Annotated in this window: 44 protein-coding genes (1 of these 44 running past the window's edge); 17 read left to right on the top strand and 27 right to left on the bottom strand. The window is 54.0% G+C overall.

The window, feature by feature from the left end; genetic code table 11:
* The 9 genes from L888_RS0112080 to L888_RS0112040 form a co-directional block, all read right to left on the bottom strand.
* Positions 1-405: the 5' end (the start) of a RagB/SusD family nutrient uptake outer membrane protein gene (locus tag L888_RS0112080; protein WP_005845204.1), read on the bottom strand. Its footprint begins 1,515 nt before the window's first position; the window shows 405 of its 1,920 coding nt (coding positions 1-405); it begins with the start codon at positions 403-405; its stop codon lies beyond the left edge, outside the window.
* A 40-nt stretch (positions 406-445) separates the two neighbouring features.
* Positions 446-3,415 (bottom strand): SusC/RagA family TonB-linked outer membrane protein, encoded by a 2,970-nt coding sequence (locus L888_RS0112075; protein ID WP_075261876.1) that lies wholly within the window; start codon positions 3,413-3,415, stop codon positions 446-448.
* Positions 3,416-3,629: 214 nt separating this feature from the next.
* Complete coding sequence (locus tag L888_RS0112070) at positions 3,630-4,808, bottom strand: MFS transporter (protein WP_005845208.1); 1,179 nt, start codon at positions 4,806-4,808, stop codon at positions 3,630-3,632.
* Between the two features lie 13 nt (positions 4,809-4,821).
* Positions 4,822-5,412: an SIS domain-containing protein gene (locus L888_RS0112065; protein WP_390183264.1), complete on the bottom strand. Its 591-nt coding sequence runs from the start codon at positions 5,410-5,412 to the stop codon at positions 4,822-4,824.
* 12 nt (positions 5,413-5,424) lie between these two features.
* Entirely contained in the window at positions 5,425-6,384 is a 960-nt protein-coding gene (locus L888_RS0112060) for an ROK family protein (protein ID WP_027953072.1), read from the bottom strand.
* Positions 6,385-6,421: 37 nt separating this feature from the next.
* A complete protein-coding gene (locus L888_RS0112055) occupies positions 6,422-8,821 on the bottom strand; it encodes a glycoside hydrolase family 2 protein (RefSeq protein ID WP_044249416.1) in 2,400 nt (799 codons plus the stop codon).
* A 13-nt stretch (positions 8,822-8,834) separates the two neighbouring features.
* Positions 8,835-11,495, bottom strand: a complete 2,661-nt coding sequence (locus tag L888_RS0112050) for a family 78 glycoside hydrolase catalytic domain (protein ID WP_027953070.1) — start codon at positions 11,493-11,495, stop codon at positions 8,835-8,837.
* A gap of 36 nt (positions 11,496-11,531) precedes the next feature.
* Complete coding sequence (locus L888_RS0112045) at positions 11,532-12,539, bottom strand: LacI family DNA-binding transcriptional regulator (RefSeq protein ID WP_005845216.1); 1,008 nt, start codon at positions 12,537-12,539, stop codon at positions 11,532-11,534.
* 77 nt (positions 12,540-12,616) lie between these two features.
* A complete protein-coding gene (locus L888_RS0112040) occupies positions 12,617-13,849 on the bottom strand; it encodes an alkaline phosphatase family protein (RefSeq protein WP_027953069.1) in 1,233 nt (410 codons plus the stop codon).
* Positions 13,850-14,438: 589 nt separating this feature from the next.
* On the opposite strand from L888_RS0112040, the gene L888_RS0112035 reads away from it, so the two are divergent.
* The 4 genes from L888_RS0112035 (at position 14,439) to L888_RS0112020 (ending at position 19,193) form a co-directional block, all read left to right on the top strand.
* A complete protein-coding gene (locus tag L888_RS0112035; RefSeq protein WP_027953068.1) occupies positions 14,439-15,752 on the top strand; it encodes a hypothetical protein in 1,314 nt (437 codons plus the stop codon).
* A gap of 115 nt (positions 15,753-15,867) precedes the next feature.
* Positions 15,868-16,380, top strand: a complete 513-nt coding sequence (locus L888_RS0112030; protein WP_015298572.1) for a hypothetical protein — start codon at positions 15,868-15,870, stop codon at positions 16,378-16,380.
* On the top strand, positions 16,377-17,072 hold the full coding sequence (locus L888_RS0112025; protein ID WP_027953067.1) for a hypothetical protein: 696 nt from the start codon (positions 16,377-16,379) through the stop codon (positions 17,070-17,072). The genes L888_RS0112030 and L888_RS0112025 overlap by 4 nt, the downstream gene beginning before the upstream one ends.
* 6 nt (positions 17,073-17,078) lie before the next feature.
* Positions 17,079-19,193, top strand: coding sequence for a glycoside hydrolase (locus L888_RS0112020; protein WP_027953066.1), 2,115 nt, complete (start codon positions 17,079-17,081; stop codon positions 19,191-19,193).
* Between the two features lie 222 nt (positions 19,194-19,415).
* Here the strand turns inward: L888_RS0112020 and L888_RS0112010 are convergent, their stop codons facing one another.
* The 11 genes from L888_RS0112010 to L888_RS0111965 form a co-directional block, all read right to left on the bottom strand.
* Positions 19,416-20,153: an SIMPL domain-containing protein gene (locus L888_RS0112010; RefSeq protein ID WP_027953065.1), complete on the bottom strand. Its 738-nt coding sequence runs from the start codon at positions 20,151-20,153 to the stop codon at positions 19,416-19,418.
* 160 nt (positions 20,154-20,313) lie between these two features.
* Positions 20,314-21,612, bottom strand: a complete 1,299-nt coding sequence (gene tyrS / locus L888_RS0112005; protein WP_027953064.1) for a tyrosine--tRNA ligase — start codon at positions 21,610-21,612, stop codon at positions 20,314-20,316.
* Between the two features lie 70 nt (positions 21,613-21,682).
* Positions 21,683-21,922, bottom strand: a complete 240-nt coding sequence (gene yidD / locus L888_RS14245) for a membrane protein insertion efficiency factor YidD (RefSeq protein WP_005845231.1) — start codon at positions 21,920-21,922, stop codon at positions 21,683-21,685.
* Positions 21,922-22,323, bottom strand: coding sequence for a ribonuclease P protein component (gene rnpA / locus L888_RS0112000; RefSeq protein WP_005845232.1), 402 nt, complete (start codon positions 22,321-22,323; stop codon positions 21,922-21,924). Before rnpA ends, yidD begins: the two co-directional genes overlap by 1 nt.
* Positions 22,324-22,330: 7 nt before the next feature.
* Positions 22,331-23,086, bottom strand: a complete 756-nt coding sequence (locus L888_RS0111995; protein ID WP_027953063.1) for a uroporphyrinogen-III synthase — start codon at positions 23,084-23,086, stop codon at positions 22,331-22,333.
* Positions 23,087-23,092: 6 nt separating this feature from the next.
* Positions 23,093-24,124 (bottom strand): DUF4271 domain-containing protein, encoded by a 1,032-nt coding sequence (locus L888_RS0111990; RefSeq protein WP_027953062.1) that lies wholly within the window; start codon positions 24,122-24,124, stop codon positions 23,093-23,095.
* Between the two features lie 6 nt (positions 24,125-24,130).
* The gene (gene metK, locus L888_RS0111985; RefSeq protein WP_027953061.1) at positions 24,131-25,420 is read right to left on the bottom strand and encodes a methionine adenosyltransferase; all 1,290 of its coding nucleotides are present in this window, start codon (positions 25,418-25,420) and stop codon (positions 24,131-24,133) included.
* Positions 25,421-25,528: 108 nt separating this feature from the next.
* Positions 25,529-25,927, bottom strand: coding sequence for a hypothetical protein (locus L888_RS14580; protein WP_156925012.1), 399 nt, complete (start codon positions 25,925-25,927; stop codon positions 25,529-25,531).
* A 143-nt stretch (positions 25,928-26,070) separates the two neighbouring features.
* Positions 26,071-28,890 (bottom strand): M16 family metallopeptidase, encoded by a 2,820-nt coding sequence (locus L888_RS0111975; RefSeq protein ID WP_027953059.1) that lies wholly within the window; start codon positions 28,888-28,890, stop codon positions 26,071-26,073.
* Between the two features lie 74 nt (positions 28,891-28,964).
* Positions 28,965-29,732: a porin family protein gene (locus L888_RS0111970; RefSeq protein WP_027953058.1), complete on the bottom strand. Its 768-nt coding sequence runs from the start codon at positions 29,730-29,732 to the stop codon at positions 28,965-28,967.
* 66 nt (positions 29,733-29,798) lie between these two features.
* On the bottom strand, positions 29,799-30,725 hold the full coding sequence (locus L888_RS0111965; RefSeq protein WP_005845239.1) for a site-specific tyrosine recombinase: 927 nt from the start codon (positions 30,723-30,725) through the stop codon (positions 29,799-29,801).
* A gap of 161 nt (positions 30,726-30,886) precedes the next feature.
* Here L888_RS0111965 and aroQ point away from each other — a divergent pair, with 161 nt between their 5' ends.
* A complete protein-coding gene (aroQ, locus tag L888_RS0111960) occupies positions 30,887-31,309 on the top strand; it encodes a type II 3-dehydroquinate dehydratase (protein ID WP_027953057.1) in 423 nt (140 codons plus the stop codon).
* 190 nt (positions 31,310-31,499) lie between these two features.
* The gene (locus L888_RS0111950; RefSeq protein ID WP_027953055.1) at positions 31,500-32,237 is read left to right on the top strand and encodes an O-methyltransferase; all 738 of its coding nucleotides are present in this window, start codon (positions 31,500-31,502) and stop codon (positions 32,235-32,237) included.
* A 39-nt stretch (positions 32,238-32,276) separates the two neighbouring features.
* On the opposite strand, the gene L888_RS14715 is transcribed toward L888_RS0111950, so the two are convergent.
* Positions 32,277-32,432: a hypothetical protein gene (locus L888_RS14715; protein ID WP_169732678.1), complete on the bottom strand. Its 156-nt coding sequence runs from the start codon at positions 32,430-32,432 to the stop codon at positions 32,277-32,279.
* Positions 32,433-32,610: 178 nt separating this feature from the next.
* Entirely contained in the window at positions 32,611-32,793 is a 183-nt protein-coding gene (locus L888_RS14575) for a hypothetical protein (protein WP_156925011.1), read from the bottom strand.
* Positions 32,794-32,850: 57 nt separating this feature from the next.
* Between L888_RS14575 and leuS the strand changes: the two genes are divergently transcribed.
* The 5 genes from leuS to L888_RS0111920 all read left to right on the top strand — a co-directional run bounded on the left by leuS (position 32,851) and on the right by L888_RS0111920 (position 40,835).
* The gene (gene leuS, locus L888_RS0111940) at positions 32,851-35,712 is read left to right on the top strand and encodes a leucine--tRNA ligase (RefSeq protein ID WP_027953054.1); all 2,862 of its coding nucleotides are present in this window, start codon (positions 32,851-32,853) and stop codon (positions 35,710-35,712) included.
* 50 nt (positions 35,713-35,762) lie between these two features.
* Positions 35,763-36,716: a YitT family protein gene (locus tag L888_RS0111935; RefSeq protein ID WP_005845295.1), complete on the top strand. Its 954-nt coding sequence runs from the start codon at positions 35,763-35,765 to the stop codon at positions 36,714-36,716.
* Between the two features lie 28 nt (positions 36,717-36,744).
* Positions 36,745-37,344 (top strand): non-canonical purine NTP diphosphatase, encoded by a 600-nt coding sequence (locus L888_RS0111930; protein WP_027953053.1) that lies wholly within the window; start codon positions 36,745-36,747, stop codon positions 37,342-37,344.
* A 95-nt stretch (positions 37,345-37,439) separates the two neighbouring features.
* Positions 37,440-39,506, top strand: a complete 2,067-nt coding sequence (gene porZ / locus L888_RS0111925; RefSeq protein WP_044249447.1) for a type IX secretion system anionic LPS delivery protein PorZ — start codon at positions 37,440-37,442, stop codon at positions 39,504-39,506.
* A 498-nt stretch (positions 39,507-40,004) separates the two neighbouring features.
* Entirely contained in the window at positions 40,005-40,835 is an 831-nt protein-coding gene (locus L888_RS0111920; RefSeq protein ID WP_044249409.1) for a glycosyltransferase family 2 protein, read from the top strand.
* 13 nt (positions 40,836-40,848) lie between these two features.
* Here L888_RS0111920 and L888_RS0111915 read toward each other — a convergent pair whose 3' ends face one another.
* Positions 40,849-42,849: a helix-hairpin-helix domain-containing protein gene (locus L888_RS0111915; protein WP_027953050.1), complete on the bottom strand. Its 2,001-nt coding sequence runs from the start codon at positions 42,847-42,849 to the stop codon at positions 40,849-40,851.
* 132 nt (positions 42,850-42,981) lie between these two features.
* On the opposite strand from L888_RS0111915, the gene L888_RS0111910 reads away from it, so the two are divergent.
* Positions 42,982-43,623, top strand: coding sequence for a DUF4294 domain-containing protein (locus L888_RS0111910; RefSeq protein WP_027953049.1), 642 nt, complete (start codon positions 42,982-42,984; stop codon positions 43,621-43,623).
* Between the two features lie 372 nt (positions 43,624-43,995).
* Here the strand turns inward: L888_RS0111910 and rnr are convergent, their stop codons facing one another.
* Positions 43,996-46,194 (bottom strand): ribonuclease R, encoded by a 2,199-nt coding sequence (gene rnr, locus L888_RS0111905; RefSeq protein ID WP_027953048.1) that lies wholly within the window; start codon positions 46,192-46,194, stop codon positions 43,996-43,998.
* 143 nt (positions 46,195-46,337) lie between these two features.
* Between rnr and L888_RS0111900 the strand changes: the two genes are divergently transcribed.
* From L888_RS0111900 to L888_RS0111880, 5 genes are all read left to right on the top strand, one after another.
* Entirely contained in the window at positions 46,338-47,333 is a 996-nt protein-coding gene (locus L888_RS0111900) for an NAD-dependent epimerase/dehydratase family protein (RefSeq protein ID WP_027953047.1), read from the top strand.
* Entirely contained in the window at positions 47,330-48,289 is a 960-nt protein-coding gene (locus L888_RS0111895; RefSeq protein WP_027953046.1) for a phosphatase PAP2 family protein, read from the top strand. The genes L888_RS0111900 and L888_RS0111895 overlap by 4 nt, the downstream gene beginning before the upstream one ends.
* Positions 48,290-48,635: 346 nt before the next feature.
* Complete coding sequence (gene miaB / locus L888_RS0111890; RefSeq protein WP_027953045.1) at positions 48,636-50,039, top strand: tRNA (N6-isopentenyl adenosine(37)-C2)-methylthiotransferase MiaB; 1,404 nt, start codon at positions 48,636-48,638, stop codon at positions 50,037-50,039.
* Between the two features lie 9 nt (positions 50,040-50,048).
* Entirely contained in the window at positions 50,049-51,875 is a 1,827-nt protein-coding gene (locus L888_RS0111885; protein ID WP_027953044.1) for an ABC transporter ATP-binding protein, read from the top strand.
* A 20-nt stretch (positions 51,876-51,895) separates the two neighbouring features.
* The gene (locus L888_RS0111880; protein ID WP_027953043.1) at positions 51,896-52,819 is read left to right on the top strand and encodes a lysophospholipid acyltransferase family protein; all 924 of its coding nucleotides are present in this window, start codon (positions 51,896-51,898) and stop codon (positions 52,817-52,819) included.
* Here L888_RS0111880 and L888_RS0111875 read toward each other — a convergent pair whose 3' ends face one another.
* From L888_RS0111875 to L888_RS0111865, 3 genes are all read right to left on the bottom strand, one after another.
* Positions 52,820-53,635: a DUF3108 domain-containing protein gene (locus tag L888_RS0111875; RefSeq protein WP_027953042.1), complete on the bottom strand. Its 816-nt coding sequence runs from the start codon at positions 53,633-53,635 to the stop codon at positions 52,820-52,822.
* 25 nt (positions 53,636-53,660) lie between these two features.
* The gene (locus L888_RS0111870; RefSeq protein WP_027953041.1) at positions 53,661-55,631 is read right to left on the bottom strand and encodes an Ig-like domain-containing protein; all 1,971 of its coding nucleotides are present in this window, start codon (positions 55,629-55,631) and stop codon (positions 53,661-53,663) included.
* 84 nt (positions 55,632-55,715) lie between these two features.
* Entirely contained in the window at positions 55,716-57,227 is a 1,512-nt protein-coding gene (locus L888_RS0111865) for a GH3 auxin-responsive promoter family protein (RefSeq protein WP_027953040.1), read from the bottom strand.
* Between the last annotated feature and the right edge of the window lie 444 nt (positions 57,228-57,671).

The raw sequence follows: 57,671 nt of genomic DNA, 5'->3' as shown, positions 1-57,671 counted from the left end.
GGCATTTCCCCACCACTGGAAATAGGTGTCATTCACTTGATAGCCATACCGTTTGAGCTGGTTGAAATCGGTTTGGGCACCAAAATTGTACTTGCACTCGTCTGCCATTTCCAAGGAACGGGTCGAGCCCTCTATCTGCTCGCTCTGGCCCATCCACACTCCCCAGCTGTTGTCATCGCGGTTGAGGGTGGCCCCATTCCATGTGGAAGCCGAGGCCGGACAGTCTTGCACCATGACCGGCGTATAGGCATAGAGCTGGGCCAAATGCTGAAGAATCAAGGTTTCGTCGTTCCAGACAACAGCGTCGGTATAACGATCGGAGGGAATCTGGTCCAGCACGTCGGTGCATGAAGCAAAAGATGCCATGGTGAAAGCCAGGAGGGCTAAATGTATCTTCGTTTTCATAATTCTAAAGTTTGAAGTTGTCTTTTCTGCTGCTACAGTCTTAAAAACTCAGGTTCACGCCGAAGCTGAACGTGTACTGCTGCGGATAGCCAATGCCTGCATAATGCCCTTCGGACATCTCGGGGTCGACACCATATTTGTTGAGATTGCTCAACGTGAACACATTGGTACCTGCCACATAGAATCTCACGCGCTCCAAGCCCCATCCCATGACCACCGACTTGGGAAGCGAATAGCCTAATGCCACGTCGCGCAGCCGCAGGTAGGAGGTGTTGTGGTTGCGATAATCGGAATAGAGCCAGTTTACCGATGCAATGCCGCCCGGACGCGGGGTGTATGCCCGCGGGTCGTTATTGTCCTCACGCCACATGCTCTTGTATTTCAATTCCGTCTCACAACCGTCGAGTACCACGTAGGTCGTATATCCCCATGCGCCTTGGAACAGGCCCTGAAGGTCGAAACCCTTGTACGAGAACTTGAAATTGATGCCATACATCCAGTGGGGCGTGGTGCCCTTGCCTATCTCTTTCTGGTCGCGCCAGTTGATGACATGGTCGCCATTGAGGTCCTTGTACTTGGCATCGCCGGGGCGCAGGGTCTTGTTGTCGTTGTTGAGGATGTCATAGGTGCAGTCCCAATTGTCGATTTCTTCTTGGGAAGTGAAGAGCCCGTCGAACACATAGCCGAAGCGGCGGTCGGTGTAATTGCCCTCCAGACGATAGAGACGGTCCTGGTCGGGGTCGGTGAACTTGGCCTGATCGTACTTGGCCCACTTGGCCCGAGCATACGATATGTTGGCGCTGACATCGTAGCTGAAGCCGCTTATGCTCCCTGCCGTGCCCATGCTGAACTCAAATCCGTCGGTATTGATGCTGTTGAGATTCTCCACCGGGAGGTTGGCACCAAAGGTAGAAGGAACCGAAGATGAGCGCTGGCCGGGGATTCCCGTGCGGTGACGACGGAACATGTCGAAGCTGCCATAGAGCTTACGATTCCACAATCCATAGTCGATGCCCAAGTTGGTGATGGCCATCTTCTCCCAAGTGAGATTGGGATTGGGGAGGCCCGTGGCCAGAAGACCGGAGGTCAAGCTGTTGCCAAACGTATAAGAATTGTCGTAGAAGTATCCGGTAAGGAAAGCAAAGTTGGCAATGCCGTCGTCGCCCGAAGCTCCATAACTCAGGCGAACTTTCAGCAAATCGACCATCTTGAGCGGCTTCATGAAAGGCTCGTTGGCCACATTCCAGCCCACAGACACACTGGGGAAATAGCCCCAGCGACTGCCCTTGGCGTAGCGCGAAGAAGCATCTGCACGGAGAATGCCCTCGAACAGATAGCAATCTTTGTAATTGTAGTTCAGGCGGCCAATCCAACTGACGCGACCAACCGATGCAGAACCCGAGGCAATGTTCGACGTGGAAGGGTCGCCGGCAAAAAATTCGTTCAGCACATAAGACTTGAAACCCTCGCGACTGCCGTTAAAACCGGTGTTGCGGAAGAGGTCGTACTCGTATATGGCCTGCACATTGATGGTATGGGCTTCCTTGAACGTACGGTTGTAATTCAGCGACAGCTGCATGTTGGTGTGATTGTCGTCGGAATTGCTCATGCTCATCCGCATCGGATCCTGGGACTTGCGCGAGAAAGTATACTCTCCAGTCTCTGCATTATAGGTATAAAAAGACTGTTGCTTCTTGAATACTTTACTGCCATCCTCGGTGTGTGTATAGGTTACATAGCCGCGGGCATCCAATCCAGGCACGAACTTGGACTCATATTTCAGGCCACCATGAACGGCCGTAATATTCTTTTTCAGGTTCTGATAGCCACTGAGTTCGATATTCGTGCCATAAATCGGACTGCCGTAGGTGATGCCGGCGTAGGCCAGTTTGGTCTTGTCGGGCAGTGAAAGCGGATACTGCGGGTCGGCGGCATAGATCATGTCACGCCAGAAGTTATCGGGAGTAGACATTCCATCACAGGCGGCCGGGTAGAGTCGCTGCTGCTTGTAATACTTAAGATCCACAGAAGCAGTGAGCCGCGGGGCGATCTCTACGTCGACATTGGTCATGATATTCATGTGCTCGTAGCGGCCGCCATTGGTCTTAAGCAGGGTCTCCTGCCGGCCATAGCCGAAATAGCTGAAATATTTCAGTTTGTCTGTACCGCCCGACAGACTGACATTATGGTTCTGCATGGGAGCCAAGGAGCGGACGCTCGCAGCAAACCAGTCGGTGTTCAGGTAGTTGGGATCCGTTCCTTTCTTGAACAACTCGATTTCTTCGTCGGTGTATGGTGCACCCGAGGGGTCGTTGCCGCCATAAATCCAAACATCGTTCAGATACTGGGCCCGCTGGGCCGACGTGGCCGGTTTGATGACATGGGACGAGCCTTGCCAAGAGAAACTCGCATTGGCTTCGACCCTCATCTTGCCAGCCACACCCCGTTTGGTGGTGACCAGAATCACGCCGTTACCGGCTCGGGCACCATAAATAGAGGCCGCACCGTCTTTCAGAATGGAAATACTTTCTATCTGATTGGGGTCGAGCGCAGAGAGAGAAGCCTCAACACCATCTATAATAATGAGCGGAGCATTGAAATTACGGATATACAAGGCTGCATCGTCCTGGCCCGGGATGCCGGATTCCTGCTTCGTGATCAGACCAGGGAGTTGTCCTCCCAAAGCGTTGGTCACGTTGCCAATGGGCGCCACCGTTATCTTATCCGACTTAATTTGGGATACCGAGCCCGTCACCGTCCCAACTTTCTGCACGCCATAACCCACGGCCACCACCTCATTGAGCAGGTTGTCGCTTTCTTTCAGCACGACATTGATATGCCGGCCCGACTTCACCTCCTGGACATCATATCCTACATAGGAAATGACCAAAGCTGCACCCAGAGGCACCTGCAGCGTGAAATAGCCATCAGTATCTGTTACGGTGCGGTTGGTCGTGCCTTTTTGAGTGACCGTGGCACCAATAATCGGGTTGCCCTGTTCGTCAATCACCCGTCCTTGGGACTGTCTTCCTTGCTGTTGAGGGGCAATATGTGCTACACTTATCGCATTCCGAACAGCATCGGGAATCCCACTTCCTGTATGACTGGCATAAGCACTGCCACTTGACAAAGCCGCCATACAAGGTATCATTACCAAACATCTTACATTCATAATTCACAAGTATTAAATTAACACACGGTACACATCTCTGCCCTCAGCGTCTTTACAGAGGACTTACGCTTTTCACACGCCTCGTCAGCCAGAACATATACCCCCACATACAAATCAAAAAGATGACAGCGACCAGCTGCGACCCAAAGCTGTCTGTGCACAGACCCAGTATCGGCGGCAGTATGCCGCCACCCACAAGACCGACAATCAACAATGCAGACACTTCGTTGGCCCTGCTTGGCAAACGCTTCATCGAAAGAGAGAAGATAATAGAGAACAGGTTGGCATAGCCGAGACCAAAGACAACGATACTCAGATATACCAACCCAATAGGTTGGCAAACAGCCAGCATCAGCAAGCCGACCAATGCCAACCAAATGCTAAAGACATAGAATTTTACCTCGGACATTCGCAGCAGAAAGAGTCCACCGACAAATGCACCCACCGTGCGCGCAAAGAAATAGACGCTGTTGCCCATGCCGGCTTCGCTCAGCGGAAGGCCGCAACGCTCCATCATGAGCTTGGGAAACGTGAGATTGATACTGACATCCACGCCAACAAGGACAACTATGCCCAAGAAAAAAGCCAAGATATAAGGGTCTTTCAACAGCGAGAGCGTCATCAAAAAAGAGACGTTGGGCTGCGCAGACGGCTCTGATTCGGGAATGGGGGTTGCCCAAAGCCACACAAAGGCCAGCAAAGAAGTGGCTGCATAAAATAGAAATATCATTTTCCATCCATACGCCGTACCCACTGCCCAAGCCACGATGATGGGGCCAAGGAAAGAACTCACAGCTTTGATGAACTGGCCCAAAGTCAGTGTACCCGTCAGCTGCTTCGGCGTGACGACATTCGTAACCAATGGATTGAGTGCCACCTGAAGAATGGTATTGCCAATTCCCACCAGTGAAAATGTGACGAGCATCATGCCAAAACTATAGTCGGCCAGCGGAACAAGCATGGCCAAGGCCGTGACACAGAAGCTCAGCGCAACCGTCTTCTTCCGACCAATCCTGTTCATCAGCATGCCCGTGGGAATGGCACACAAGAAGAACCAGATAAAGCAGGACAGGGAAATCAGGTTGGCTATGGAATCTGTCAGGTCTGCAAAGTCGTGCTTAATATAGTTATTGGCCATGCCGATAATATCGACAAAACCCATGATGAAGAATCCAAACATAACCGGGAGGATTCTCATCATTGAACTTGAATGGTTTTCGACTGTCTTCATCTCTTCCTCCTTTTTACTGTTCCGCTATTTCTAATTCTGCCTCTATAAGTTGTATGAGTATGTGGATGACCTTGATATGGATTTCCTGAATGCGGTCCGAATAGGCCGATTTAGGCGCACAGATGGAAACATCGGATAGGGAGGTCAGCCGATTCCCGCCGGTAGAGGTGAGCCCCACGACCTTCATTTTCTTACGATGGGCAGCCTGTGCGGCCCGAAGCACATTCTCAGAATTGCCGCTTGTACTGATGGCCAACAATGTATCACCCTCCTCGCCTATCCCCTCAACATAGCGGGCGAAAATATCATTAAACGAGAAATCGTTGCCTACACAGGTCATATAAGCAGGGTCGTTGATAGCAACCGCCGGCAAGGAACGGCGACCATGGCGGTAACGCCCCGTCAGCTCTTCTGCAAAATGAGTGGCATCGCAGAGCGATCCACCGTTGCCACAACTAATCACCTTGTGCCCACTCTTCAGAGTGCAAGCCATTACATGCCCCGCCTCGCCTATTGCGGCAATATTGGAATCGCACAACATAAAGGCTTTCAGTTCCTCGTGGGCTTCAGTCAAACTGCTCTTTATCAATTCATTCATCGCCATACGCTTAAACGGTTAAACAAGTGCCACGGACAAAGCGGCGTAATCTCCGATCTGTTCGTCCAAGGCAGCGCGTTTCACTACACACACCTGACGGGAGCACGACAAAGCCTCCCGATCGATAACCTGCTGCATTCGGGGCCGGAGCAGATGCTCACAACGGGTAAAAATGCTGCCAATAACGATGACCTCGGGATTCAAGGTGTCTATGAGAATGGCCAATCCACGACCAAGATACTCCGCAGCAATATCGAAAGCATGCCTGGCCACGGCATCGCCCTTGGTGGCCTGCTCGGCAACAAGCCGCGTGGTCACCTTGTCCAGACCGCCATACTCACACCAAGGGACTCTATTTCCCTGCTGCCATTGCTCCATAATCAGAGAGCATGCAATCTGTGCAATGCCGCCCCCACTGGTAAATCCCTCGAACGAACCTTTCTTGCCGTAGCCCACCGGGCCAAAATCGGCCAAGCGAATGTGCCCCACTTCACCGGCATTGTCGTTGGTGCCACTGTACAATTTTCCATCAATGATGATACCAGCCCCCAAGCCGGTGCCAAGCGTAAGGAACACCATGTTGCGGGAACCACGGCCGGCACCAAAGCGGAACTCGGCCAAAGCGCAAGCATTGGCATCGTTCTGCAGATGCGTGGGAATGTGGGTCAGTTCTTCTATTGTCTTCACAATAGAGACGTTATCCCACCCTATCAGGTTGGGGGGCGACATGATGATCCCTTTCTGACTCGACAACGGCCCGCCGCAAGAGATGCCGATGCCTCTTGTATTCTCCCGATTCAACTGATATTTATCAAGCATCCGAGACACACTTTGGCAAATCCGCCCGATGGTCTCATTGACTTCGGTCGTCGCAAATCGGATCTTGTCGACAACAACAAGCTCATCCGCTTCCCAACGACCATAAGACACGGCACACTTGGTACCGCCAATGTCTATTCCGATCAGGTTCTCTTTCATACGCATTGAGTATTTGAATGAAATAATATGTTGCGAATCACTGGCCGTACAAACGGCTCTTCTCCATCCATCTGCGATAGTCGCTTAACACGTAAGGCGGTTTGCCATAGAGGAAATGGTTGCCATATGTGCGACCGCCAACGGCATATCGAATGAGATACACACCCTGCCCATGAGGTTCGGGCAATGTAGTCACAAGAGCTTTTCCGTTTCGAGGGATATGGAAGCGGCCCTGAAATACATGCTTTCCACTTTCCACATCGCTGACAGTAACTTCTCCCCGAACCTCGCTGCGCGTATCATTGACCGCCATCAGAGACAGGGAACCGGAAGCTGCATCATTGACAAACAAGCATATATCACGCTCGGCGTGGCGCAGATAGTCATAGGCACGCTTCTTCCGGAAGTAATAATCGACGATGGCATCCGACAGAAGAGGCCACCCGTCTTTCAGGTTCCACCAGATGATGCCGCTCTTGTCATCGAACTTACGGCCCCGCCACATCTCCAGGAAGTATTTCATCGCCTCGGCCTGCACACTTTGAGAGGCATAGACAAAGTCGTCCAGCTTTCGCGGCACGTCGCCGAAGACACAGCGAATCTGATTGAGCATCAGGTTGTTCCGGTCATAAGTCTTGCCCCAGACAGGGAACCGCCGCACAGACTTCGTCACCCATTCGTCGTTCCATTCAAAGTCATGAGTCCAAGGATATACGCAATCTTTGGAGAACATCTGCTGCAGACTTTCCACACAAGGACAGCCATGATAACCTATCTCGCTACAGAACACAGCCGTCGCATTCCTATAAAACGCATCCTTATAGTAGCCCCGAGGCCCCCACAAATGATTCTCCGGCAACAGACTGTCGCCGCCGCCGTGACGATAGACGGCCTCGCTATAATAAGGGGAGCTGGGCAGGTAGGGACGGGTGAGGTCAAATTCATAAAGCACCCTTGGTATCACCTCACGGCTTATCCTGTCCCTATTGGGGTCGAAATGAAAGTTGCGCAACGTCTGATAGGCTATCATGTCGTTCTCGTTGTTGCCAGACCAGAGGGCCAACGACGGGTGATTGCGCAACTTGACCACCACGCTCTGCACCTCTTCTTCGACGGCACGTGCAAAATCGTCGCGCTGGGGATAGAAGTTACAGCCCATGGCGAAGTCCTGCCACACCAGAACACCAAGCTCGTCGCAACGGTCAAAGAAATGATGGTCTTCGTACACATTCCCGCCCCAACAGCGTATCATATTGATGTTCAGGTCGGCCACCATGTCCATCATCTTGTCCACGTGCATCGTGTCGCGGCTGTGGAGAGCGTCCAGAGGCACCCAATTGGTTCCGTGGATAAAGACAGGCTCATCGTTGACAAAGAATCTGAAGCGGCCGGGACTGCTGTCCGAGTGCATGTCGTTCAGGTCCAGGCAGACGGTGCGAAGCCCCAGCCGTTGACGGTCGGAGGCCAGCACCCGGCCTTTCTCATCGACGAGCTCGGCCTTCACATCGTAAAGGGCAGGCTCTCCATGGCCGCGAGGCCACCACAAATCGGCATGTTCGAGACTCCACTGGCAGCGGAAAGCCGGCGTTACAACCGGTTGCTCCAGCGTATAGGCCACCTTGCCATGACGGCTCAAGCTGAGACGGGCCCTGACATGGTCGAACTGCTCCATGGGCATAGCCACCTGCACGTCGGCGAAGAGCTGTACATGGCGGGATGCCGTGTCTATCTGGCTGACATAATAATGAACATTACGAAAACGGACGGGCTGAACCACGCGGAGCTCTACATTCCTCCACAGACCGGCACTGACCAGACGAGGCAGGATGTCCCACCCAAAAGTGTGGGGAGCCTTGCGGATATAGGCCGACTCTTCTGACGCAAAACCGCCAATGCTGAACGTGCCGAGCAGGCGGTTCTGACCCTCCAGGGTGGCCGAACGGATAATGATTTGCAGCGTGTTGTCCGTTCCATCCCGATTCAGCACATCCGTAATGTCGAAAGCATGCTCTATCATCATGTTTGCGACGGAGCCTATATGGCGGCTGTTTAACCATATATCGGCCAGACAATCTACGCCTAAAAGCGAAAGGTTTACGCGTTGATCGCCGCGCAATTGCGGCGTAATGAAACGGCGATTAAAGCACCATTCATAGCCCTCCCACTGGCGCAGCTCGTTCACGTGGTTGCCAATCATCGGATCCTTGATGAGACCAGCCCGCAGAAGATCCAGCTCCACATTGCCCGGCACAGTGGCCGGGATGCTCTTGGCAGCCATGCGCTGCATGCCCTCCGGCGAGCGTACGGGGGCCGCCGGCTGCTTCCAATAAGAAAGCTGCCACTCTCCGTTCAGTGTAATGACCTGTCCGCAAGCCTCTGTTACAGTCTTCGGAAAAGCCAATAACAGCCACAGAAACAATAATCCTGACAGTCGCATAATCGCCTATGGTCTAATGTTTATTTTTAGTTTCCTCGTACACAAAATGATGATGTCCGCTTTGCAATTCCTGCTTCTTCCCATCAACCGAGAGCGTGGCAGACGTGTTGGCAGGGATTTCCACATCGAGCACGATGCGTCCGTGCCTGCGCACCCACTCCGATTTAACCATGCCCATCGGTGAACGATACGATCCCCTGGCCCAGTCGAGTCCTTTCACGAAATAGGGCTGCAAGAGGATATGCTTGAAACCAGGCTGGGCCTCATCATAATTGATGCCGGCCAGATACTGATACATCCACGCATGAATATCGCCTAAAAAGACATGATTGAGCGAGGCGTCCTTAAAGGTTGGCGAGAGATTCCACGTCTCGGCCAGTGAGGTCAGCCCGCGCTTGATCCAGTTGCCCCATGAGGGCGCCTCCGTGCGGTTGGCAATCTGGAAAGCCTGGTCGGCATAACCATACTTGCAGAGCATGCGAAGAATGGTCTTGCTGCCCAGCATGCCGCAGTCAAGAGCCCCGCCGTTGGCTGCAATCATCTGGCTGAGATTGTCGGCCACCCGCTGTTCATACTCCTTGGGCACCAGCCCCAGATAGAGAGCCACGCCCTGCGCTGCCTGTGAACCGTTGGAAAAGAGTGCCTTTTCACGATCGAAGTATTTGCACTGAATCAGTTGTCTGAGATATTGCGCTTTCTGTTCATAGGCCGTTCCGTCCTTTCCCAACAATCGGGCAAATTCTGCCATCAGCCGGTTGTCAAAGTAATAGTAGCAGGTGGTCGTATAATCGGTTGGTGTCTGGGTCTTGTAGTACACCCAGTCGCCGATGCCATAAGTCACCGTCTTCTCTGCATTTTCCCGACCTTTCAGGTAGTTCAGATACTTCACGCACGCCGGCCACATCTTCTCTATCGGGCGCGTGTCACCATAATAATAATAGAGCGTCATGGGAATGCCGAACATGGCGGCATCCCATACAGGGCCAATCCAGTCGTCATATCCCCATTGGGCAGAGGGAATGATGCCGGAGATGCGGCCCGAATCGTTCTGATTGTCCAGAAAATCGTCCAGCCACTTCTCATACAACAGGATTCCGTCATAGTTGAGCAGGGCCAAGTCCATGCTCATGTGAGCGTCGGCCGTCCAGCCATTCTTCTCGCGCTGAGGACAATCCGTGGGAATGCTCTGCAGATTGGAGAGATAGGACACGTGGGTGGCTGCCGACAACTTGTTGAACAACTCGTCCGAACACTCAAACATTCCCACAGGCTCGAGAGCGGTATGGAAGAACTCGGCACGCAGACTTTCCTTGGTCAGATGTACAGGCTGCGAGGTCCTGACCTCTACATACTGGAAGCCGTGATAACAAAACTGGGGCGAAAGCTCTTGCAGCTCGCCGTTGAGCATATAGGTATCAGTCTGGAATTCCTTGTCTTCCATCGGAGAATAATAGCAGGCTATATTCCCCACCTCCAGTCGGTTGTTGGGCAGTTTGATTTCGCCATGCTGGAGCCGGACCTGCGTTCCCGAATTGCCCTGGATGCGCAATTTGCAGAAACCCGAAATGTTCTTGCCAAAATCATAGATGAAAAGCGTATCGCCCTGCGACCGGAACCCTTGGGCACCCAACTCCTCCGATACCCGTATGGCCGGCATTTTCTGGGCTGCAAGCAAAGGCGAGGGGGCACTGACTACCATGGCCTCTTGCCAGCCACTGTCGTCATAGCCGGCCAATTCCCAGCCTTTCTTTTCCAGACGCGAATCATATTTGTCGCCGGCATAGATGTTGTTGACCAGATAAGGGCCTACTGCCGTCCTCCAACTCCCGTCCGAAAGGATTTCCCTGACCGTCCCGTCTTCCATCTCCATGCGGAGCATGCAGGTCATACGGGCGCGATTGCGCCAGCGGGCCGACTCAAATCCCCATGTAGCCACCTTGCCTATCTCGTTATAGAAACCATTGCCAAGCACGGCACTGATGACATTGGTACCTTGCCGAAGCAAGGAGCCAACGTCGTAGACACTGTAAAGGTTACGCTTGTCATAATGGGTATATCCGGGATTCAACAAGTCTTGCGAAACAGGACTTCCATTGATCTTAAAACACCCATAGGCCGCCGCACTGCAATAGAATCGGGCTTGCCTGACATGCACGCCATCCACTTGGAACGACTTCCGAAACATTGGGGCCGGCTCAAAGTCCCGATGACGACCATCTGTGATCCAGAGTGCACGCCAATCGGACGTTCGCATCAAGGCAGTCTCAAAGCTTTCTACCGGCGAATCGATTTGCCGCCCACGCTGATCCCAAGCAATGACACGCCAATAATAGCGCGTGAACGGCTGCAAGTCTTTTCCACGATAGACCGCCCGGGATAGAGAAGACGTGACAATACCCGAATCCCACACCAGTCCTGCCGGAACCTTTTCGGCAAGTTTTGTGGCATCCGTACCAACAAGAATGCGATAGCTACGCTGCCGAAAGTCCCCATTAGCTTGGAAATTCCATGTCAAACGTGGCGAAGACGCATCTATGCAAATCGGTCGAACAGAATATTCACAACGCATGCGCGAAATGGACTGGGCGTTCATCAACCCGTTTGTATGCAGGACACAACCAAGCAGCAGGAGCATCCGATATAAGTGCCGCATCCTTTTCATCTCTTGATACATAAGCCGGGGGATTTGATGGGAACTAAAGTATTGCTATTAATAATAGGTGCACTTGAGACTCACCTCATGAATAGGGAACTCCGCATCACCATGGGTCTGCCGGAATTCTATGTTCTTGACCAATATATTGACCGATTCCTCTGCAATCTGCTCCACGGGCATGCGGGCAATCTGCATGGACGGGGCGATGCACTGAAAGGCCGGCATGCCATGAATACACGAGAATTCGTAGCTGGCATAACTGACATGACGATCATGGAAATACTTGAATGCCGCCAAACACAGGATGTGAGTGGTGAAGAAGAAGCCGTCAACATCGGGAACTTGCTCCAGAATACGGTCGAGCACCGGATAGATTCCCTTTTGGTAATCATTGAAACCCACCTCTCCATACAGGTTGGTATCCAGCTCTATTCCCGATTCGAGCAGGGCATTGCTATAGCCCTCACGGCGCATGTTCATTGTCCGAAGATGCGAGTTGGTGGTGATAATGGCTACCTTTCGGCATCCACGGCCCACCATATTCTTGACAAGCCGATAGCTGCTGTCCCCGTTGTCCACAATCACATAGTTGGTCTTGACCTCCGGATAATAGCGGTCGAAGAGTACAAATGGGAAGTGCTCCTCCATCAGTCGGTCTATTTCCACTCGCGAAATCTTGGTCGGTGCCAGGACGATGCCATCCACCTGCTTGGCCTTGAACATCTGAATAAGGTGGCGCTCGCGCTCCGGATTGGATTCAGAATTACCAATCATCACGTAGAAACCTGCCCGTTCTGCACTTTTCTCTATAGAGCTGGCCACCTCAGAATAGAAAGAGTCCGTAATATCAGGAATAATCAATCCTATGGTACTCGTCAACCCCGTATTCAGACTTCGCGCTATCAAATTGGGTTGATAGTTCATTTTCTTGGCCATGGCACACACCTTGTCTTGCATGGCTGTGCTGATTCCTCGCTCGTCACCTTTTCCTCCCAATACCCAAGACACGGTGGTCTTCGATACATTTAAGGCCTCTGCTATATCTTTTAAAGATGCTTTCATGTTACCTTTATTATATTAACTCGGACAGATGCAACGATTAACAAAGATCTATCGAGGGATATTCCCATGACAAGATCTCAAAATATGTTCCACCATCGCGTCAGATGGGCACTCGGTGTAACCACGACAAATTTATAAAGTTTCGACTTCGCAAGTTGACTCATGTCCACAGCAAATGATTGGGCCGCCGCTTTCACCGTCCCGACTTTCTGCCATTCATCATGTCCACCCGTTGCAAAATGATTTGTAGGAACTGCATAGATTGTGGCCATCTCTGAGGGTTCATGACATTCCCAAGTCAGCACCACCTGATCGTCATACTTTGTAGCATAAAGGTTGGTAATGCCCTGCTTGCCATAAAACGACATTCCATCCTGCTCATACGCCACAGATTCAGGCATGCCGAAGCCCATCCACTTGCAAATGGTTGGGTTGATGTCGACATGGCTGAGCGACGACTCCTTGAAATGGGGATTGACTTCTTTCAGATTAGTCGACACCCACACCGTGCGTTCACGAACCGTCTGGCCGCCGTGTCCAAAGCCATCCACGTAGCGTCCATGGTCTGTCGTAACGATGACCAGCCACTCTTCGTTGAAGTTATTTTCCCTGTATTGAACGGCTTCCCATACTTGCGCCAGCAAACTGTCCGTCTTCATCACATAGGTATCAGAGTAAGAACCGCTTCCATGACTATGGAAAGCATCATCCGTATACCAGAGATAGAGCCAACTTAAGTCTGGTGACTCGGTACGAATGCTTTTGGCAGCATCTGCCGAAACTTGGCAGTCTATGTCAAATACGTGCAGTTCGTCTGGCTTGTGAGGGAATCTGATGGTATCAAGGTCATAACCATCGTACACATAATCCACCTGCAAATTTCCGGCTTCTGGCTTTCCCGCCCCCAACAATATTGTACGATTGTCTGTCCATCCCGTATAGATGGCTGTCTTCACCGGACGTTTTTGCGCCTTGGCGATACGAAAGATGTTCCAATAATTATAATTGATATGGATGTTTTCATTGCCCTGGACATTATGCTTGTTCATCCAAGTTCCCGTTAAAATATTCGTATAGCCAATGGCCGATATGGTTGGTGTCTGCGAATACATGCTGATTTCACCTCCGCACAGTGCGCGGCTATAATGACCGTGACCGGCAATATCCATAATGGTTGGAGGCTGAAGGCGTTCCACGCAGTCTGCTGGAATACCATCTATAATTACAAACAGAGCCTTATGCGTCTTGCATTCCCCAATCAATGCCGTCATCAACGACACTGCAATGATTATTAATCTTAATTGTTTCATCAGCGTTTAATATTTGAATTACTTAAACGGTTAATCACCGCAAAGATAGGTTTTCCATACCAAAGTTGGTATTTCTCTTAACATTAATTAAGCTATTCTTTGCCGAACTTTCTTAAATATATCCCTTTTTCTATCCAATACACATTATAAAACACTAATAATCAAACCATTAAATTATACATTTACGGACTTGTCAACTCTGCATTGATGAAGACAAGACAAAAACAATGATGGGCTTTCAGATACACATTATTATAATAGCAACGCTAAAATACATGTCTATATATTAATTATATTTAATTTTTCACCATTTAATGGCCAAAGTGTTGCATCATATTGCTTTTTTATCTATCATTGCAAAAAGCTGCGGTTTAACCGTTAAAGCAACACAATTACACGCTGTTTGTTGGAAAACAATAGAAAAGACCCATGGCGATGGGGTGTTCCATTACAAGATGAAGAGTAGAAAGAGAAGCACAAAAAGCATGCTATCTCTATAATACACCACAAGATTACTTTTTTAAAAGTGAACGAAAGAACTACATTCTCATCTGAAAATGAATATTACTAACTTCTAAAAATAAGCAGTATGAAGAAACTATTTACCTTTGCAATGGCAGTGATGACCTCGCTCAGCCTCTGGGCTGTAGAAGACGACATCAATGAATACGTAAACAACAACGCCAATTACATGGGCGTTTTGTCGAACACACGATGGTGTGACCACAACATCGGCACAACATCAAGTATGGAATATGGCAACTACTACCAATGGGGAAACATCCACGTTCAAGGTAGTTACAATGCGGCTTCATACGGTAATATGTATGAAACCATCAACACAACGGATATTGCAGGCTGGTACAGCGCACCCAATTGTTGGGATGTTGCCATGTGCTACGGAGAAACATGGATTAAGTCGCTAACCATGGTTCAATGGCAGGAACTGATTGACAACTGCACATGGAAATGGTCTGACGATGACAAAGTGTACTATGTCACAGGACCCAGTGGAACGACTATCGTTCTTCCCGCAGCTGGTTATAAAGATGGAAGAAAGGCCATTCATGCCGGTACCGACGGATATTACTGGACTACTACACGAAACGAACAGAATACCAAAGAGGCTTATTGCGTACATTTCAACAAAGACAAAATTGAGATTATACCCATGGAGCGTGCCTATGGTCTGAGCGTACGGCCCGGTATACCCGGATTTATTTTTGATGAAGAAGCGGACACAAATCCCGTTCCTCTGGGCCAATACAATGTATTTGCCTCGTTGAAAACCTCTTTCGAGGAAGACGTATGGAGACCCATTTGCGTACCCTTTACCATCAACCAAGAGGATGGACATTGCAATCTTTTGGATATTGTGAGTAAAGTGGCTGTATTTAAAGGCATTAAAGACGGAGTGGCTCAGTTTGAAACCTTGGAAATAGGCAATGGAATAGTGTGTGGAACTCCTTATCTTGTGTTGCCGGCATCGGGCTACAATAGCACGATGGGAAACCGTCTGATTAATGGAGAGGGGACGGTGGGCGCCGTGACAGAGGGCACAGCCACTTACCAAGGTACATACACCAAGAAAGTCATACCAGCTGGAGCATATATTTTTGACGGCAAAAACTTTGTCAAGAGCAATGGAGAATTGGAAGCAAAAGCCAATACAGCCTATCTTGCCATCACAGAATCCAATATGCCGGAAACACTCGCATGCGCCATAGATGGCAAAGTGCTCGATGAGAATCTTGCCGGTGTAGAGATGCAGCAGTCTGATATTAAAGTAAACGTCTATAATCTTCAAGGCATGTTGATAAGAACTGCCGTAAAGCAGCATAAGGCTCTTGACGGATTACAGCACGGTGTTTATATCATCAATGGAAAAAAGGTTTGCAAATAAAAGCATTATAGTCCATCGCTGAATCTTCAAGAGACTCTGCGTCATACCTAAAATGTCCCACACGGGATAGCTATTCATACTATTCCGGTGGGGACATTTCAAATTAAAATACACCATGAAGATCATCAAACACAGACATTGCACGCAACCATGGCCCTTACGGATTATCGTCATCGTATGGCTGTGTATAGGAGCTGCTGCCTCCGTTATGGGTGAAGAAACTCATATCATGATCTGGCAGAAGACAGGAGGAACCGTGTCCTATGCTTTGTCTGCCAAACCAAAAATCATATATCAAGGAGATACACTCCTACTCCAAACGGAAAATATAACCATCGCATATCCCGTAACCAATCTGGATAGAATTACTTTCGACCATACAGCAAATGGTATTGCAGCTGCACACCAGAACAACTTGCCGCATGGTACCATCACTGCAACACCGGATGGCATCAGCATCCAAGGCTTCGAACCATCTACCCCTATTTATGTCTACTCCCTCGACGGAAAAATTGTCGCAACTCACCGAACAGATAACAATGGCTCCCTATGCTTTCGATTTCCCTCCTCTCAAAGGTTGTTTATCGTAAAAGCAGGATTATCAACTATTAAATTGGTTCGTCCATGAAACGCTATATCATCCTCATAACCATGCTATTGGCCATCAAGAACATACAGGCTCAAAACAAAATGATTATTAGGGATATTGACGGCAACACTTTCACTTATTCACTCAACGAAGTGGGAATTGTAGAATTCGATGAGGGTGGACTTGAAGCTGTCAGTCTCGGATTACCCAGCGGAACGCAATGGGGATCCTGTAATGTGGGAGGGCTACATCCCGAAGATGCCGGAAACTTCTTTGCCTGGGGCGAACTTACTGACAAAAGCATCTATAATCTTGTGCAATACAAACTCTATGATACCGTACATGGCACTTACCCTTACGAAGATATTTTGGAAGATATTTCTGCATCAAAATATGACGGGGCGACCTCAAATTTAGGAAAGCCGTGGAAGATTCCAACCAAAACACAAATGGAAGAACTCATAAAGGAATGTGCTTGGACATGGACTATCACAAATGGCATTGAGGGATACACCGTTACAGGGCCCAACGGGAAGAGCATATTTCTACCAGCTGCCGGTAAGCGCATCAATCTCGAACATGAAGATAAAGGAATATCGGGATACTATTGGGCCTCATCTCTGGCCGATCGGAGCGATCAGGAATCTTTCACTTTAGAAATACGCAACGGAAAAAAGACTATCGATTATGAATACAGATATATGGGTCTACCCATCCGGCCTGTACAATAATATATTATGATTATGATGAAACGTTTCTATATTGGGTTAATCACTTTCCTATCTGCCACACCTATTTTCGCACAGACCCAAATGGTGGTCAGGCAAAAGAGTGGCGGAATGAAAGCCATTCCCATCACTTCTATCTCGAATATCACTTTCGGTGAAGAACGTCTCAAAAGCATAGACCTTGGGCTTCCCAGCGGGACTTTATGGTCCAATTGCAATCTCGGTTCCACTTATCCAGAGGAATATGGTGACTTCTTTGCTTGGGGAGAACCCATACAAAAAGCAAGCTTTACCCAACAAAATTATCTTTATTATTCCAATGGCACCTATACTGCCATCGGCAACAATATTTCATCAACCAGTCATGATGCTGCCACAGAGAATTTAGGAGGCCAGTGGGCCATCCCCACTATCCAACAGCTACAAGAACTCATTGACCACTGCACGTGGACCTGGAACAGTTATAACAACATTCCTGGGTACACTGTAACCGGAACCAATGGTAATAGCATCTTTCTGCCTGCAAACGGTAACTATTACGATGGCACTACGCATGACAACATTGGCACCTGCGGCTTCTATTGGTCAGCCAATCCCGGAACACAAGCAAGGAATGCACGATTCTTAGGATTTAAAAAAGGAGAATATACTATCCAAGAAAACACAAGAGATCTCGGATTCTGCATCAGACCTGTTACTCATCAACCCGAGGACCAACCCCTGCAATTGTCTGTTGGTAATCCGACTGGTGTATCCTTGCAGGGTATCGGAGTAGAGTTCGATCCACATTTTCTAACAGCATGCCTCGCCAAAAATGACGGCGCCAAGACAGAAGACTGGGACAACGTTATAGTCCCCCGTGTCAAACAAATGAAGCCCCACAATTTCAGGGTATGGGTCATGTCTCAATGGTTCGAGCCAACTAATGACAACAGCGATCCCTATACCATCGACTGGAATGCGCTGAACTTTGATACAAAAGAGATGCGAGCTCTATGTAAAGAGCTTGATCTTGCCCAGGAGATTAATGCAGAAGTCACTATCGTCTTCTGGGGTGCATCTGTAGGATCTTGGATGGCTGGAGGACAAACAGGGAACTGGCTATTTGTGCCCAAAGATTATGATGAGTGGGCAGAGAACTGCGCCATTTTAGCCAAATATCTTATCGACACCAAGCATTATACCTGCGTAAAGATGCTCACCCCCATCAACGAACCTAACTTCTACTATGGACACTTCCAGTACATGACAGCTGCCAACTACTCGATCATCTGCCATAAGATAGCCGACCAGTTGGAACGATTGGGCATCAAAGATAAGATTTCACTCAACCTGAGCGACAATATCCACGATGACATTGACTTTCTGGCAAAGGCATGCGAGAATGTGAAAGATGTTGCGGGCATGTTCAATTCCCACTGTTATCGATTTGGCTATGAAAGCTCCAACGAAGAAATAGGAGCCTGGGAAAAACGAAATGTAGATTTAGCCAAAGCTGCTGGCAAGATGCACTTTGTCGGAGAGTTTGGCAGCAACCGAACAATGTTGTCTGCCCGACAAGCCGATATAGACTATTACCGGCGAGGCATACTCATCGACCGTCTTGTGCTCAACTTCTTGAACTACGGAGCTTGCGGATGCAGCTACTGGCAACTTTTCGACGAGTGGTACAGCGCCCATGACAGCTATGCCTCCATGCAACAGCTTGGTATGTGGCGCTATGTCAAGGATGTTTATCGCAATGAACCCTATTACTACAAATTGAAATACGACTATCAGCCACGTCCGCAATATTATGCTTATGGTCTCCTTACCCAACACATCCGTCCAGGAGCCGATATTCACCCTATCTCCATCAATCAAGGAAAGATGGCTGCCACTGCCTTTAGAAATGTAGACGGCAGGTGGGTGTACGTCTTCGCTAATCCAGACAACACATCTTATACCATCGACCTGACCAACAAATACCATAACCAGAGCAATAAGTTCAGCGTATTCCGCTATATGGCCGACAAGCTACCCTATGACGACAAGCTACTCGCCCCCGTAGATGAAGTGGAAGCAGGAAACCATCTTTACTGTAAAATACCGGCAACAAGTGTTGTTCTGATAAAGGAAAAATAGAAAATCCATTTAAATTGGAAGATACGAAAAGACGCCAAGCGTTGAGAAATCAACTGCTTGGCGTCTCTTCATGTTGTCCTACGCGGACTCGAACCACGACTGAGAGAACCAAAAACTCTAGTGCTAGCCATTACACCATAGGACAATCTGGCATGCAAAGATAATGCTTTTCGGGGGAAAAGCCAAACTTTTTGCCATTGATTTTTTAGGGCCACAACAAAATTAGTCAGCCTTGTAGACGGCCTTGACAGTAATGCTGGCCACTTTCTCCTTGCTGTCTGTATTGAATGTGCCGCCCCAGCTGTAATCCTCGTTGCTGTTCTTGCCCACAATCTGGAAGACACCCATGGCCGACGACTTGAGGTTGCCCACATGGGCGTCACAACCCTCGGCAATGGTTTTGGCACGCTCCAAGGCATTGGCGCCGGCGGCATGGAGCATCTCCATCTTCAGGTCGTTGAGCCGCGTGTAGTAGTAGAGCGGAGAGCTGCTGCTGAAGTCGATGCCGCGTCCGTAGAGCTCTGAGATTTTCTGATACACCTGTTCCACCGTGGCCAGCTGCGAGGAGCTGACAGAGAGAGTTTGCGAAACAGAGAAGCCATTGTCTATCGAGAAATAGCGTTGCTGGCTACTGTCGTATTGGCTCTTGGTGAGTTTGGTAATGTCGGCACTGCCCGAACTGATCGAGCTGTCGGCAATACCGTTCTGCCGCAGATACTTGCGCACGGTGGCCACCGACCGCTCAAACTCGGCAAAAGCGCCGCTGCGCGTACCGGCTTCGCCGGTCACAGTAATGTTCCACACGATGAGGTCGCTCGTAATTTCCTTTTCGGCCATGCCCGTTACGGTAATGGTCGACGCGTCCTGACGGAAATGAGTGAGCCCTCTGCCCAGCAACCAACATCCGGCCACCAAAGCAACACTGGCCAATACGGCCACAGAAAGTTTCAGTTTGTTCATAGATTCCATTGCGTTTATTGCATTTGTTTGAAGCATTGATTCTATGGTTGCAAATATAGGGAATCTGTTTGAAGCAGCAAACAACGGAGCGTTAAAAATGCTTTGCAGTCCATGCACGAGGAATGTGTCGCTGCTTCAATTATATTTCCCTGGCTGAAATTTATTTTATTGTGATGAGATAATAGTTTTTCTTGCCGCGCTGCACGAGCAGATATTTGCCGTCAATGAGGTCGTCGGCAGTGACCGGGCGGTCGAACTCAGCAAGTTTCTCCTTGTTCAGGCTCACGCCGCCACCCTTTACCATCTTGCGCATCTCGCCCTTGCTGGGGAAAATGTCCCAGCCATCCTGACAGAACAGATCAATGGCCTTGCCGCCAAGCTCGCTCTGCGACAGCTCGTAATGGGGCACATCCTTGAACACATCGTTGAGCGTAGCCTCGTTGAGCTGGGCCAACTGTTCCTTAGTAGCCTTGCCGAAGAGAATGTTTGAGGCGGCAATGGCCATGTCGAGGTCTTCCTGCGAGTGTACCATCACGGTCACCTCCTCGGCCAAGCGCTTCTGCAATACACGGCGACCCGGATCCTGACTGTGTTCAGCTACGAGGGCATCGATAGTCTTTTTGTCCAAGTCTGTGAATATCTTAATGTATCGTTCGGCATCGTCGTCGCTCACGTTGAGCCAGAACTGATAGAAAGCGTAGGGAGTGGTGCGGTTGCGATCGAGCCACACATTGCCGCTTTCGGTCTTGCCAAACTTCTTGCCGTCGGCCTTGGTGATGAGCGGACAAGTAAGGCAGTAGGCTTCTGCCTCGTTGCCCAATGTGCGGCGAATGAGCTCCGTACCGGTAGTCATGTTGCCCCACTGGTCGTTGCCGCCCAGTTGCAGACGCACACCATAGTGCTGATATTGATAGAGGAAGTCGTAGCCCTGAAGCAGCTGATAGGTGAACTCCGTGAACGAAAGGCCGTCCCGAGCCTCGCCGTTGAGCCGCTTCTGCACGCTGTCCTTGGCCATCATGTAGTTCACGGTGATGTGCTTGCCCACGGTGCGCGCGAAGTCGAGAAATGTGAAGTCCTTCATCCAGTCGTAATTGTTCACCAGTTCAGCCCTGTTGGGATCGGTGCTGTCGAAGTCGAGGAACTTGGCAACCTGCTTCTTGATAGCCTCCTGATTGTGGTAGAGTGTTTCCGGATCGAGCAGGTTACGCTCCTGGCTCTTGCCCGAAGGATCGCCAATCATGCCCGTGGCACCACCCACGAGCAGATAGGGCTTGTGGCCGCAACACTGCAGATGGCGCAGCATCATAATGCCACAGAGGTGGCCAATATGAAGAGAATCGGCTGTGGGGTCAGTGCCCAGATAGGCCGACACCATGTTTTTCATGAGGTATTCTTCCGTACCCGGCATGATTTGGGCCAGCATGCCTCGCCATTTCAGTTCTTCAACAAAGTTTTTCATTCCAATTGGTTTTAAGCCCAAGGGGCCATGGTAAATATATCAAATGCGGGGCGCCTCCCGAGAGGACAACTTACGGAACCGGGTCATAGCCGCTTCCACCCCATGGATTACACCTCAAAACACGCCACACGGCCAGCAAAAGCCCTTTTACCGGCCCATGCTTGAGCAGGGCCTGACGGGCATATTCCGAACAACTCGGCGTAAAGCGGCACGACGATGGCGTAAAGGGCGTGATGAACTTCTGGTAGAATACGATGGGCAACACCAGCAACCACGCCAGTCCTCGCAACACGACACGCACCAGCTGCATCATACCTTTGCCTCCTGCTGAATCCGCTCACCCACCCGGCGCAGCAGGTTAACCACTTTCCGTTCTACTTCTTCACTGGCATGCAGCTTGTTGTCAAGCCACACAAAAGCAATCGCCGCAGGCTGTCCCACCAATGTCTTGTGCCGGCGATAGGCCTCGCGCACCTGACGCTTCACATGGTTGCGCTTCACGGCCCGCTTGAAACAACGCTTGGGCACGCTCACCAGCATCTCTGACAAAATCCCGTCGTCAGCTGTTCCGCCCTCTGCCAGCAACATATAGACCACTCTCAAAGGAAAAGCCGACATCGAGCGGCTCTGGCCGCCCTTGAAGAGGACTTCTATCAGCTTCTTGCTGCACATCCGCTCCTCCTTGGTGAGTCTGGACTGTCCTGCCGGCATGCGTGGGTTATTGTTTTCCGTTCTCTTTTTCGAGAAAGTCTTTCAGTGCACTCACCATTGAGGGATACTCCTTGGTTCCTGCTACCAAGGCTGGGGTAAATCCGGCATCGGCAATGGCCTTGCCCGTAGCCGGGCCAAAGGCACCCAGCTTGAGCTGGTTCCCCTGCATGTCGGGAAAAGCCTTGGTGAGATAGTTCACGCCTGTGGGCGTCGAGAAAATCAGCATGTCATAGTCAAAGTGCTTGATCTCCTCATCGCTGAACTCATTGCTCAGCGTGCGGTACATCACACATTCGGTATGCGTCAGCCCCTTGGCATCGAGCTTGTCCTTAATGTCGTCGTTGTGCACACTGCTCAGCGGCACCAGGTACTTCTCGAGCTTGTGCTTCATCATCAGAGGAATCAGATCATCTATCTTACCCGTAGTGCCGAAGAACACCTTGCGCTTGCGGTATTGCACGTATTTCTGGATATAAAGCGAGATGGTCTCTGTCACACAGAAATACCTCATGTCCTCGGGAATGTTCAGACGGAGCTCTTTGGCCAACATGAAAAAGTAGTCGATGGCATGACGCGAGGTGAAGACGATGGCCGTGTGTGAGAGAATGCTCACTTTCTGCTGCCGAAACTCTTTTGCCGTGAGGCCTTCGACCTTGATAAAGGGACGAAAAATAAGTTCCACGCCATATTCTTTCTCGATGTCGTAATAAGGAGATTTCTCACTGGCCGGCTTGGGCTGAGATATCATGATCTTCTTAATCATCTTGTATTAAAAATTAATTTTCAAATAACTGTCCGTCAGCACCAGAGCTCCCCACAAGGCACCGAGTGGCATCAATTCAAGTGCACAAAAGTACAAAAAACTTTGCAGAAAAACACCGCTCTTTCTGAAAAAGATAATAAAGGTCTTGTAAAAAGCCAGAAGCTTTACCAGAATGATGACAAACATCGTGTAGACAACCGTGCCCTCAATGGAGAATCCAAAGTAGGCCAGCAGCATCACAACGGGGAAAAGAGCCAAGCCCTCGGTGGAGGCAAGAAAGAGTGCAGACTTCATCCATTGTTCGTTTTTTTTCTTTTCAAAAAACACCCAGTCCACCACCGCATAGAGTAGGGCTTTCAGCAAAAAGTAGACAGCCATGATGCCGGTATAGGTACCGATGATGAGGTATTGTGGAATGGTGAACGACTCATCGCCAAAGGTATTGGTACGAAAGAAGAAGATCAGGGCAAAGAGCAGACACGTCTGCAACACGAGGAAGAGCTGAAACCGCAGTTCGCTGCTTGTTTCTGTAATCACGGTGGTGCCCTCACGCTGGGTGCGGAAGAAGTTTTTGAACTGCCGTTGCAGGAAGTTGCCCGACTTGGCGACGGCCACCGTGGCAAAGACAAAACAGCCCAACAGGATGGATGTAATGAGATTGTCGCCGCCGATGGTGTAGGGAACGGGGTCGCCAGCCACGCCTTGCCGATAGACGGCATACTCGGGGCGATAGATAGAATCGGGTTGTACCAGCGAACGGCCATGGTACATGGGTTTATCGAGCGAGAAGCCCGAGGGCGCGTCGGCACGGGTCTGCGGCGTGCACATGGGGTTGTGGGCTTTGGTCCAGTCCACCTCCGGGAACTTGTAATTGGCCCTGATGGCCGAGTCCTGCTGCCAGGGCGTTGCCGTGCGGGGCAGCCAGCTTATAATCTCGCGGGGCGAGTGGTAGCCATCATGACGAACGCTGGAGGCCTCTTGTGACGAGGCTTCCAGCGTTTCTATATCCGCATGTTGGATGGAATCTTGCTGCATCATAGGCTATCAGAGCCCAAAGGCCTTGCGGATTCGCTCCACTTGGTCGAGCTTCTCCCAGGTAAAGAGCTCCACGTCCATCTCCTCTTTCTCATGGTAAAGACTGGTAAAAATCTTCTTCACCACCTGGTTCTTGCGGCCCATGTGTCCGTAGGCGGCCGTCTCGAAATACATGGGCTGGCGCAGCTTCAGCGTGCGTTCGATGGCTTTCGGACGCAGGTCGAAAAGCCGGCCTATCTGCCGGGCAATCTCGGCATCGGTGCAGTCCACGTGGCTGCGACCGTAGGTGTTCACGTAGATGCTCACGGGTTCGGCCACGCCGATGGCATAGGCCAGCTGTACCAGTATCTCGTCGGCCACACCGGCAGCCACCATGTTTTTAGCAATGTATCGGGCGGCATAGGCAGCCGAACGATCCACTTTGGAGGGATCCTTGCCCGAGAAAGCACCGCCGCCGTGGGCACCGCGCCCGCCATACGTATCGACAATGATCTTACGACCCGTGAGACCGGTATCGCCGTGGGGGCCGCCAATGACAAATTTGCCCGTAGGGTTCACCAGATACTTGATTTCATCGTTGAACAGTGTCCGCAACTTGTCGCCGGCCTCGGCCATCACACGCGGCATGAGGATGCCGACCACATCCTGACGAATCTGGGCCAGCATGGCCTCGTCGGCCCGTAGCTGTGCCTCGCGCGTGTCGTCCTCGGGCTGAATAAAGGGATCGTGCTGGGTCGACACCACGATGGTGTCGATGCGCAGCGGCTCGTTGTTCTCGCCGTATTCTATGGTTACCTGGCTCTTGGAGTCGGGACGCAGATAGGTCATCTGGCGGCCCTCCTTGCGAATCTGTGCCAGTGTGTACATAATAAGATGTGCCAGGTCGAGCGTGGCGGGCATGTAGTTGTCGGTCTCGTTGCTGGCATAGCCGAACATCATGCCTTGGTCTCCGGCACCCTGGTTGTCCTCTTCCTCACGCGACACGCCGCGGTCTATGTCGTCACTCTGCTCATGAATGGCGGTCAGAACACCGCACGAGTTGTAGTCGAACTGGTATTCGGCCTTGCTGTAGCCAATGTGCTTGATGGCGCGGCGGGCCATGGTCTGCAAATCAATGTAGGCACTGGAGCGCACCTCGCCCATGATGACCACCTGGCCGGTGGTGACGAACGACTCCACGGCGCAGTGCGACTTGCTGTCGTAGGCAAGAAACTGATCGAGTATGGCGTCTGAGACTTGGTCGGCCACCTTGTCGGGATGTCCCTCAGACACAGATTCTGACGAAAATAAATATGACATAAGATGTTGAGAATAAATGAGGCCGGCCTGCATGCCGGGCCAATGTAATGCTTATTTATTTCTGAGGGGATAAAGCGCAGGAGGATGCAGCCGCCCGTAGGCTTTGGGTTACAAAGTTACGAAGAAAAAGGGAACGTGCAAAGCAAAAGGATGAAATCCATCGGTTTTTGCCAAGAATGCTTGTTTATTGTTCCAAATGTAGGGGCCGGCCTCTGTGCCGGCCCCTACGGCAATACCCTCATTCCATTCGACAACCAAACCCCATTTCCCAGGTTTGGGAAAAGACGAACCAATGAAAAAATGGCGTTCCCAAGGGTGGGAAACGATAAACCGATGAAAAAATGGCGTTCCCAAGAGTGGGAAACGATAAAATGAAGAAAAAATGGCGTTCCCAAGAGTGGGAAACGATAAAATGAAGAAAAAATGGCGTTCCCAAGAGTGGGAAACGATAAAACAGAGAAAAAATGGCGTTCCAAGGCCTTGGGAACGATGAACCCCAAAAGCCATGGTCTGGCTTTTGGGGTTCACTGCTATTAAGACATGCCGGAGGCAAATTGTCCGCACATCGAAACGGTTGGTGGCAAGTTGTCCGCGCATCGAAACAGTCGGCGGCAGACTGTCCACGCACCGAAACGGCCCGACGGCGACGCCTACTCCTGCGGCAGCATCACCACGCTTACCTTGTTGGCACCGGCAAGATAGTCCTTTACAAACTGAGAGATAGCCGCCGGCGTGATGCTCTCCACGATGTACTTGTACTCGGTGTAGGAGTCGAGGCCCATCATGTAGTTGTTCATCACCACGCCGCTCCAGTAGCCGTTGGTCTTGCTGTTGTCGTCGATCTGCTTGAGCATCAGCTTCTGAATCTTGTCCACCATTTCGGCGTCGCACTTCTCGGCCAGGTTGTTGATTTCCTCGTCGATAATCTTCAGTGCAATGTCTTTCTTCTCGGGCTTCATGGGGCAGTAGGCCAGAATCTGTCCGATGTGGAATCCATCGTCGGCCACGCTCATGCCGCCCTGCGCACCGCAGGAGTAGGCAGCGCTGGCCTCCTCGCGGATTTCGCGCAGATAGACCATGGAGAGCACCTGCCCGGCCACGTCGGCCTTGATGGAATTTTCGAGCGAATAGGGTATCTTGTGGTTCAGCCACACCACGATGGAGTTGGCCTTGGGCGTCTCCATCTTGCGGTAAAACGTGTTGTCCACGCTCTTCTCGGTGAGCCGCGAGCTGCGCGTGCCCACGGCATTTTTGCCTTTGGAGGGCAGGGCTCCCAGATACTGGCAGACGAGCGGACGGATGGTGGCCTCGTCAAAATTGCCGATAATCTCGAACAGCCAGCCGTTGGCGTTAGCCGTGCGCTCCTTGGCCATCTGGAGGATACGGTCGTAACTGATGTTCTTCACATCGTCGAGCAGCATGGGTGCATTGCGCCAGTTGTGCTCATAGAGGGTTGCAGAGAGCGAGTCCTGGAAAGCAATGTCGGGGTTCAGCTCACGGTTTTTGAGACCAACCATGTACTGCTGGATGACGTTGTTGTAGGAGTCCTCATCCTTCTTGATGTTGGTGAAGTAGAGATAGGTCAGTTGTAGCATGGTCTCCACGTCCTTGGGTGTGGAGCTTCCGCTCACGCTCATGCGGCGTTCGCCCATGGTCAAGCTGGCGTTTGCAATCTTTCCGGCCAGGGCCTTGCTCAGCTCGGTGCTCGAGAAGTTGCCCAGACCGCTGGCATCGATCACCTGGTTGAAAGCCTGCAGGTTGGCAAAGTCGGCCCGTCCGTAGTTGGACGCGCCACTGCCGCCCAAGCCGGTGAGCATCACTTGGTCTTTCTTGTAGTCGGTCTTCTTCAGCAGCACGGTCACTCCGTTGCTCAGGGTCAGGATGTCATAGTCGAACTTCTTGCTCTTCTGCTCTTTCTTGATTTTGCCGGCGGTGGGCAGCGTGGTCATCAGCGGCTCGTCCTTCACGTTGTCCACATAGGCCCCCACCTGGGCGGTGCGGGCCTCGTGCACGGCGGCGAGCAGCTGTTCGGCCGTGGGATAGACGGCACCCTCGGCCTCATTGTTGAAGTTCAGTATCACCAGATTGGTGTCGCTCTTGCTCACCAACTGGGGCAGCACCTGGTTCACGGCCTCCAAGGGGATGGCGGGCACCAGCTGCTTCATGGTCTGATAGCTGTAGTCGATGCCCGGCATGGGCTCGTTGTTGAGGAAGTAGCCCAGTATCTCGCCGTAGAACTGCTGCGTGTAGCGCTTGTCCTTGTTGGAGTACATCTTGTCGAGCGAGCTCAGCGTGCTGCTCTGGTAACGCTTGTACTCGGTAGCCGTGAAGCCATGGTCGGCAGCCTGGCGCACCACCATGTAGGCGGCTTTCAGGGCGGCCGCCGTCTGGCTCATGTCCTTGGGCGAGACGTCGAGGCTGAAAGCGTCCTTGGTTTTGGCAAAGATATAGTTGCCGTCGCTGGTCTGGGCACCCACAAAGGGGCAGTCGGCTTTCTGCGCTGCCTCCACGAATCGCTGGTTGAGCATGTCGAGAGCGGCATTCTTCACATAGTTCTGCACCAGATAAGGCAGCTGTTGTTTCAGGCTGTCGGGGAAGCTCTCGTGCTTCATCATCAGGCTCACCACCGACTGCTGAAACTCCTTGTCCTTGTCGATGATGACGATGGGCTCGGCATTGTCGGGCACGGGTTCGGACACGAGGGCAGCCTCGTTGTCGGGGTTTTTAAAGCCGCCAAAGAGGGCTTTAATCTGTGCTTCCACGTGGTCCACGTCCACATCGCCCACGACGATGATGCCCTGGTGCGAGGGATGGTACCATTTGTGGTAATAGTCCACCAGCTCCTTGCGCTTAAAATTGTCCACCACCGACATCAGGCCGATGGGATAGCGCAATCCGTACTTCGAGCCGGGATAGAGCTTGGGCAGGTTGCGCTCGAGCATGCGGCTCTGGGCCGACGTGCGCAGCCGCCACTCCTCGTGAATCACGCCGCGCTCTTTCTCTATCTCTTCCTGCTCCAGCGTGAGGGCCGACGACCAGTCGCTCAGGATGAGCAGACACGAGTCGAGCGTGGACTGCCGCTGGGTGGGCACGTTGTCGATGTTGTACACCGTCTGGTCTATGCTGGTGTAGGCGTTCAGATCGGCGCCGAACTCGATGCCGTGGGTGCGGCACCACTCGATGAGGTTGTTGCCCTTGAAGTGGGCCGACCCGTTGAAGGCCATGTGTTCCAGGAAGTGGGCCAGGCCGCGCTGGCTCTCTTCCTCCTGGAGGGAGCCCACTTTCTGCGCAATGTAGAAGTTGGCACGGTGCTCGGGCCAGTTGTTATAGCGAATGAAATAAGTGAGGCCGTTGGACAGCTTGCCCATGCGCACCTCCTTGTCCACGGGCAGCGTCATGTCGGGCATCTGGGCCTGCACGGTGCCGGCCAGTAGTAACAGCACACCCGCAATGAGGTTTCTGATTCTCATAAAACGATGTTGATTAAGTACCATATTAATAATGAGCGGGCAAAGTTACGCCTTTTCCTCGAAAGGGCCAAAGGCTACAGCCCGATTCGATAGCCTACGGTCAGCGCGAAGCTGCTGTTGCGGAACGTGGGTTTCGACGGTACCCAGTCGCCGCCGGCTATGTTGGTCACGCCGAGATTGTAGCGCAGATCTATCACCACATGGCTCACTTCGTAGGACAAGCCCATGGGTATCGACACGTCGAGGCTCAATATGCTTGGCTTCTCGGTGCCCGCAACATACATCCCATCGGGTGTGTTGCCGGTGAGGGTGAGCTTGCCTTTCTGCTTCTTGTCTACGCAGAAAGCGGGCTGCACGCCGGCTTTCACGGCCAGACCTTTATAAATATAGAAGTTGGCCAACACCGGCACCGACACATAGTCCAGCGCGAGGCTCAGCCCATGAACCGACACCGTGGCCTTGAGGTCACTGTCGTAAGTGTCGAAACCCTTGAAGTTGACGCCCTGACGGCTGTACAGAGCTCCCAGCGTGAGCCCCCACTTGGGGCTGAACTGATACTGCGCCTCGGCGCCGACAACCAGTCCCAGCCGCTCCGTCGTCCTGTCCGTGCCGTAGCTGCTTGTCACTTGAATGGGCGCTCCGCCCGGGTTCGGCACGTCCGCAGGACGCGCATACACCATCCCGACCGTGGCCCCGGGGTGGCCGGTCACGCTCGACACGGCAACGCCCACTTTCGGCGTGATGCTCCAAGTCTTGGGTTGGGGTTGTGCGGCGGCCGTGAGGGCCGACAGCAGCAGACCGGCCGTCAGTGCACCGGTTCCGATACATAGATTCTTTTTCATTTGTTGTTACGATTATTTTTGATTGAACATTTGTTTTCCGTGTGGCCCGTCCCGCCGGCCGTCGGCTCACTTGCAGCCGCGCGCAATGTTGCGCGGATGGTGCTGCAGAATCTCCTGCCGCAGCGACTCGTCGTCCATGTGGGTGTAGATTTCGGTGGTACCGATGTCGGCATGGCCCAGCAGGGCCTGGATGACGCGCAGGTCGGCGCCACCCCGCAGCAGGGCCGTGGCAAACGAGTGGCGCAGCGTATGGGGCGAAATGGTCTTGTGAATGCCGGCCAGTTCGGCCTGACGCTTAATCATGATGAGTATCATCACGCGCGTGAGATGGTGGCCGCGCCGGTTCAGAAACACGTAGTCTTCCTCGCCCGGCTGGATGTTCATCTTGCGGCGGTCGTCAAACCAGAGGTCGAGCTCGTGCAGGGCACGGTCGGAAATGGGCACCAACCGCTCCTTGTTGCCCTTGCCCAGCACGCGGATGAACCGCTCCTCGGCATAGAGACAAGAGAGGCGCAGGTGCGTGAGTTCGGACACACGCAGCCCGCAGGAGAACAAAACCTCGATGATGGCACGGTTGCGATGGCCCTCGTTGGTCGAAAGGTCGATACTGTCTTCCAGTGCATCCACCTCGGCCGTAGTGAGATATTCGGGCAGGTGGCGAGGCAGGTGGGGCGACTCCAGCAGCTCCGTGGGGTCCACCTCCAGGTAGCCGTCGAGCACCAGATAGCGGTAGAAAGCCCGCACGCCGCTGAGGATGCGTGCCTGCGACTTGGCCCCGATGCCGCGCTCGTGAAGCGTGGCGGCAAAATGTTGCAGGTGTTCCAGCTTCACTTCGAGCGGTCCCAGCCGTTGCGTGCCGAGATAGCCGAGCAGATGGGTCAGGTCGTGACGATAGGCCTCCAGCGTGTTATCGGCGTAGTTGCGCTCCAGCTTCAGGTAGCGCACATAGCGGCGAACCATGTCGTCCACGGGATGGTTATGGGCTGTTTTCATGGGTTGTACAGAGACGCGGGCCGGTATCGCCGCAAATAAAATCTGCTCATTTGCTTTGCCTTTTCTCCGTTTTGGCTTAACTTTGCAGGAGCGACGACGCCCTTGTCGGCTTGCGTCTTCGCTGCAAAGTTAGCAGAAACCCTCCAAATAGCAAAACAAAAATGAAGAAGATTCTGATTCTTAACGGCCCCAATCTCAACTTGCTGGGAGTGCGCGAGCCGGGCATCTACGGCACTTGTTCGTTCGACGACTATCTGCCCGTCCTGCGCAGCCGATTCCCCGAGCTGGAGCTCCACTATTATCAAAGCAATGTCGAGGGTGAGCTCATCAACAAAATGCAGGAGGTGGGGTTCACCTTCGACGGCATCGTGCTCAATGCCGGGGCCTACACCCACACCTCTGTGGCCCTGCTCGACTGCATCCGCTCGCTGCGTTGCCCGGTCATCGAAGTGCACATCTCCAACGTGCACCAGCGCGAGGAGTTCCGCCACCACTCCATGATTTCGGCCGGTTGCAAGGGCGTTATCTGCGGATTCGGACTCAAGGGCTACGAGTTGGCGATAGAAGGAGTTAGCAATTCATAATTCAAAATTCAAAATTGGCTGCGCGGGAGCCGACAAGCCCGACTGCTGCCTGTGAGCGTTTGTGCCTACCATGAAGTTGGCCCGCACTGCCCCTTGCAGGGATTCGACAATGGCTTTGAAAAGAATCGACAACGACTTTGAAATGATGAGAGAAAAGAACATTTCCTGCTCCAATTTTGAATTTTGAATTATGAATTTTGAATTAATAAATTATATTTTGGCGCACAGCGAACCCGAGGGCGACTATCTCTACCGCCTCTACCGCGCCACCAACATCCACACCATCCACGGTAGAATGGCCAGCGGACACCTGCAGGGCCGGCTGCTCAAGATGCTCGTCATGCTGCAACGGCCGCGCTATATCCTGGAGGTGGGCACTTTCTCGGGCTACTCGGCCATCTGCATGGCCGAGGGATTGCAGGAAATTGACCGGGAGAACCGGCCTTTCCAAATTCAACAAAACCATTCAAATTCTGCAACATCGCCTGGGATTGCCGACTCCTCCCCCACTGCAAACGGCACGGAAGAGGGCCCCAAGCTGTTCACTTTCGAGATTAACGACGAGATGGAAGACTTCACGCGGCCGTGGATCGAGGGTTCGTCCGTGGCCCGCTTCATCGACTTCCGCATTGGCGATGCCTGCACCGAAGCCCCGAAACTGGGTGTAAAGTTCGACATGGCCTTTGTCGACGGTGACAAACGCCACTATGTGGAGACCTACGAAGCCCTGTTGCCACTGATGAATCGCGGTAGCCTCATTCTGGCCGACAACACGCTTTGGGACGGCCACGTGGTGGATTCGGCCTACGACCACGACCCGCAGACGCAGGGCATACGCCGATTCAACGACCACATTGCCCGTGACTCCCGCGTGCAGCAAGTCATCCTGCCCCTGCGCGACGGCCTTACCCTTATCCGAAAGAAGTAGCCAACGAAACGGAATGGAATACATTCCACTTCATTTCATTCATCCATGCAGGATATAATAAAACGCTTCGCCCACATCCTTTCCAAATTGGAAGATGACAAAACAGGCAGCAGACGCCAAACCAATCTTCATAAAAGCATGCTGTTCGGCCGTTTTTAGAATGTACGTCCACCATTTACGAAGTTCTCTTTCCATATCAAAATGTAATTCAAGAAATTGTTAATGACACAAGGGTTGCAATAGAATCATCATTCACCCACGATTGCAAAGTTAAACGATTTCCCGCACATTCATTTCATTTTAGGATATATTTTTATAAACCAGAGAGGAACAACAAGGATGAATATGCTGCATCTTTGTTATATCCTGATACTTAACGCCTTGCAGATGAACCCGCAATCGCGCTGCAATAACGCCGTAAACGCAACGCGATAACGGCGTAATCGCCGGGCGTTTGCGGCGTAATCATCGGGTGACGAGGCGTTTTTCGCGACACGATGACGGCGTGGCGGCACGCATTTTTCCGGCTTTCGCTTTGTGCTTTCTCCTTTTTCATGTAACTTTGCATACATCTTTTATAATACCGCGACCAAACGAATAATCAACCGACAATATGGAATACAATTTCAGAGAAATTGAAAAGAAATGGCAAAAGCGATGGGTAGACCAGAAGACCTACAAGGTGACGGAAGACCCGGAACGGCCCAAGTTCTATGTGCTCAATATGTTTCCCTACCCCTCCGGCGCCGGCCTGCATGTGGGCCACCCGCTCGGATACATCGCAAGCGACATCTATGCACGCTACAAACGCCAGCAGGGATTCAATGTGCTCAACCCCATGGGCTACGATGCCTACGGCTTGCCGGCCGAGCAATACGCCATCAAGACGGGACAGCACCCGGCCATTACCACCGAGCAGAACATCAACCACTACCGCGAGCAGCTGGACAAGATAGGCTTCTCTTTCGACTGGAACCGCGAGGTGCGCACCTGCGACCCGGCCTATTATCACTGGACACAGTGGGCCTTTGAGTGCATGTTCGATTCCTATTTCGACACTGAACTGAACAAGGCACAGCCCATAGACGAGCTCGTCAGACACTTTGAGGAGCACGGAACAGCGGGTGTGCATGCCGCCCAGAGCGACGAATCCGTGAACTTCACGGCCGAAGAGTGGCTGGCAATGGACGAGGCAGAGCAAAGCTGCACGCTGATGAACTACCGCATTGCCTACAAGGGCGAGACGATGGTAAACTGGTGTGCCGGGCTGGGCACCGTGCTGGCCAACGACGAAGTGGTGGAGGGCGTGAGCGTGCGCGGCGGTTTTCCCGTGGTGCAGAAGAAGATGAGCCAGTGGTGCCTGCGCGTGTCGGCCTACGCCCAACGGCTGCTCGACGGTCTGGACACCGTGCAGTGGAGCGACTCCATCACCGAGACGCAGAAGAATTGGATAGGCCGTTCGGAGGGTGCGGAGGTGGAATTCAAAATTCAAAATTCAAAATTCAAAATTACAATCTTCACTACTCGCGCCGACACTATGTTTGGAGTGACGTTCATGGTACTGGCTCCCGAGAGCGAATATGTGGCTCAAGTGACCACCCCCGGCCAGCAGACCGAGGTGAACGAGTATCTGGACTACGTGAAGAAGCGCACCGAACTGGACCGCATGTCCGACCGAAAGGTGACCGGAGTGTTCTCCGGTTCGTATGCCATCAACCCGTTGACGGGCGAGCCCATCCCCATCTGGATCTCCGAATATGTGCTTGCCGGCTACGGAACGGGGGCCATCATGGCCGTGCCTGCCCACGACAGCCGCGACCATGCCTTTGCCAAACACTTCGGCTTGCCCATCATTCCGCTCATCGAGGGGGCCGACGTGGAGGAGGAAAGTTTCGATGCCAAGGAAGGCATCGTGGTCAATTCGCCCGCCGAGGGCAAGCAGAGCCTTGACGGATTCTCGCTGAACGGGCTCACCGTGAAAGAGGCCATTGAGGCCACCAAGCGGTTTGTTACAGAGAAAGGAATCGGTCGTGTGAAGGTGAACTTCCGCATCCGCGACGCCATTTTCTCGCGTCAACGCTACTGGGGCGAACCGTTCCCCGTGTACTATGACAACGGCATTCCCCGCATGATTCCCGAAGATTGTCTGCCCGTCGAGCTGCCCGAAATCAAGGAGTACAAGCCCACCGAGACCGGAGAGCCACCTTTGGGACGGGCCGAGAAGTGGGCCTGGGACACCGTGGCCCGTAAAGTCGTGGAGAATGCACGCATTGATCAGACCACCGTGTTTCCCATAGACCTCTATACTATGCCGGGCTTTGCAGGGTCGAGCGCCTACTACTTGCGCTACATGGACCCGCATGATGACCAGGCGTTGCTGTGCCAGTCGGCCGGTGAATACTGGCGCAACGTGGATCTTTATGTGGGTGGAACGGAGCACGCCACAGGCCACCTCATCTACAGTCGGTTCTGGAATAAGTTCCTGTTCGACCAAGGCGTGAGCTGCGAAGAAGAGCCTTTTCAGAAGCTCATTAACCAGGGAATGATCCAGGGGCGAAGCAATTTTGTGTACCGTGTGAACGAGTTGAGCACCAGCGACAAGCCGGTGTTCGTGAGCCATAACCTGCGTGAAGGCTACAAGGATGTGACGCCCATCCACGTGTGGGTGGGCCTGGTGAAGAACGATGTACTCAATGTTGACGAGTTCAGGAAGTGGAGCCCGGAATACGAGCACGCCGAGTTCATCCTCGAAGACGGCAAGTATGTCTGCGGCTGGGCCATTGAAAAGATGTCGAAATCGATGTACAACGTGGTGAATCCGGACGACATCGTGCACGACTATGGCGCCGATACGCTGCGCCTGTACGAGATGTTCCTCGGCCCAGTAGAGGCTTCCAAGCCTTGGGACACCAACGGAATCGATGGCTGTTTCCGCTTCCTCAAGAAGTTTTGGAGCCTATTTTGGGACAACCGCAGCGGACAATTCCTCGTGGACGACGCGGATCCCGGCAGGGAAAGCCTGAAGAGTCTCCACAAGCTCATCAAGAAAGTGACGGCCGACATCGAGGCTTTCTCCTACAATACAAGCATTTCAGCTTTCATGATTTGCGTGAACGAGTTGGGCCAGCAGAAGTGCCACAGCCGCGAAATCCTGCAAACTCTCGTGACGCTCATCGCGCCCTTCACCCCCCACATCGCCGAGGAACTGTGGCAGCAGCTGGGTCAGGAGGGCACCGTTTGCGACGCGCGGTGGCCCGAGTGTGACGAGAGCTATCTGGTGGAAAGCGAAATTCAGATGACCGTGAGCTTCAACGGCAAGGCCCGCTACCAGAAGATGTTCCCCGCTTCGGCCGCCAATGCCGACATTGAACAGGCTACGCTGGCCGACGAGCGCAGCACCAAGTTCCTCGACGGACGGCAGATTGTCAAGGTCATCGTGGTACCGAAGAAGATCATCAACATCGTGGTGAAATAGTCATTCAGGAGACAACCCCTCTATTCCACAACCTCATAGCTCCATCAGGTATGACGATTAACCATCAGATTATATTCAATGAGGCCAAGGACTACGTGTTTATCACGCTTGGTCTCATGCTCTATGCCTTTGCCTGGACCACCTTTCTGCTGCCCTACGAGATAGTGACGGGTGGCGTGACAGGCATTTCGGCCATCATCTTCTACGCCTCCAGCATCCCCATTGAGTACAGCTACTTTGTCATTAATGTGGTTCTTCTGGTGCTGGCTTTGAAGATATTGGGCCTCAAATTCCTCATGAAAACCATCTATGCCATCTTTGCTCTTTCCTTCATTTTATGGTTGTCGCAGAAGCTGATGCCGGTGGATCAGAGCGGTCACTACGTGAAAATACTGGGCGAGGGGCAAGACTTCATGTCGCTGGTCATAGGTTGTATCATGACGGGAACGTCGTTGGCCATCGTGTTTATGAACAATGGCTCCACGGGAGGGACCGACATTATCGCGGCCTCGGTGAACAAATTCTACAACCTTTCACTGGGCCAGGTGCTCATTTTGGTGGATCTTTGCATCATCGGCAGTTGTCTTTTCATACCACAATTTGGCGACGGACTGGGTCGCATTCACAAGGTAGTGTTCGGCCTATGCACCATGGTGATCGAGAATTTCATGCTCGACTACGTGATGAATGCCCGACGGGAGTCGGTGCAGTTCATGATATTCTCCAAGAAATACCAGGAGATTGCCAATGCCATCGGCACCGAAATGGACCATGGCGTGACCATCCTCGACGGCCACGGATGGTACACCGGGCAGGAGATGAAAGTGCTTTGTATCCTCGCCAAGAAGCGGGAAAGCACCAGTATCTTCCGTCTTATCAAGCTCATCGACCCCAACGCCTTCGTGAGCCAGAGCTCGGTCATCGGCGTATATGGCGAGGGATTCGACAAAATCAAGGTGCGCCTGCCCAAGGACAAGGAGAACCAAGGGGCGCAGGAAGCATAGGAAAACACCAGAGAAGACCATTCATCGCATGAAAATCGTATTTGCAACAAACAACGAGCACAAGCTGCGCGAGATCCGAGAGATACTCGGACCCAAGTTCGACATCGTGTCGCTGGCCCAGATTGGCTGCCACGAGGACATCCCGGAGACGGGCCGAACGCTCGAGGAGAACGCACACCAGAAGGCGAAATACGTGTTCGACCACTACCACATCAGTTGTTTTGCCGACGATACGGGGCTGGAAGTCGAGGTCCTCGGCGGGGCACCGGGCGTGCATTCGGCTCGCTATGCCGAAGGCACCGACCACGACAGCGAGGCCAATATGGCCAAGTTGCTGCGCGAAATGACGGGCCAAGACAACCGCAAGGCCCGTTTCCGCACGGTCATTTCCCTCATTGTCATGGAGGGCGACAACCCGTTTTGCAGCCGCGAATACCAGTTCGAGGGCGAGGTGCGCGGGCGCATCGGCACCGAGAAGCAGGGCAGCGAGGGATTCGGCTACGACCCGCTCTTCATCCCCGAAGGCTACGACCGCAGCTTTGCCCAGCTGGGCGAGGAGGTCAAAAACCGTATCAGCCACCGGGCTCTGGCCGTCCGCAAGCTCGCCGAACACCTACTGAACGGGTAGCCCGTTGCGTTCTCTTAGGAAAAGCCAACGCCTTATGGCGCAATAGTTTCACGGTTTTGGCGTTTGTATGGATGAACCATTTCATCCATACAAACATGCAACACCACAGCCATATTCCCGCCCCACGGCTTCTCCTACCCCACAGCCTGTCCGCCCTTTCCCTCCTTTTCTCCCTTTTCCTGCTCTCCGCTTTCCCGGTTGCGACCGTGGCACAGACCGGCAAATGGAAGAATTACCTAAGCTATTACGAGCCCACCGAGATTGAAAAGGCAAGCGAAAACCAGCTTTACGTGCTGGCGTCGGGCGGCCTCTATGCCTACAACCGCAGCGACCAGAGCCTCCAAACCTTCGATAAGACCACCGGACTCAACGACAGCGGCATCAGTCACATAGCCTGGTGCCAGGCTGCACGCAGACTGGTCATCGTCTACGACAACTACAACATCGACCTGCTCTCGCCCCAAGGAACGGTCACCAACATGGCCGACTACATGAGCAAGTCGCTGGCCGTGAACAAAACGGTGAACAGTATAGACGTGACCGGCACCACGGCCTACCTCTCGACGGGCTTCGGCATTCTGAAGCTCAACGTGGCCCAAGCCGAAATCAGCGATACCTATCAGCTGGGATTCACCGTGGACTACAGCTATGTGGAGGGCAATTTCCTCTATGCAGCCAGCCACACCAACGGCCTCTACCGCGGTCTGCTCACGTCCAACCTGCTCGACAAAACCAACTGGACGCGCGTGGGCAACTTCACCGCACGCCCCAAAACAATGGATGCCGACCTGCTGGCCTTGGTGAAAACGCTCAGCCCCGGCGGCCCCAAATACAACTACTTTGGCTTCTCGCGCTTCTACGACGGGAAGCTCTACACCGTGGGAGGAGGCTATCCACCCGACGACGATCTCTTCCGGCCGGGCTGCGTGCAGGTGCTCGACGGCGACAAATGGACCATCTATGAAGACGGGCTGGAGGCCAAAACGGGCCACGCCTACCTGGACATGGGCTCGGTAGACGTGGATCCCCGAGACGCCAACCACGTGTTTGCATCGGGTCGGACGGGCCTCTACGAGTTCCGTAACGGCGCGTTTGTCGGAGAATACACGCCCGACAACAGCCCGCTGCGCGGCGCTGCCACTGTGAGTGCCACCAATAAAGAATACAACATTGTGCAGGGCATCAAGTTCGATGCCGGCGCCAACCTCTGGGTGCTCAACAGTCTCAGCGCCACCACTTCCCTGCTGAAATACTCCCACGACGGCCAGTGGGAGAACCTGCACAAGCCGGAACTCATGCACAACGGCTACTCGCTGGGCCGCCTCAACACCCCCATCATCGACAGTCGGGGCCTGCTCTGGATTCCAAACAACCATTCGGGCGCGCCCCAGGCCATCTGCTACCAGCCCGGCAACGACGCGCTGAAGTGCCTGACGAGCTTTGTCAACGAAGACGGAACCACGGTAAACGTGAGCTACGTGCGCTGCATCGCCGAAGACCGGGAGGGCAACATCTGGGTGTGCACCAATGTGGGGCCGCTGCTTCTGCCGCCCAACCAGATCACGGCAGCCAGTCCTGTCTTCACTCAGGTCAAGGTGCCGCGCAACGACGGCACCAACTACGCCGACTATCTGCTCGACAAAGTGGACATCTCCTGCATGGTAGTGGACCAGGCCAACCGCAAATGGTTTGGCACAAACAGCAACGGAGTGTACCTCATCAGCAGCAACAACCTGATGCAGATACAGCACTTCACCCGCGAAAACAGCATGCTCCTCTCTAACAACATTGAGTCAATTGCCCTCAATGAAGCCACAGGCGAGGTGTATATAGGCACCGGCAAGGGGCTCTGCTCCTATATGAGCAACGCCCCGACGGCCGCCGACGGCATGACCAAAGCCAGCGTTTACGCCTATCCCAACCCCGTGCGGCCCGACTATATGGGCGCCATCACCATCACCGGACTGGACGAGCGCGCCGACGTGAAGATTGTAAACAGCAACGGCACCCTCGTCTATGAAGGCCGTGCCAGCGGCGGACAATGCCGCTGGTACGGTCTCGACCGCGACGGCCGCCGGGTGGCCAGCGGCGTCTACATGGTCGAAGTGGCCACCGCCGAGGGCGAGAAAGGCGTTGTCTGCAAAATAGCCATCGTCAGATAATCCCACCAAGCTATCCACACCTTATTATATTCTTCTTTCCTTTCTTCTTTTTTAAAAAAGAGAAAAGAAGAATATGATATGCCGTGGATAAGTGGATAAATCACCGGCCAAAGCCTTGGCCGTTTGCTTATCCACGTTCGCACGGCGTTTGTCCATGGCCGGCGGTATATCTTTTGGCTCGCATTGAAAGGTTTACGGACTTATCCACACCGATGGAAAACGGTGGATAAGCATCACGTGGATAATTTTTGGGCGTGGAAAACTGTGGATAATGGACAGTCTGCCACTGTATAAACCTATGGATTTCCACGCCCGACGGTGGCGGGAGCTGCCGCTGTGGATAACCCGAAAGTTATGAGCATAGTTATCCATGGAGTTATCCACACACTTATCCACAGGTTTATTGAACATGATTTGCAGCGTTATTGGGTTGCAGGGGTGGCGGTTTAAGGAAAATGAACTATCTTTGCAACCACAACCTTTAAGCATGCAGACGCGATGGACCAACGCACAGACCGACCCATGACAATGGCTGTTGTCATCTCGACCTACAACAATCCCGAGTGGTTGGAGAAGACTTTGTGGGGCTATCTCTGCCAGGAACGCATGGCCGACGAGCTGATTATTGCCGACGACGGCTCCACCGAGGCGACGGCGGCACTGCTTCGTCGCTATGGCGACAGGCTGCCCATCCGCCACGTGTGGCACGAGGACAAGGGGTTTCGCAAGACCAAAATACTGAACGAGGCCTTGAAAGCGGCCACCGCCGACTACCTGATTTTTACCGACCAGGACTGTATTCCGCGGCGCGACTTCATAGCCATGCACGAGCGGCTGGCCCGCCGGGGCCGCTTCCTGAGCGGTGGGTATTTCAAGCTGCCCATGGCCGTGAGCAAGGCGATAGCGCGCGACGACGTGGCCTGTGGGCGCGCCTTCAGCTATGGTTGGCTCAAAGAGCAGGGCGTGCACTGGAGTTTCAAGTGCACCAAACTGATGGGATGGACTTGGATGAACCTCCTCACCCCGACGCGCGCCACCTGGAACGGCATGAATTCGAGCGCGTGGCGCGAGGACATTCTGCGGGTGAACGGCTTCGACGAACGCATGCAATACGGGGGCGAGGACCGCGAGATGGGCGAGCGGCTGGTGAATCTCGGTCTGCGCGGAAGGCAAATTCGCTATAGTGCCATTGTGTTGCATCTGGACCACAGCCGCCCCTACGTGAACCGCGAAGCCTTGGAACGCAACATGGAAATACGCCGCCAAACGCGCCGATGGCATGCCGTCACGACGGCGTTTGGCGTGAAAAAGCCGGGCATGGAGGGATAAGGAGTTTTCCTGATTATAGTTGAAGCCGGAGCTGCAGCTCCATATCGGTCATGCTGCTGGCCCGGATGGTTTGCAGGCCGCTGCCTATTTGGGAGCGGTCAAAATAGTCTGTGGTGGCTATTTTGGCCAGCACGAGGGCATGGCGGCCCAGTTCGGCCCGGGCCGTGAGGGCGTAGCGGATGCCGTGACCCCAGAACGACGGGAACGAAAACTCATGGAGCATGCCCGGCTCGTAGGTGTAGAGGCGCGAGTTGTAGTCGTCGGTGTGGAAGTAGCCCACGGTGGCATGCAGCCGGAAGCGGCGGTGAACGTAGCCCAGATTCTCGGTAATCATACAGCCCAGACTGTTTTGCGCGAAATGGCAACAGGCCAGGTCGGCCTGTGTTTTGGCCGTCCAGTGGTGCGAGGCATAGGTGGCGGCGAGTCGGCCGCGGTGTTCCCGCTTGTAGGTCAGGGCCGAATGGCCGGGGTTGTCCTGCTCGCGCATGCGCAGCCGGTAGCGTGCCAGCAGGCTCCAGGAGCCGCGGTCGCGCGTAACCTGCACCAGATTGTCCCAGCTGTGCGACGATTGCGAGGCCCGGTATCTGGGCCAGGCAAAGTAGGCCGCATCCGTATAGAACAGCACATTCACGCCTGCCGCGGGCATCCACACGCCGCCCAGATAGACGCCGCTCTCGTTGTTCACCGCCCCGCCGTCGCTGAAACTCTGGCCGTAGAGCGGATAGTATTGGTAAGGATAGTACCGCTGAAGGGCCATGAACGAGAGGTTGCTGCACAGCCGGTAGCTCACGGTGTTGAGCGTGGCCACGGCATTTCGCGTGCCCGTGGCCGTCTCGCCGGCGATGGTGAGGCGGCCGGAGACATAGCCATAGTCCATGCCGACGTTCCAGAAACGGCGGCCGGCGGGATGCCATTGGCGGTAGCGCCGGGAGACGTCGGGGCGCAGCTCTCGGTCGAAAGAGGCGTAAATCGCCGTAGTTCCAAGCCGAAATCGCCCGGCGTTTACGCCGAAATGGCCGCCCCATAACGCCGTAGACGCGTTGCGTTTACGCCGTAATTCTCGGGCCGTTCGGTGGTAGCCCGACGTAAGCAGGGTGGCTATCGAGGTGGAATCGGCGTTGAGCGTGGCGTCCACCTTGCGCCAGGACGCAAAGGTTGTGAGCTCCAAGCCCCGCGCAATGCGGTAGGTCGCAGCCGCCCCTTGCAGGTAGTTGGCCTCCGATCGGCTGCTGTGGGCAAAGACGGCATTGGTCGTTCGCCCCAGCATGGCCAGTGTGTTGAGCTTGCCCAGGCCGAAGGAGTTGTTCATCACCAGGCCCATGCCGAACCGCAACCGGTATCGGCCCAGAACGAGATTGCGCAGCCGGCCGGCGTCCCTTACCATAATATATAAGGTGTAATAGTCGTAACCCGCGGCGTTTTTCCCGGCAAAAAAGGGTTCGCCGGCATCCTGCGCGGCCACGAATCCCGCCTTGACACGGGGCCCGGCACTGAAAGCATAGCGCAGCCAGTGCTTGTAGGGATAGCCCAGATAGCCGTTTCGGTCGCCGTCGCGACGGTAAAACGGAATCTTGACGAGCGTGGTGAGCTGGTGCCGGCCATACCTTATGATATGGCGCCAGGAGGGCAGTGTGTCGGCCGAAGCCTCTGCCCCGAAGAAGATAAATTGCTCCAGCATGTCGGCATCCTGCCTGTCCATGCTGGGAATCATGCGCAGTTCGAGGGGCGACTCCAGGCGTCCGGCCCGGTCGCGATACTCCATCAGGTCCATGATTTGCCGGTCGGAGAGGAACGGCAGCCGCTGCAGGTCTTCGCGCGAACAGCGGTTGATGTCCAGCTTGTGGGCCCGCAGTTCGCAGAGTTCGTCGTAGGTTTGTTCCCAATGGGCCGATTCGGCATCCTCCAGCTGCCCCGTGCGGCTGAAGTATTCCGCCCACGTCTCCCGTTGTTGGGCGTGGAGCGGTGTGGGCAGTGCCGTCCACAGCATGCAGATGATGGCGAGTATTTGCTTCACATCAGTTGGTTCAGGAATGTAGATAGATGCTCAAAATTAATGGTTTCTGCCGAAAACGGCAAGGAAAAATACAGATTTTTTAAACGGTTTTGCTTTGTCATTGGCCAAATAGATTGTATTTTTGCAGCTGTAATGAAGATGTTGCCCGTCATCCTGCTGTCGCTGGCCATGTCCCTTTGCGCCAAGGCCCAGAGCGACCGTCCCGGCCATATCAATCCCGAAGACATGGAGGTGGATATGGACAGCCCCACGTTTGTGCCCATGGTCAAAGTGGGAAAGGTGCTACAGGGCAGGGATTCCATACAGTATGTAGAGCTGAACAACGTCTGGGTTTTCTCGCAGCCGGTGTTCAAGGACGCGCGGCAACGGGCCGCTTACAACCGTCTGGTCTACAACATCAAGAAGGTTTTGCCCATCGCCAAGGAGGTGAACCGCATCATTATAGAGACCGGCGACTACCTCGAGACCCTGCCCAACAAGAAGGCACGCGACGCCCACATGAAGACTGTAGAGGCCAGCATCAAGAAAGAATACACGCCACGCATGAAGAAACTGACCTACAGCCAGGGCAAATTACTCATCCGACTGATCTATCGCGAGTGCAACAGCTCCAGCTATGAGCTCATCAAGGGATTTCTTGGGCCCATTCGCGCCGGTTTCTACCAGGCCTTTGCGTGGGTGTTTGGGGCCAGCCTGAAAAAGCAATACGACCCTGACGGCGTGGACCGCCTCACCGAAAGGATCGTGCTTCAGGTAGAGGCCGGCCAGCTTTGACCGCCTCCCGGCAAAGCTAAGAAAGCCTTATTAAACTGTTGTGTACGTGCACAAGTTGTTGATTTAGGTCAATAAAAGGCATGATTTTACGATTATCACAGCGAAAAAGTTGCGTGCTGCGGCCAATCTTCCTACCTTTGCATCGTCAAAAGGAAGCAAAGTCTTCGCGAGAAGACATCCGATTGGCACTCATTCAATAGGTTTAAGGTTAGTAGATTGTTTCATATAGGTTTTTAGTTTTTAGGTTTAAGATTAGATTTTTAGGTTTTTCATTAGGTAGTTAGTCAGTATTGAGGTAAGTAAAAGATTGGTTTTTAGGTTAGCAGAAGTCCCCATCTCCCATTGGGAGAGGTGGGGACTTGTTTTTTCTTTCTACTTTGCAGCCAGTGTGAAATCAAGTTGCCGCTTCTCCAAATTGGCCCTGGCCACCTTGATGCGGACGGCATCTCCCAGTTGGTATTTGTGGTGATGGCGACGGCCTCGAAGCAGGAAATTCCTCTCGTCGAAGTCGTAATAGTCGTCGTCCAGGTCGCGCATCGGCACCATTCCTTCGCAGTGATTCTCGTCGATTTCGGCATAGATGCCGTAGCTTGTGATGCCGCTGATGTGGGCATCGTACTCGTTTCCGAGCTTGTCGGCCATGTATTCCACCATCTTGTACTTGATGGAGTCGCGCTCTGCGTTCTGTGCAATCTGCTCCATTTCCGAGCAATGCTCGCAAAGTTCCTCGCAATGCTTCTCGTTTGCCGAGCGTCCGCCCTGTGCATATTTGGTTAGCAGTCGGTGAACCATCATGTCGGGATAGCGGCGAATGGGCGAAGTGAAGTGCGTGTAGTAGTCGAAAGCCAGTCCGAAGTGCCCGATGTTGTGCACGCTGTACTTGGCCTTCATCATGGCTCTGAGAGCCACGGCCTGGATGAGTTTCTGCTCGCGCTTGCCCTCGCAGTCGTCCATGAGCTTGTTGATGCTCCGTGCCATGGCGCTGCGTGTGCCGTCGGTCTTCACCTTGTAACCGAATTTCACGATGAATTCGCGCAGGTTTTCCATCTTCTGCGGGTCGGGATTGTCGTGTATTCGGTAGGGCAGAGTCTTGGCGGTCTTGCCTTTAGGCCTTCGCCCTATACTCTCGGCCACGGTGCGGTTGGCCAGCAGCATGAACTCCTCGATGAGCTTGTTGGCGTCTTTCGAGCGTTTGAAGAAAGCGCGTGTGGGGTGTCCTTTCTCGTCGATGTCGAAGTGCAGCTCCTCGGAATCGAACTTCACCGACCCGTTTCTGAACCGTTGTGCGCGCAGTTTCTTGGCCAGCCGGTCCAGCGTGCACAGCTCCCAGCCATTGTCTCCCTTGTATCCTTTCTTGCCGGGATCGGGGGCAGGGTTGCCCGTTCCGTCCACCACGCCGTTGGCTTCGAGCACCTGCTGCGCCTCCTCATAGGCGTAGCGGCGTTTCGATCGGATGATGGTGTGCACGATGCGATGGTTCTTTATGTTGGCCTCTTCGTCAAGATTGAAGACGACGCTGTAGGCCAACTTGTCCTCATCCGGGCGCAGCGAGCAGATGAAATTGCAGAGCCGCTCTGGCAACATGGGGATGGTGCGGTCCACAAGATAGACCGATGTGGCCCGTTTCACGGCCTCCTTGTCGATGATGCTGCCCTCGGTCACGTAGTGAGACACGTCTGCAATGTGCACGCCCACCTGGTAGAGGCCCTTGTCGAGCTGCCTGATCGAGAGTGCATCGTCGAAGTCTTTGGCGTCCGCCGGGTCGATGGTGCAGGTCCAAACGCTGCGGAAATCCTCGCGTTCGGCCTCGTCCTCGGGCGTGATTTCTCCACTGATCCTGTTGGCAGCCTCCTCTACATGCTTCGGGTATTTATAGGGCAGGCCATACTGTGCCAGGATGGTGTTCATCTCTACATCATTCTCACCGCTCGGCCCGAGCACGTCGACGACCTCGCCCATCAGGTTGCGATGGTCCTGATCGGGCCATTGCACAATCCTCACCAGGGCCTTGTCGCCCGTCTTTCCGCCCTTGAGCTTCTTCTTGGGAATGAGCACATCGTGCACGAAAGTGTCGTTCTGGGGCACGAGGAAAGCAATGTCGCGATCCACGCGAAGCCGTCCCACAAACACGTCCTTGGCCCGCTTGAGTATCTCGATGACCTGCGCCTCCTTGATGTGCCTTTGCCGTCGGGCCATGAACGACACGCGCACGCGGTCGCCCGTCAGGGCCGACATGGAGTTGCGCTCGGCCACAAAGATAGGCTTGTCGTCGCCATCGGGCACGAAAGAGTTCTTTCCATTGGTCTTGCGGATAAAGGTTCCGTCCTGCACCTGCCCCTTGGTGTTGAGGGCGTAAGAGGTTTCAGTGACTTTCGTTATGAAGTCGTCCCACGCCATTTCCTCCATTACGTCGATGGCAAGCATCTTCAGCGGGTGCGTGTCGAGGTGCAGCATGCGGAATATTTCCTTGAAAGACAATGTCTTTCCCGGCTGCGACGAGAAGAACTGCACCAGTTTTTCCGTGAGTTGTTTCTTCGTCATGCGCTTGCCGCCTTTCTTTCCTTTAGCCATATTGTCGGTAGTTTTAAATACTTGTTACATGCAAATTAACAAAAAAGAATTGAAGAATCCTAATTTCATTTTGATTATTTTGCAATTCGTTGGAATTGTGGTACCTTTGCGATGTGAACTATAGGAGATTACGTTAACGCTTGATGAAGATTCTCATTACCGGTGCCAGTGGATTCATTGGCAGTTTCATTGTGGAGGAAGCTCTGGCCCAAGGATTTGAGACTTGGGCCGCCATGCGCCGAAACAGCTCGCGCAAGTATCTGCAAGATGGGCGCATTCATTTCATCGAACTTGATTTTTCGTCCGAGGAGCAGCTCATGGAGCAGCTCTCGGGACACGCTTTCGACTACGTGGTGCACGCCGCCGGGGCCACCAAATGCTTGCATGCCGAAGACTTTTTCCGGGTGAATTACGAGGGCACCGTGCACTTGGTGAACGCCATTCTCAAGCTGGGCATGCCGCTCAAACGCTTTATCTACATGAGCAGCCTGAGTGTTTTCGGCGCCGTCAAGGAGGAGCAGCCCTATGCTGAAATCGATGAAAGCGACACGCCGCGCCCCAACACGGCCTACGGCCGCAGCAAGCTGAAGGCAGAACAGTTCCTCGATTCCATCGGCAATGCGTTCAATTACGTGGTGCTGCGCCCCACGGGCGTGTACGGGCCACGCGAGAAAGACTACTTCCTCATGGCCAAGAGCATCAAGCAGCACGTGGACTTCAGTGTGGGTTTCAAGCGTCAGGACATCACCTTTGTCTACGTCAGGGACCTGGTTCAAGCCGTATTCATGGCCTTGGACCGGGGCATGTCGGGACGCAAATACTTCATTTCCGACGGCAATGTCTACCAGAGTTCCACCTTCAGCGACGAGCTGCACCGGGCGCTGGGTCGCCCTTGGTGGGTGCGCATCAAGGCCCCCCTGTGGGTGCTCCGCGCCGTCACCTTCTGCGGGGAATACGCAGGACGGGCCACGGGACGCATGAGCGCGCTGAACAGCGACAAGTACAACATTCTGAAACAACGCAACTGGCGCTGCAACATCGAGCCGGCCTGCGACGAACTGGGCTACCATCCGCAGTACGACCTGCGCCGTGGCGTGCAGGAGGCCGTGGCCTGGTATCGTGAAAACCATTGGCTATGAAGCATATCGGCAAGTACTTCGAGATAGAGCGCAACCCGCGCAAGGGGCTCATGGCACTGGAATGGGCCGTGCTGGCCTACATGCTTTTCACGCTGCTTATCGTGCTCTTCGCTTTCACCAAGCTGCAGCATCCCGACGCGATGGTGTGGGGCCGCGTACGCATCGGGGCCGTCACGGTGGGCATGTGGCTGGTCTACAGGCTCGTGCCCTGCCGCATCACGCGGTTCCTGCGCGTGGCCGTACAGCTGTCGATGCTCAGCTGGTGGTATGCCGACACCTACCAGCTGAACTGCCTCTTCCCCAATCTCGACCCCTTCTTTGCGCGGGTCGAGCAGAGCCTTTTCGGGTTCCAGCCCGCCCTGGTGCTGGCCCAGCGCTTCCCCCAGGCCGTGGTGAGCGAGCTGCTCGACATGGCCTATGCCAGCTATTTCCCCATCATCGCCACGGTGACGATCTACTATTTCCTGGCCCGTTACAAGGAGTTCGAGCGGGCGGGGTTCATCATTCTGGCCTCGTTTTTCGCTTTCTACGTCATCTACGACCTTGTGCCCGTCACCGGGCCCATGTATTATTATAAGGCCGTGGGGCTGGACCAGATAGCCCGCGGCGTGTTTCCCGCCGTGGGAGACTACTTCCGCACCCACACCGACATGCTGGAATCGCCCGGCTATAAGGACGGTTTCTTCTATCATCTTATAGCCGATGTGCACAACGCCGGCGAGCGGCCCACGGCCGCTTTCCCCAGTTCGCATGTAGGCATCGCCCTGGTGTGCATGCTGCTGGCCTGGCGGACGGGCAGCCGTCGGCTCTTCTTCGGGCTGCTGCCCTTTGCCTTGCTCATCTGCGTGGCCACGGTCTACATCCGTGCCCACTATGCCATCGACGTGGTGGCCGGCCTGGCGGCGGGCGTGCTTTTCTATGTGTTGTGGTCGTGGGTGGCGCGCCGCAATGTGTAGTCGGCCCCACAGTCTTTTTCCCTTTAGCGTTTAATGGCAAAAGAATAACGGTGTAATCGCAACGCGATTACACCGCAATCGCAACGCCAACACGCCGTAATCACATCGCCGTTTCGCCGCAATCGCAACGCCCCGAAACCGCCGTGGCATTCTCGCCACCCCCTACGGCAATATCCGTAGGGCCGCCGGGACACTCCCACCACCCTATACAGCAATACCCGCATACCCGTTGGGACGCCCCGTGCCACGGTTTCTCCCCCACCCCATTTCCCGCTCCTTTTCTGACCCTAACCGGCGATAAGCCAAATATTATTCGTAACTTTGCACTCCAAACGATTGATAGCGAATGAACAAGAAACTCTTCATAGAGACCTATGGCTGCCAGATGAACGTGGCCGACTCGGAAGTTGTGGCCTCCGTGATGCAGATGGCGGGCTACGAACTCACGGACAACGAGGACGAGGCAGACGCTATTTTCCTCAATACCTGCTCGATACGCGAGAACGCCGAGAACAAGATTTACCACCGGCTCGACACGCTGCACGCCTTGAGGAATTCAAAATTCAGAATTCAAAATTCAAAATCGGCAGGGCCGATACTGGGGGTTTTGGGCTGCATGGCCGAGCGCGTGAAGGACGACCTGGTGAAGAACCACCATGCCAACCTGGTTTGCGGCCCCGACTCGTACCTGAACCTGCCCGAGATGATCGCCGCCGCGGAGAACGGACTGCCGGCCGTGGACGTGACCCTCTCGGCCACGGAGACCTACCGCGACGTGATACCCCAGCGCATTGGAGGCAACCGCATCAGCGGTTTCGTGAGCATCATGCGCGGCTGCAACAACTTCTGCCACTACTGTATCGTGCCCTTTACCCGCGGCCGTGAGCGTAGCCGCGACGTGGAAAGCATACTCAAGGAGGTGCGCGACCTGCACGACAAGGGATTCAAAGAGGTGACTTTGCTGGGCCAAAACGTGAACAGCTACGGACTGCTGCCCAACGGCAAGCGTCCGGCCGACGGCACTTCGTTTGCCCAGCTGCTGCGTCTGGTGGCTCGTGCCGTGCCCGACATGCGCGTGCGCTTCACCACGTCGAACCCCGAAGACATGACCGAGGACATCCTGCATGCCGTTGCCGGCGAGCCCAACCTGTGCAACCACATCCACTTTCCCGCCCAGAGCGGCAGCAGTAAGATACTGAAACTCATGAACCGCAAGTACACCCGGGAGGAGTATCTCGGCAAGGTGGCAGCCATTCGGCGCATCATTCCCGACTGCGGCATCACCACAGACATCTTCGTGGGCTACCACGACGAGACCGAGGAAGACCAGCAACAGACGCTGAGCCTGGTGCGCGAGGTGGGCTTCGACTCGGCCTTCATGTTCAAATACAGTGAGCGTCCCGGCACCTACGCCGCCAGCCACCTGCCCGACAACGTGCCCGAGGAGGTGAAGACCGACCGGCTGAACGAGCTCATCCGCCTGCAAACGGAGGTCAGTGCAGCCCAGAACCGGAAGGACGAAGGCAAGGTATTCGAGGTGCTTATAGAGCGTTTTGCCAGGCGCAGCCGCGGTCAGCTCATGGGCCGCACGCCGCAGAACAAGGCAGTGGTCATCGATAAAGGCAGCCACCATTTGGGCGAATTGGTCTGGGTGCGCATCACCGGATCCACCTCGGCCACGCTGATTGGCGAGGTGGTCGACGGGCCCGACGCCGCGGCTGCAACCGGCGACGCCACACAGAAACCCTAACACAGAGCCATGAAGGAATTCCTGAAAGTGCTGCGGCGGTTCATTCCGCCCTACAAGAAATACCTGGCACTGAGCGTGCTGTTCAACATCCTTTCGGCGGTGCTGAACATCTTTTCGTTTGCCACGCTCATCCCCATGCTGAGCATTCTCTTCCAAACCGACGACACGGCACGGGCCACCCACCTCATGTCCGTGACGATGGCCAACCTGAAAGAGGCCTTGATGAACAACATGGACTACTATGTGAATCAGCTTGTAGGCAGTGTCGGGGCCACCACCACCCTGCTCATCATCGGCCTGGTGCTGGCTTTCATGACCTTTCTCAAGACCGGAGCCTACTTCCTCTCCTCGGCCACCATCATCCCCATACGCACGGGCGTGGTGCGCGACATCCGCAATCAGCTCTACCAAAAGATAACATCGCTCTCGCTCGGCTTCTTCTCCGAGGAGCGAAAGGGCGACATCATCGCCCGCATGAGCGGCGACGTGCAGGAGATAGAGAACAGTATCATGTCGTCGCTCGACATGCTTTTCAAGAATCCCATCCTTATCCTCATCTACTTCACGGCCCTGCTCGTGTTCTCATGGCAGCTCACCCTGTTCACCATTGTCTTTGTGCCCGTCTTCGGCTGGTTCATGGGACTGGTGGGCCGACGGCTTAAGGCACGCTCCATCAAGGCCCAGGCGCTGTGGAGCGACACCATGAGCCAGGTGGAAGAGACGCTTGGCGGCCTGCGCATCATCAAGGCTTTCTGTGCCGAGGAGAAGATGAACCGGCGTTTCGACGAGGTAAATTCGGCCTATCGCGACAACGTGATGCGGGTGAACATACGCCAGCAGATGGCACATCCGATGAGCGAATTTCTGGGCACGGTGATGATAGTCATCGTGCTGTGGTTCGGTGGCGTGCTGGTGTTGAGCCACCGAAGCATCGACGGCCCCTCGTTCATCTACTACATGACCATCCTTTACAGCATCATCAACCCGCTGAAAGATTTCTCCCGTGCCGGCTACAACATTCCCAAAGGACTGGCCTCGATGGAGCGCGTGGACAAGATACTGATGGCCGAGGTGACCATCCGCGAGCCCGAACGGCCGGTGCACCTGCGCAGCTTCGAGCGCGACATCGAGTTCCGCGACGTGAGTTTCAAGTATGGTGAACACTGGGTGCTGCGCCACATCAACCTCACCATTCCCAAGGGCAAGACCGTGGCCCTCGTGGGGCAGAGCGGCGGCGGCAAGTCGACGCTCGTCGACCTGATACCCCGCTACTACGACGTGCAGGAGGGAGAAGTGCTCATCGACGGCGTCAACGTGCGCCAGCTGGGCATCCACGACCTGCGCCAGCTCATCGGAAACGTCAACCAAGAGGCCATCCTCTTCAACGACACGTTCTACAATAACATCACTTTCGGCGTGGAAAACGCCACGCGCGAGGACGTGGAGCGGGCGGCACGCATTGCCAATGCCTACGACTTCATCATGGAGTCGGAGCAGGGATTCGACACCAACATCGGCGACCGCGGCGGCCGTCTCTCGGGCGGACAGCGGCAACGCGTGAGCATTGCCCGCGCCATTCTGAAGAATCCGCCCATCCTCATCCTCGACGAGGCCACCTCGGCACTCGATACCGAGAGCGAGCGGCTGGTGCAGGACGCACTGTTCAAGCTGATGAAGACGCGCACCACCGTGGCCATTGCCCACCGCTTGTCTACCATCAAGAACGCCGACGAGATATGCGTGCTGCACGAAGGAGAGATTGTGGAGCGGGGCACGCACGACGAACTCATGGCCTGCGACGGCTACTACAAGAAGCTGCACGACATGCAGGCTTGACCCATTAACCCCCGTAGCGTATGACACACGTGGTTTACTGTCTGTTCTATGCACTCTCGCTGCTGCCCTTCTGGCTGCTGTATGCGCTGTCGGATGTGGAATACTTCTTCATGTATAGGCTTATCGGCTACCGTCGGAAGATAGTGAGGGGCAACCTGCGCTCGGCTTTCCCCGATATGGGAAAGCAGGAATTGGACAAGATAGAACGTGGGTTCTATCACTGGTTCTGCGATTATTTTTTCGAGGCCATGAAGCTGTTGAGCATCAGCGACCGCGAGATGAGGAAACGGCTGCGCATCACCAATGGCGAGGTGCACGAGCAGTGGTTCAGGCAGGGACGCAACACGGCAGCCATTCTGGGCCATTACTGCAATTGGGAATGGCTCACCCGGGTGGGCATGGACATGGACGAATCGCGGCGACTCTGCTTCATTTATGACCCGTTGCACAGCAAGGCTTTCGACCATCTCTTCCGCCGGCTGCGCTCGTGCCCGCCCATCGGCGTCACCGTGCCCAAGCGGGACATCCTGCGGCAACTGGTAAACTGGAAGCGCGAGGGCGTGATGTCGCTGAGCGGATACATTGCCGACCAGGCCCCGAAATGGCAGAACATACACTGCTGGCTGCCGTTCCTGAACCACGACACGCCGGTCTTTACCGGTGCCGAACGCATCATGCGCAAGATGAACAACGTGGTGTTCTATGTAGATATACAGCGTCCTCGCCGCGGTTATTACACCATCACGTTCCAGCTCATCACCGACGAGCCCAACCGTCTGCCCGAATTTGAGATTACGCGCCGCTTCTTCCGGATGCTCGAAGAGAGCATCCGCCGCGACTCAGTGCCCTATCTTTGGACCCACAACCGCTGGAAACGCACGCGCGAGGAGTTTGACCGCAAGTTTCGGATTGTGGGCGGAAAAGTAGTACCCAAGGATAATTGATTACTTCACCAGCGAGGTGATGGCCTCTTTCACGCCTTTCATGTTGGAAAGAAAAGCCTTGGCCGCGCCAAACTTCAGGTGCATGTCCAGCCGCACGGGCACGTGGTTGGCATCGTCGGTGACGTAGAAATCCACGATTTTCTTGTATTCCTCGCCGTCCTTGCTCTCCATGTAGGCCAGCTTCAGGCAGCGGTACGTGTGGCCGTTGTCGGCCTTGATGTTGGTCTTGCCCTCGTAGCGGAGCCGGGCGGGCTGGGTGCCGTCGCCGTCGGAAATGGGGAAGTCCACGTCGTGTCCGCTCCTCCATCCCGTGGGGTTGAACGAGCGTGCGCGCAGGAAAATGCTCATCATGTCGTACACGCAGTCGTCATACGTGTGCTTGTTCCAGGTGTGTGAGCCGTCGTTGTGCTGCCTGTGTTGGCGAATGGAACACTTTCCGTTGGGGTAGGTATAGAACACTTCGTCCACCGTGTAGCGCGAGCCCTCGTGGGCTCCCTTGCGGAAATAAAGCGGGGTGAGGTCGAGCGTGTTGTAGCAGAGCAGCGTGTCGCGCAGCACAAACATCTGGTCCACCTTGTCGCTGCCACGTGTGATGAGACTGCCGCGATAGGCCTTTTTGCCATTGTAGACGCTCTGCACCGTGGAGAACGAGGCCGTGCCGGCCTTCACCCAAACGAACTTCCAGTTGTAGTAGAGGTTGTAGGACAGGAACTCGCCCGACTTGAAAGCCGTGTTGCGAAAGGTGCATTGCGCCGAGGCCACGACGGGAAGCAGCAGCAGGAGCGATGCCGTGAGGATATGCTTGAGTGGGTTCATCATGATTTTGATATGGGGTTTGGGGTTATTTGAGGGTGGGAATGTACTCGATGCCCAGCTTGCGGGCGCGGTCGGCATTGCGGTGCTGGATGGTCTTTTCCTTGTCGGCTTTCTGCTGGATGATGGCGCCCGGCTTCTGGCGATAGAGCGGAGTTTCGGCGGGGTTCCACGATCGGGTGACGTCCCACTTGGCCTTGCACTCTATCTCCTCGGGATAATAGTACACGGCCTCGGGCTGCACGTCGTCGGCGTAGCTGCCCGTGTCCCAGCGGCGGTTGTCGTTGGCGTCGAGAATCATGCGCAGATAGTACTTGCCTTCCCTGAGATAATAGAACTCGGCTTGGCCCGAAGCGGTGAACACTTCCTTGACCACTTTGTCCGATCCGTCCATGAGTTGGGCAATGACATGCTGTCCTTCCATGCCGGTGAGCGTGACCAGCAGGGTGGCGTAGGCATCGGTGGAGCGCACCTTGAGCCCTTGTTTCAGCGGCCCGGACACCTGGCCGTAGATGGTGCAGAACGTCGCGCTGTCTGCCTCCAGGCTGTATTCCGTGTCGGGTTTCCACTCGGCCCGCAGCAGATAGGTCTCTCCGTTCACCCGGATCAGCTCGCAGGGCTCGCGGTACCACAGCGTGTCGGCACCCGGTTTGGAGAAGAGATGGATGTGGGTGGAGTCGATGTCCATGAGCGGTATGGGCGAGCTGATGGTGACGTTTTGGTCGGGATCCATCTCCCCGCCGGGCGTGACCGTGAGCTTCAGCGGCTCTCGTGGCATGACGGAGTCGTAGGGTTCGCCGTGCTTTTTCTTCTTCTCCTCTTTCTTTTGCCACTCGTCCAGCAGTTTCTTTTCTTCTTTCAACCGCTTGGCATAAGGCTGTTTGGAGAGCAGGGGCACGGTGTCGGTGCGCAGCCGGAGCACGCCCAGCGTGTCGGTAATGTGGTGGGTGAGCAGCACGGTCAGCGTGTCCTGGTTCACCAAGGCCGTGTTGCGCAGCCAGTAAGTAATGGTGTCGCGCCCCGCGGTGGGTTCCACCACGAAGGCATTCTCGGCGTTGAAGTTCAGGCCTCGGACTTGGGGCAGCACGCTGTCGCCGTAGCTGTAGTAGAGGGTGAAATGGTTGGCCTCCTTGCGTTCGCTCTTGACCAGATAGCGGTCGGTCAGGATTTCGTTGAACGCCCGCAGACAAATGTTGTCGGGCAGAAAGTGGGTATAGGGCACGCGCTCGATGTTCTTGATGTGCAATGAGTCGATCCACGTGGTGTCTTGGCGGATGTCGGGCTTGAAGCTGGGCTTGATGAGGTCGCGGCTGAAAGCCAGCATCTCGCTCTTTTGCCCGAACATGTAGTCGCCGTCGGCATCCTGAAGGGCATAGATGCGGTATTTGCCCGAGGCCACGCCCTTGATGACAAAGCGGCCGCGCGAGTCGGTTTTCGACACGCGCAGCATGGGTTTCTTTTTGAAGGCAGAGTCCGAGAGGTCGTCGTAGAGGCCCACGAGCATGCCCTTGACAGGCTCCAGATTGTCGGCCTGAAGCACATAGCCCGACACTTCCAGGGTGTCGATGTGGTCGCCGGTGGAGAAACTGTAGGTGTAATTGCCCAGCGGATTGCCCTCGTTGTTGTCGGTAATGGCGCTGGAGAAGTCGATGGTGTAGGTGGTGTTGGGCTTCAGCGAGTCGAGCAGTTCGATGCTGATGCGCTTGCCCTGCCCCTTGATTTCGGGGGCTTCGAGCTGTGGCGGCGACACCACCACATTCTGTGTGGGGTTGTCTATCTTGATAAATTCGTCGAAGTTGATGTAGATATGGCGGCGCTTCACGTTGGTTGCCTTGTCTTCGGGAGACGCTCCAATCACCCGCGGCGGGGTCTCATCGTACCATCCGCCATCGGGGCTGCCCATCTTGGCGCAGCTGAAAAGTAAGAGGGTAAAAAGGTAGAAAGGTAGAAATCTTCTACCGCAAACCGCATATTTCATCATGTTAAAGCCTTTGCCCATAATCGTTTCCTTGCGTTTTTACCCTTTTTATCTTTTCTTTTTTACCTTTTTACCTTTTCTTTACCCTTTTACCCATTTACCTTTTTACTCTTTATTCATCTCCAGCAGCTCGTCCATGTTCTTGCGCGAGTTGCTCAGCCGCGGCACCTTGTGCTGTCCGCCCAGCTTGCCTTTGGCCTTGAGCCAGTCGTTGAACAGGCCCGGACGGGCCTCCACCACTTCGAGATGCTGCAGGGTCACGTCGTGCGAACGCTTGGCTTCGTAGTCGGAATTGATTTCCTGCAACTTCTCGTCGAGCAGCCGTGCAAAGTGCTGCAGCGTGTCGGGCTGGTGCGAGAACTCGACGAGCCACTGGTGCCGGCACTTGGCATTCTCGTCCATATAGACCGGTGCGGCCGTGTATTCGCTCACCTGGGCGCCCGTGTGCTCGCACGCATAGGCCAGTGCTTTCTCGGCGTTGTCCATGATGAGCTCCTCGCCGAAAGCATTGATGAAGTACTTGGTGCGGCCTGTAATCACGAACTTGTAGGGGCGGCGGGAGGTGAATTTCACGGTGTCGCCAATCATGTAACGCCACAATCCGCATGAGGTGGTGATGAGCATGGCATAGTTGCGGCCGAGTTCCACGCCTTCGAGCGGCACCACATTGGCACCTTCCTGCCCCACCTCTTCGAGTGGAATGAACTCGTAGAACACGCCGTAGTCCAGCATGAGCAGCATCGAAGAGTCGGCGGGGTCGTCCTGAATACCGAAGAATCCCTCCGAGGCATTATAGGTTTCCATGTAGCTCATGCGGGGCGAGGTGATGAGTTGCTCGTACTGTTTGCGGTATGGCGTAAAGGCAATGCCACCGTGGAAAAACACTTCCAGATTGGGCCATACCTCTTCGAGGTGCTGCTTGCCCGACAGCTCCATGACACGAACAAGCACGCTCAGCATCCACGAGGGCACGCCGGAGAGGTTGGTAATGTTCTTGTTCAGGCACTCATGGGCGATGCGGTCGCGCTTGAGCTCGAAGTCGGAAAGCAATGCCGTGTGCTTCTTCGGCACGCGAACCAGGTTGGCCAGCGGGTTGATATTCTCGATGAGGATGGCGCTCAGGTCGCCCACGAGTGAGCCTTCCTGGTTGTAATTGGGCGAGTGGCTGCCGCCCAGAATGAGCGAGCGGCCGTCGAAGAGACGGCTCTCGGGATGGTTGCGCAGATAGAAAACCACCACATCCTCGCCACCTTTATAATGGATGTTCTGCAGTCCGTCGCCCGAAACGGGAATGAACTTGGACTTGTCGTTGGTGGTGCCCGACGATTTGGCAAACCATTTCACCACACCCGGCCACAGCACATCGGCTGCGCCATGGCGCATGCGGTCGATGTCGGCCTTGAGTTCCTCATAAGTATTCACCGGTACGTTCTGGACAAAGTCGTCGTAGCTCAGCGTGTTGGCCAGCAGATGATTGCGTCCGTATTCCGTATTCTGTCCCTTGCCAATCAGGTATTTCAACGCTTCCTGCTGGAGGGCCTCGGGGTGAGTGTAGTGCCGTTCCAGCTCTTTTTGGCGGGGAATGAAGAATTTACCGGCTATCTTTGTTAGACTCATTTTGCGAAAATATCGGTTTGAGCTGCAAATTTAGCCTAAATCTTTGAATCTAAGGAACGATTTAGCATTTTTAATATGGGCTCCCCGCTCTCCTGTTCCGCCTTGTTCGGCCATTCATCGGGAGAGATGCCGGCTTTCTGTTCGGGACTTTTTTTCTTGATTATTCCAACGAATGCTTGCCCATTTCACAAACATTTACTACCTTTGCACCGCATTGATCGCAAAACATGTACACCATTAAGAGATACAACAGAGCAGAAGAGGTGCAGGGAACCACAAATTTTCCTGCAAATTTTTCGTCGAATTGTTTGGTAGTTCCAAATAATTTGCTACTCTCTCTCTCTCTCTCTCTCTCTCTCTCTCTCTCTCAAGCCACTGGCGTAACCTCTCTCTAAAACACTTACGCGTACGCGCGCGAGGTGAACCTCGTGCAACCCCAATAGG

The sequence above is a fragment of the Hallella seregens ATCC 51272 genome, from assembly GCF_000518545.1.
Classification (GTDB): Bacteria; Bacteroidota; Bacteroidia; order Bacteroidales; family Bacteroidaceae; genus Prevotella; species Prevotella seregens.
This window is presented reverse-complemented; position numbering and strand designations above follow the sequence as displayed.

Excerpts from the sequence above, each read along its gene's own strand:
- L888_RS0112070 (WP_005845208.1), bottom strand. The coding sequence starts at position 4,808 with ATGAAGACAGTCGAAAACCATTCAAGTTCAATGATGAGAATCCTCCCG.
- L888_RS0111875 (WP_027953042.1), bottom strand. The coding sequence starts at position 53,635 with ATGAACCCACTCAAGCATATCCTCACGGCATCGCTCCTGCTGCTGCTT.
- L888_RS0111930 (WP_027953053.1), top strand. The coding sequence starts at position 36,745 with ATGAAAATCGTATTTGCAACAAACAACGAGCACAAGCTGCGCGAGATC.
- L888_RS0112020 (WP_027953066.1), top strand. The coding sequence starts at position 17,079 with ATGATTATGATGAAACGTTTCTATATTGGGTTAATCACTTTCCTATCT.
- L888_RS0111920 (WP_044249409.1), top strand. The coding sequence starts at position 40,005 with ATGGACCAACGCACAGACCGACCCATGACAATGGCTGTTGTCATCTCG.
- metK (WP_027953061.1), bottom strand. The coding sequence starts at position 25,420 with ATGTCATATTTATTTTCGTCAGAATCTGTGTCTGAGGGACATCCCGAC.
- L888_RS0111880 (WP_027953043.1), top strand. The coding sequence starts at position 51,896 with ATGACACACGTGGTTTACTGTCTGTTCTATGCACTCTCGCTGCTGCCC.
- L888_RS0112045 (WP_005845216.1), bottom strand. The coding sequence starts at position 12,539 with ATGAAAGCATCTTTAAAAGATATAGCAGAGGCCTTAAATGTATCGAAG.
- L888_RS0112065 (WP_390183264.1), bottom strand. The coding sequence starts at position 5,412 with ATGGCGATGAATGAATTGATAAAGAGCAGTTTGACTGAAGCCCACGAG.
- L888_RS14575 (WP_156925011.1), bottom strand. The coding sequence starts at position 32,793 with ATGAAAAAGGAGAAAGCACAAAGCGAAAGCCGGAAAAATGCGTGCCGC.
- L888_RS0112055 (WP_044249416.1), bottom strand. The coding sequence starts at position 8,821 with ATGCGACTGTCAGGATTATTGTTTCTGTGGCTGTTATTGGCTTTTCCG.
- L888_RS0111895 (WP_027953046.1), top strand. The coding sequence starts at position 47,330 with ATGAAGCATATCGGCAAGTACTTCGAGATAGAGCGCAACCCGCGCAAG.
- L888_RS0111885 (WP_027953044.1), top strand. The coding sequence starts at position 50,049 with ATGAAGGAATTCCTGAAAGTGCTGCGGCGGTTCATTCCGCCCTACAAG.
- L888_RS0111995 (WP_027953063.1), bottom strand. The coding sequence starts at position 23,086 with ATGATTAAGAAGATCATGATATCTCAGCCCAAGCCGGCCAGTGAGAAA.
- L888_RS0112040 (WP_027953069.1), bottom strand. The coding sequence starts at position 13,849 with ATGAAACAATTAAGATTAATAATCATTGCAGTGTCGTTGATGACGGCA.
- L888_RS0111950 (WP_027953055.1), top strand. The coding sequence starts at position 31,500 with ATGAATTTTGAATTAATAAATTATATTTTGGCGCACAGCGAACCCGAG.
- L888_RS0111935 (WP_005845295.1), top strand. The coding sequence starts at position 35,763 with ATGACGATTAACCATCAGATTATATTCAATGAGGCCAAGGACTACGTG.
- L888_RS0112010 (WP_027953065.1), bottom strand. The coding sequence starts at position 20,153 with ATGAACAAACTGAAACTTTCTGTGGCCGTATTGGCCAGTGTTGCTTTG.
- miaB (WP_027953045.1), top strand. The coding sequence starts at position 48,636 with ATGAACAAGAAACTCTTCATAGAGACCTATGGCTGCCAGATGAACGTG.
- L888_RS0112060 (WP_027953072.1), bottom strand. The coding sequence starts at position 6,384 with ATGAAAGAGAACCTGATCGGAATAGACATTGGCGGTACCAAGTGTGCC.
- L888_RS0112035 (WP_027953068.1), top strand. The coding sequence starts at position 14,439 with ATGAAGAAACTATTTACCTTTGCAATGGCAGTGATGACCTCGCTCAGC.
- L888_RS14715 (WP_169732678.1), bottom strand. The coding sequence starts at position 32,432 with ATGGAAAGAGAACTTCGTAAATGGTGGACGTACATTCTAAAAACGGCC.
- L888_RS0111900 (WP_027953047.1), top strand. The coding sequence starts at position 46,338 with ATGAAGATTCTCATTACCGGTGCCAGTGGATTCATTGGCAGTTTCATT.
- leuS (WP_027953054.1), top strand. The coding sequence starts at position 32,851 with ATGGAATACAATTTCAGAGAAATTGAAAAGAAATGGCAAAAGCGATGG.
- L888_RS14580 (WP_156925012.1), bottom strand. The coding sequence starts at position 25,927 with ATGGCTTTTGGGGTTCATCGTTCCCAAGGCCTTGGAACGCCATTTTTT.
- L888_RS0111910 (WP_027953049.1), top strand. The coding sequence starts at position 42,982 with ATGAAGATGTTGCCCGTCATCCTGCTGTCGCTGGCCATGTCCCTTTGC.
- rnpA (WP_005845232.1), bottom strand. The coding sequence starts at position 22,323 with ATGCCGGCAGGACAGTCCAGACTCACCAAGGAGGAGCGGATGTGCAGC.
- yidD (WP_005845231.1), bottom strand. The coding sequence starts at position 21,922 with ATGCAGCTGGTGCGTGTCGTGTTGCGAGGACTGGCGTGGTTGCTGGTG.
- rnr (WP_027953048.1), bottom strand. The coding sequence starts at position 46,194 with ATGGCTAAAGGAAAGAAAGGCGGCAAGCGCATGACGAAGAAACAACTC.
- aroQ (WP_027953057.1), top strand. The coding sequence starts at position 30,887 with ATGAAGAAGATTCTGATTCTTAACGGCCCCAATCTCAACTTGCTGGGA.
- L888_RS0111990 (WP_027953062.1), bottom strand. The coding sequence starts at position 24,124 with ATGATGCAGCAAGATTCCATCCAACATGCGGATATAGAAACGCTGGAA.
- L888_RS0112050 (WP_027953070.1), bottom strand. The coding sequence starts at position 11,495 with ATGTATCAAGAGATGAAAAGGATGCGGCACTTATATCGGATGCTCCTG.
- L888_RS0111870 (WP_027953041.1), bottom strand. The coding sequence starts at position 55,631 with ATGGGCAAAGGCTTTAACATGATGAAATATGCGGTTTGCGGTAGAAGA.
- L888_RS0111975 (WP_027953059.1), bottom strand. The coding sequence starts at position 28,890 with ATGAGAATCAGAAACCTCATTGCGGGTGTGCTGTTACTACTGGCCGGC.
- L888_RS0111965 (WP_005845239.1), bottom strand. The coding sequence starts at position 30,725 with ATGAAAACAGCCCATAACCATCCCGTGGACGACATGGTTCGCCGCTAT.
- tyrS (WP_027953064.1), bottom strand. The coding sequence starts at position 21,612 with ATGAAAAACTTTGTTGAAGAACTGAAATGGCGAGGCATGCTGGCCCAA.
- L888_RS0111970 (WP_027953058.1), bottom strand. The coding sequence starts at position 29,732 with ATGAAAAAGAATCTATGTATCGGAACCGGTGCACTGACGGCCGGTCTG.
- L888_RS0111865 (WP_027953040.1), bottom strand. The coding sequence starts at position 57,227 with ATGAGTCTAACAAAGATAGCCGGTAAATTCTTCATTCCCCGCCAAAAA.
- porZ (WP_044249447.1), top strand. The coding sequence starts at position 37,440 with ATGCAACACCACAGCCATATTCCCGCCCCACGGCTTCTCCTACCCCAC.
- L888_RS0112030 (WP_015298572.1), top strand. The coding sequence starts at position 15,868 with ATGAAGATCATCAAACACAGACATTGCACGCAACCATGGCCCTTACGG.
- L888_RS0112025 (WP_027953067.1), top strand. The coding sequence starts at position 16,377 with ATGAAACGCTATATCATCCTCATAACCATGCTATTGGCCATCAAGAAC.